Origin of the sequence: Acidovorax sp. 69 (assembly GCF_002797445.1) — a bacterium.
Lineage (GTDB): Bacteria > Pseudomonadota > Gammaproteobacteria > Burkholderiales > Burkholderiaceae_C > Acidovorax.
Map to the genome: position 1 here is coordinate 3982290 of NZ_PGEP01000001.1, position 56500 is coordinate 4038789.

55 protein-coding genes and 1 tRNA gene (2 of these 56 only partly in view) are annotated in these 56500 nt (G+C 62.3%); 27 read left to right on the top strand and 29 right to left on the bottom strand.

Annotated elements, in window-relative coordinates; all coding sequences use genetic code 11:
• Positions 1 to 371 carry the 3' end of an RNase adapter RapZ gene (gene rapZ, locus CLU85_RS18255; RefSeq protein ID WP_100411500.1) on the top strand. 493 nt of this gene lie to the left of the window's left edge, so 371 of the gene's 864 nt are visible here — the last part of the coding sequence; the start codon falls outside the window, past its left edge; it ends in the stop codon at positions 369 to 371.
• Between the two features lie 15 nt (positions 372 to 386).
• On the opposite strand, the gene mutY is transcribed toward rapZ, so the two are convergent.
• The 3 genes from mutY to mutM form a co-directional block, all read right to left on the bottom strand.
• Positions 387 to 1460, bottom strand: coding sequence for an A/G-specific adenine glycosylase (gene mutY / locus CLU85_RS18260; RefSeq protein ID WP_100411501.1), 1074 nt, complete (start codon positions 1458 to 1460; stop codon positions 387 to 389).
• Between the two features lie 10 nt (positions 1461 to 1470).
• Positions 1471 to 3432 (bottom strand): dynamin family protein, encoded by a 1962-nt coding sequence (locus tag CLU85_RS18265; RefSeq protein WP_100411502.1) that lies wholly within the window; start codon positions 3430 to 3432, stop codon positions 1471 to 1473.
• Positions 3433 to 3538: 106 nt separating this feature from the next.
• Entirely contained in the window at positions 3539 to 4354 is an 816-nt protein-coding gene (gene mutM / locus CLU85_RS18270; RefSeq protein WP_100411503.1) for a bifunctional DNA-formamidopyrimidine glycosylase/DNA-(apurinic or apyrimidinic site) lyase, read from the bottom strand.
• A 29-nt stretch (positions 4355 to 4383) separates the two neighbouring features.
• On the opposite strand from mutM, the gene CLU85_RS18275 reads away from it, so the two are divergent.
• The 7 genes from CLU85_RS18275 to pth all read left to right on the top strand — a co-directional run bounded on the left by CLU85_RS18275 (position 4384) and on the right by pth (position 10378).
• Positions 4384 to 6162, top strand: coding sequence for a tetratricopeptide repeat protein (locus tag CLU85_RS18275; RefSeq protein WP_100411504.1), 1779 nt, complete (start codon positions 4384 to 4386; stop codon positions 6160 to 6162).
• Positions 6163 to 6245: 83 nt separating this feature from the next.
• Positions 6246 to 6692: a lipoprotein insertase outer membrane protein LolB gene (locus CLU85_RS18280; RefSeq protein ID WP_304528986.1), complete on the top strand. Its 447-nt coding sequence runs from the start codon at positions 6246 to 6248 to the stop codon at positions 6690 to 6692.
• A 51-nt stretch (positions 6693 to 6743) separates the two neighbouring features.
• Positions 6744 to 7601 carry a 4-(cytidine 5'-diphospho)-2-C-methyl-D-erythritol kinase gene (ispE, locus tag CLU85_RS18285; protein ID WP_100411506.1) on the top strand — a complete coding sequence of 286 codons (858 nt, stop codon included), beginning with the start codon at positions 6744 to 6746 and terminating at the stop codon, positions 7599 to 7601.
• 30 nt (positions 7602 to 7631) lie between these two features.
• Positions 7632 to 7708: transfer RNA gene (locus CLU85_RS18290), tRNA-Gln, on the top strand.
• A 47-nt stretch (positions 7709 to 7755) separates the two neighbouring features.
• Positions 7756 to 8730, top strand: a complete 975-nt coding sequence (locus CLU85_RS18295; protein WP_100411507.1) for a ribose-phosphate pyrophosphokinase — start codon at positions 7756 to 7758, stop codon at positions 8728 to 8730.
• Between the two features lie 160 nt (positions 8731 to 8890).
• Entirely contained in the window at positions 8891 to 9523 is a 633-nt protein-coding gene (locus CLU85_RS18300; RefSeq protein ID WP_100411508.1) for a 50S ribosomal protein L25/general stress protein Ctc, read from the top strand.
• A gap of 246 nt (positions 9524 to 9769) precedes the next feature.
• The gene (gene pth / locus CLU85_RS18305; RefSeq protein ID WP_100411509.1) at positions 9770 to 10378 is read left to right on the top strand and encodes an aminoacyl-tRNA hydrolase; all 609 of its coding nucleotides are present in this window, start codon (positions 9770 to 9772) and stop codon (positions 10376 to 10378) included.
• A 73-nt stretch (positions 10379 to 10451) separates the two neighbouring features.
• On the opposite strand, the gene CLU85_RS18310 is transcribed toward pth, so the two are convergent.
• Complete coding sequence (locus CLU85_RS18310; RefSeq protein WP_100411510.1) at positions 10452 to 10709, bottom strand: YfhL family 4Fe-4S dicluster ferredoxin; 258 nt, start codon at positions 10707 to 10709, stop codon at positions 10452 to 10454.
• A 208-nt stretch (positions 10710 to 10917) separates the two neighbouring features.
• On the opposite strand from CLU85_RS18310, the gene CLU85_RS18315 reads away from it, so the two are divergent.
• The 8 genes from CLU85_RS18315 (at position 10918) to CLU85_RS18350 (ending at position 19952) form a co-directional block, all read left to right on the top strand.
• Complete coding sequence (locus tag CLU85_RS18315) at positions 10918 to 11880, top strand: ABC transporter permease (RefSeq protein ID WP_100411511.1); 963 nt, start codon at positions 10918 to 10920, stop codon at positions 11878 to 11880.
• Positions 11881 to 11893: 13 nt separating this feature from the next.
• A complete protein-coding gene (locus CLU85_RS18320) occupies positions 11894 to 12784 on the top strand; it encodes an ABC transporter permease (protein ID WP_100411512.1) in 891 nt (296 codons plus the stop codon).
• A gap of 33 nt (positions 12785 to 12817) precedes the next feature.
• Positions 12818 to 13855, top strand: coding sequence for an ABC transporter ATP-binding protein (locus tag CLU85_RS18325; protein WP_100411513.1), 1038 nt, complete (start codon positions 12818 to 12820; stop codon positions 13853 to 13855).
• Entirely contained in the window at positions 13852 to 14721 is an 870-nt protein-coding gene (locus CLU85_RS18330; protein WP_100411514.1) for an ATP-binding cassette domain-containing protein, read from the top strand. The genes CLU85_RS18325 and CLU85_RS18330 overlap by 4 nt, the downstream gene beginning before the upstream one ends.
• Before the next feature lie 108 nt (positions 14722 to 14829).
• A complete protein-coding gene (locus CLU85_RS18335; RefSeq protein WP_100411515.1) occupies positions 14830 to 16320 on the top strand; it encodes an ABC transporter substrate-binding protein in 1491 nt (496 codons plus the stop codon).
• 118 nt (positions 16321 to 16438) lie between these two features.
• Positions 16439 to 17842: an amidase gene (locus CLU85_RS18340; RefSeq protein WP_100411516.1), complete on the top strand. Its 1404-nt coding sequence runs from the start codon at positions 16439 to 16441 to the stop codon at positions 17840 to 17842.
• A 125-nt stretch (positions 17843 to 17967) separates the two neighbouring features.
• Positions 17968 to 18576: a hypothetical protein gene (locus tag CLU85_RS18345; protein ID WP_100412640.1), complete on the top strand. Its 609-nt coding sequence runs from the start codon at positions 17968 to 17970 to the stop codon at positions 18574 to 18576.
• Positions 18577 to 18599: 23 nt separating this feature from the next.
• On the top strand, positions 18600 to 19952 hold the full coding sequence (locus tag CLU85_RS18350; protein ID WP_100411517.1) for a tetratricopeptide repeat protein: 1353 nt from the start codon (positions 18600 to 18602) through the stop codon (positions 19950 to 19952).
• Positions 19953 to 20020: 68 nt separating this feature from the next.
• Here the strand turns inward: CLU85_RS18350 and CLU85_RS18355 are convergent, their stop codons facing one another.
• A complete protein-coding gene (locus CLU85_RS18355) occupies positions 20021 to 20743 on the bottom strand; it encodes a phage integrase N-terminal SAM-like domain-containing protein (protein ID WP_100411518.1) in 723 nt (240 codons plus the stop codon).
• Positions 20744 to 20969: 226 nt separating this feature from the next.
• Between CLU85_RS18355 and CLU85_RS18360 the strand changes: the two genes are divergently transcribed.
• The 4 genes from CLU85_RS18360 (at position 20970) to CLU85_RS18370 (ending at position 23294) form a co-directional block, all read left to right on the top strand.
• Positions 20970 to 21536 (top strand): hypothetical protein, encoded by a 567-nt coding sequence (locus CLU85_RS18360; protein ID WP_157803989.1) that lies wholly within the window; start codon positions 20970 to 20972, stop codon positions 21534 to 21536.
• Between the two features lie 96 nt (positions 21537 to 21632).
• A complete protein-coding gene (locus CLU85_RS18365) occupies positions 21633 to 21965 on the top strand; it encodes a hypothetical protein (protein ID WP_100411520.1) in 333 nt (110 codons plus the stop codon).
• A 681-nt stretch (positions 21966 to 22646) separates the two neighbouring features.
• Positions 22647 to 22769 (top strand): DUF1010 domain-containing protein, encoded by a 123-nt coding sequence (locus CLU85_RS23660; RefSeq protein WP_369858321.1) that lies wholly within the window; start codon positions 22647 to 22649, stop codon positions 22767 to 22769.
• Positions 22770 to 22853: 84 nt separating this feature from the next.
• Positions 22854 to 23294 carry a cupin domain-containing protein gene (locus CLU85_RS18370; RefSeq protein ID WP_157803990.1) on the top strand — a complete coding sequence of 147 codons (441 nt, stop codon included), beginning with the start codon at positions 22854 to 22856 and terminating at the stop codon, positions 23292 to 23294.
• 78 nt (positions 23295 to 23372) lie between these two features.
• Here the strand turns inward: CLU85_RS18370 and CLU85_RS18375 are convergent, their stop codons facing one another.
• From CLU85_RS18375 to CLU85_RS18410, 8 genes are all read right to left on the bottom strand, one after another.
• Entirely contained in the window at positions 23373 to 24044 is a 672-nt protein-coding gene (locus tag CLU85_RS18375) for a histidine phosphatase family protein (RefSeq protein WP_100412641.1), read from the bottom strand.
• A gap of 158 nt (positions 24045 to 24202) precedes the next feature.
• Complete coding sequence (locus CLU85_RS18380) at positions 24203 to 24421, bottom strand: hypothetical protein (RefSeq protein WP_100411522.1); 219 nt, start codon at positions 24419 to 24421, stop codon at positions 24203 to 24205.
• Between the two features lie 180 nt (positions 24422 to 24601).
• The gene (locus CLU85_RS18385) at positions 24602 to 25480 is read right to left on the bottom strand and encodes a DUF429 domain-containing protein (protein ID WP_100411523.1); all 879 of its coding nucleotides are present in this window, start codon (positions 25478 to 25480) and stop codon (positions 24602 to 24604) included.
• The gene (locus CLU85_RS18390) at positions 25477 to 26358 is read right to left on the bottom strand and encodes a DMT family transporter (RefSeq protein WP_100411524.1); all 882 of its coding nucleotides are present in this window, start codon (positions 26356 to 26358) and stop codon (positions 25477 to 25479) included. The genes CLU85_RS18385 and CLU85_RS18390 overlap by 4 nt, the downstream gene beginning before the upstream one ends.
• A gap of 261 nt (positions 26359 to 26619) precedes the next feature.
• A complete protein-coding gene (locus CLU85_RS18395; RefSeq protein WP_100411525.1) occupies positions 26620 to 27042 on the bottom strand; it encodes a BLUF domain-containing protein in 423 nt (140 codons plus the stop codon).
• 3 nt (positions 27043 to 27045) lie between these two features.
• Positions 27046 to 27774: a GTP cyclohydrolase I gene (gene folE / locus CLU85_RS18400; protein ID WP_100411526.1), complete on the bottom strand. Its 729-nt coding sequence runs from the start codon at positions 27772 to 27774 to the stop codon at positions 27046 to 27048.
• 250 nt (positions 27775 to 28024) lie between these two features.
• A complete protein-coding gene (gene clsB / locus CLU85_RS18405) occupies positions 28025 to 29263 on the bottom strand; it encodes a cardiolipin synthase ClsB (RefSeq protein ID WP_100411527.1) in 1239 nt (412 codons plus the stop codon).
• A 147-nt stretch (positions 29264 to 29410) separates the two neighbouring features.
• The gene (locus CLU85_RS18410; RefSeq protein WP_100411528.1) at positions 29411 to 30148 is read right to left on the bottom strand and encodes an endonuclease/exonuclease/phosphatase family protein; all 738 of its coding nucleotides are present in this window, start codon (positions 30146 to 30148) and stop codon (positions 29411 to 29413) included.
• Positions 30149 to 30265: 117 nt separating this feature from the next.
• Between CLU85_RS18410 and CLU85_RS18415 the strand changes: the two genes are divergently transcribed.
• Complete coding sequence (locus CLU85_RS18415; RefSeq protein WP_100411529.1) at positions 30266 to 32023, top strand: tetratricopeptide repeat protein; 1758 nt, start codon at positions 30266 to 30268, stop codon at positions 32021 to 32023.
• A 15-nt stretch (positions 32024 to 32038) separates the two neighbouring features.
• On the opposite strand, the gene nudB is transcribed toward CLU85_RS18415, so the two are convergent.
• The 14 genes from nudB to serA form a co-directional block, all read right to left on the bottom strand.
• On the bottom strand, positions 32039 to 32500 hold the full coding sequence (gene nudB / locus CLU85_RS18420; protein ID WP_100411530.1) for a dihydroneopterin triphosphate diphosphatase: 462 nt from the start codon (positions 32498 to 32500) through the stop codon (positions 32039 to 32041).
• 13 nt (positions 32501 to 32513) lie between these two features.
• Complete coding sequence (locus CLU85_RS18425) at positions 32514 to 33335, bottom strand: CsgG/HfaB family protein (protein ID WP_100411531.1); 822 nt, start codon at positions 33333 to 33335, stop codon at positions 32514 to 32516.
• Positions 33336 to 33463: 128 nt separating this feature from the next.
• Positions 33464 to 35278 carry an aspartate--tRNA ligase gene (aspS, locus tag CLU85_RS18430; RefSeq protein WP_100411532.1) on the bottom strand — a complete coding sequence of 605 codons (1815 nt, stop codon included), beginning with the start codon at positions 35276 to 35278 and terminating at the stop codon, positions 33464 to 33466.
• Between the two features lie 45 nt (positions 35279 to 35323).
• Positions 35324 to 35944: a DUF502 domain-containing protein gene (locus CLU85_RS18435; RefSeq protein ID WP_100411533.1), complete on the bottom strand. Its 621-nt coding sequence runs from the start codon at positions 35942 to 35944 to the stop codon at positions 35324 to 35326.
• Positions 35945 to 35952: 8 nt separating this feature from the next.
• Positions 35953 to 36297: an FmdB family zinc ribbon protein gene (locus CLU85_RS18440; RefSeq protein WP_100411534.1), complete on the bottom strand. Its 345-nt coding sequence runs from the start codon at positions 36295 to 36297 to the stop codon at positions 35953 to 35955.
• Between the two features lie 89 nt (positions 36298 to 36386).
• Complete coding sequence (locus tag CLU85_RS18445) at positions 36387 to 37838, bottom strand: sodium:solute symporter family protein (protein WP_100411535.1); 1452 nt, start codon at positions 37836 to 37838, stop codon at positions 36387 to 36389.
• A gap of 160 nt (positions 37839 to 37998) precedes the next feature.
• Positions 37999 to 39585: a ubiquinone biosynthesis regulatory protein kinase UbiB gene (ubiB, locus tag CLU85_RS18450; RefSeq protein ID WP_100411536.1), complete on the bottom strand. Its 1587-nt coding sequence runs from the start codon at positions 39583 to 39585 to the stop codon at positions 37999 to 38001.
• The gene (locus CLU85_RS18455) at positions 39560 to 40189 is read right to left on the bottom strand and encodes a hypothetical protein (RefSeq protein WP_100411537.1); all 630 of its coding nucleotides are present in this window, start codon (positions 40187 to 40189) and stop codon (positions 39560 to 39562) included. Before CLU85_RS18455 ends, ubiB begins: the two co-directional genes overlap by 26 nt.
• A gap of 54 nt (positions 40190 to 40243) precedes the next feature.
• Positions 40244 to 41281, bottom strand: coding sequence for a Tim44 domain-containing protein (locus CLU85_RS18460; RefSeq protein ID WP_100411538.1), 1038 nt, complete (start codon positions 41279 to 41281; stop codon positions 40244 to 40246).
• A gap of 36 nt (positions 41282 to 41317) precedes the next feature.
• A complete protein-coding gene (gene ubiE, locus CLU85_RS18465) occupies positions 41318 to 42049 on the bottom strand; it encodes a bifunctional demethylmenaquinone methyltransferase/2-methoxy-6-polyprenyl-1,4-benzoquinol methylase UbiE (RefSeq protein WP_100411539.1) in 732 nt (243 codons plus the stop codon).
• Positions 42050 to 42265: 216 nt separating this feature from the next.
• Positions 42266 to 42691, bottom strand: coding sequence for a gamma-butyrobetaine hydroxylase-like domain-containing protein (locus CLU85_RS18470; protein ID WP_100411540.1), 426 nt, complete (start codon positions 42689 to 42691; stop codon positions 42266 to 42268).
• A gap of 102 nt (positions 42692 to 42793) precedes the next feature.
• Positions 42794 to 43225, bottom strand: a complete 432-nt coding sequence (locus CLU85_RS18475; RefSeq protein WP_100411541.1) for an HIT family protein — start codon at positions 43223 to 43225, stop codon at positions 42794 to 42796.
• Positions 43225 to 47139, bottom strand: coding sequence for an FAD/FMN-binding oxidoreductase (locus CLU85_RS18480; protein ID WP_100411542.1), 3915 nt, complete (start codon positions 47137 to 47139; stop codon positions 43225 to 43227). The genes CLU85_RS18475 and CLU85_RS18480 overlap by 1 nt, the downstream gene beginning before the upstream one ends.
• Before the next feature lie 122 nt (positions 47140 to 47261).
• Positions 47262 to 48491: a phosphoglycerate dehydrogenase gene (serA, locus tag CLU85_RS18485; RefSeq protein WP_100411543.1), complete on the bottom strand. Its 1230-nt coding sequence runs from the start codon at positions 48489 to 48491 to the stop codon at positions 47262 to 47264.
• 291 nt (positions 48492 to 48782) lie between these two features.
• On the opposite strand from serA, the gene ugpB reads away from it, so the two are divergent.
• From ugpB to ugpQ, 5 genes are all read left to right on the top strand, one after another.
• Positions 48783 to 50093 (top strand): sn-glycerol-3-phosphate ABC transporter substrate-binding protein UgpB, encoded by a 1311-nt coding sequence (gene ugpB, locus CLU85_RS18490; protein WP_100411544.1) that lies wholly within the window; start codon positions 48783 to 48785, stop codon positions 50091 to 50093.
• A 120-nt stretch (positions 50094 to 50213) separates the two neighbouring features.
• Entirely contained in the window at positions 50214 to 51095 is an 882-nt protein-coding gene (gene ugpA, locus CLU85_RS18495; protein ID WP_100411545.1) for a sn-glycerol-3-phosphate ABC transporter permease UgpA, read from the top strand.
• A gap of 146 nt (positions 51096 to 51241) precedes the next feature.
• Positions 51242 to 52093, top strand: coding sequence for a sn-glycerol-3-phosphate ABC transporter permease UgpE (gene ugpE / locus CLU85_RS18500; RefSeq protein ID WP_100411546.1), 852 nt, complete (start codon positions 51242 to 51244; stop codon positions 52091 to 52093).
• A 68-nt stretch (positions 52094 to 52161) separates the two neighbouring features.
• The gene (gene ugpC / locus CLU85_RS18505) at positions 52162 to 53172 is read left to right on the top strand and encodes a sn-glycerol-3-phosphate ABC transporter ATP-binding protein UgpC (protein WP_100411547.1); all 1011 of its coding nucleotides are present in this window, start codon (positions 52162 to 52164) and stop codon (positions 53170 to 53172) included.
• Positions 53169 to 53948 carry a glycerophosphodiester phosphodiesterase gene (gene ugpQ / locus CLU85_RS18510; protein WP_100411548.1) on the top strand — a complete coding sequence of 260 codons (780 nt, stop codon included), beginning with the start codon at positions 53169 to 53171 and terminating at the stop codon, positions 53946 to 53948. Before ugpC ends, ugpQ begins: the two co-directional genes overlap by 4 nt.
• 81 nt (positions 53949 to 54029) lie before the next feature.
• On the opposite strand, the gene CLU85_RS18515 is transcribed toward ugpQ, so the two are convergent.
• Both CLU85_RS18515 and CLU85_RS18520 read right to left on the bottom strand, forming a co-directional pair.
• Positions 54030 to 54998 carry a tripartite tricarboxylate transporter substrate binding protein gene (locus CLU85_RS18515; protein WP_100411549.1) on the bottom strand — a complete coding sequence of 323 codons (969 nt, stop codon included), beginning with the start codon at positions 54996 to 54998 and terminating at the stop codon, positions 54030 to 54032.
• Positions 54999 to 55150: 152 nt separating this feature from the next.
• Positions 55151 to 55429, bottom strand: coding sequence for a hypothetical protein (locus tag CLU85_RS18520; RefSeq protein WP_100411550.1), 279 nt, complete (start codon positions 55427 to 55429; stop codon positions 55151 to 55153).
• 72 nt (positions 55430 to 55501) lie between these two features.
• On the opposite strand from CLU85_RS18520, the gene hemA reads away from it, so the two are divergent.
• Positions 55502 to 56500 carry the 5' portion of a glutamyl-tRNA reductase gene (hemA, locus tag CLU85_RS18525; RefSeq protein ID WP_100411551.1) on the top strand. The gene runs 309 nt beyond the window's last position, so only the first 999 of its 1308 coding nucleotides appear in the window; it begins with the start codon at positions 55502 to 55504; its stop codon lies off the right edge, out of view.

Consider the following 56500-nt stretch of genomic DNA (forward strand, 5'->3'; position numbering starts at 1 on the left):
AATTGACTCTGGTCTTCCAATCCTTCGCTTTCAAGCGCGGTATTCCTATGGATGCAGACTACGTTTTTGATGTGCGCATGCTTCCCAACCCTCACTACGAGCCGGCACTGCGTGATCTCACAGGTCTGGATAGACCGGTGGCAGACTTCCTCCAACATCAACCCGATGTGACCCTCATGCGCGCTCACATCGAACAGTTTCTGGCGCATTGGTTGGAGATGCTTGACCGCAATCACCGCAGCTATGTCACCGTAGCCATTGGGTGCACTGGCGGGCAGCACCGCTCCGTCTATCTGGTGGAAAGACTCGCCGAAGCATTCAGCAATCGCTGGACTGCGCTCTGTCGGCATCGGGAACTCGACGGGCGTTGAAGCCCGTTCTGAGACTCACCACAACTGCGTTTGTGTCGCCTCAAGCAGTTTACGAATAGGCGCGGGTAGACCGACAACCTGCCATTGATCTGGCCCCAGCCATACCCCATCACCAGGCAGGTTGATCGCAATATCCACATCGATCAGCGTGGGATGAAGGTGCAAATCCCTGTGGGTGAGTACATGAACAAAAGGCTGCAACTCCTCTTGCGAAACCTTCGATGACTCGCCCAGAACAGATACAAATGCGGCGCGGGAAACCTCGTCGGAAAACACCGGCACACAATGCATGCCCGCCCAGATACCTGTTGATGGACGTCGCTGCAGCCACACACGCCCTTGTCCATCGCGAACAATGGTCAGCTGCCAGGACTCGGATCGGCGCGTCAGCTTGCGCGTTCTGACTGGATAACGCTCAGGGTCTTTTGTTCTCCATGCCATACAGGACCCCATCAATGGGCATTCGGAACAATCGGGCGCCCGTGGAGTGCAGATGGATGCACCCAAGTCCATGAGCCCCTGGGTATAGCGAGGCATGGCACTGTTCAAGTCATGCGTGGGCAGCAGTGACCCTGCAAGATCCCAAAGCAGCCGCTCGTTCTTGGCCGAAGCAAGGTCCTTGTCAAAAGCCAGCAAACGCGTCAACACCCGCCGTACATTGGCATCCAAAATCGGCACACGCTCGGAAAAACAAAACGCAGCGATGGCTCCCGCTGTAGATCGGCCAATACCCGGCAAGGTCGCCAGAATCTCCGCAGAGCGAGGGAACACCCCCCCATGGTCCACCATCACCTGCTGTGCACAGCGGTGCAGATTGCGTGCGCGGCTGTAGTAGCCCAAACCACTCCACAGCCCCATCACTTCATCCTGGGGTGCTTTCGCCAAGGCCCCAACATCTGGAAAGCGATCCAGAAACCGTGCGTAGTAGTCCAATACGGTCACCACCTGGGTCTGCTGCAGCATGATCTCTGACAGCCACACCCGGTAGGGATCACGGGTCTGTTGCCACGGCAGATGGTTCCGGCCATGTGACACCTGCCAGGCGACCACCCGTTCGGCGACCGAGCCCCCTACAGCCGGCACACTCATGCCGACACACTCATGCCGACACAAGATGAGCGTCGGGCACCACAGGTTCCAGGCCAGGCAGGGCAATGAGCTTGGAGGTCAGTTCCTGCAATTTGCGCTCCAAGAGGCCCAGCTCATCCTCGCCAATCTCGATCTCCGAGATACGCTCCACCAACCCGCTTGCAGCTTGCTGGATGCGATCGACCGCTTCGATGCGGCGAGCAAAACTTCGGCGTCGTTCACGCAGTTGAGCATCCAATTGCGCAGTCGCCGATTTACTCCACAACTCAAGGTCATTGGCAGCGGACTCATACACCGTCCGCAATCGCATAGCCAAAGCCCGCACCAACCGCTCAGCAAACTCGGGTTGCGCCAGTTTCAACGCATTGCCCATGCCAAGGTACTGCAAGTGACTTTGCTCAATCTGATTCAGATCATGCGCAAAGTGTTCCAGTTGAGGAGGCGAAGGCACCTGCAGCGAGAACCCAAATTCAGCATTCAATTGCCTGAATGTTCCTCCCAGCATGGCCTGAATCTCCGTGCCAGAGGCCTGTGCCTTGTCCAAGGTCCCGCGCAGCTTGTCGAAAGTCTGTACGTATATCTTTTTAACGCCCAGCTTGAGCCCCTTCTGCTGCAGTGTTTGGGCCAGCTCTGCCAGTTCGGCCTTCAGCGCCTTGGCCCCTAGTTGCTGAAACACGTCGCGCAGGAGTTTCAGGTGTACGGCACGAACAGCATGGATTTTTGCCGTGCTCAGATCGAATTCTCGCTGTTCCTGCTCAATGCGGTGCCGCATGGATTCAATCACCGACGCGTTTTTACCCCGCAAACTACGCAGCTCAGCCATCTGGTCGTCCAGATCACGCCGACGGATATTGATGACCCGAGAAGTCTCCGTGCGCAGGCTGGCAACCCCCGTAGCCACAGCGGCCCGCAGGATGGACTGGCGTCGACCCATGATGCCTTTGGCCAGCGCCTCCTCCAACACAGGCAATCCGCTGGTTTCGAGCAAGAGATCGTCTGCAGTGATCTTTGCGACCAGCCCTTTCTGGGCAGACACGGGCACCACCCTGCCCAGCGGCACGCCCAGCATTTCTGCAGACGTGCGGCACTGGCGCTCCATTTGCGCCTGAACCTGCTCGGCGCTGTTGAGTGTGTCCCAGAGCGTGTCGATCTTGTTCAACACCACCAACCGGGCATCCATGCTGTCGGGTGAAATAGCCAAATGCTCACGCCAGATAGACAGATCAGAACGGGTGACGCCCGTATCGGCGCTCAGAATGAAAACGACCGCGTGGGCTTGAGGTATCAGGTTGACGGTGAGTTCAGGCTCTGCGCCCACCGCATTCAAGCCAGGGGTATCCAAGATCACCAAGCCCTGCTTGAGTAAAGGGTGGGGAATGTTAATGATGGCATGCCGCCACATGGGCACTTCGACGAGACCCTGGGCATCAGGCACGGGGTTTTCATCGGTCAGCTCGTCGTGCCAGAAACCCAGCGCCCTGGCATTGTCGAGGCTGACCTTACGCACTTCAGCCACCTTCTCCAAGGCCTTTGCGATCTGGTCTGCATTGCTGACATCCAGCGGAATTTCCATCCAGCGGTCCGTCTTTACCCGCCACTCCGCCAGGCCCTGCATCTGAAGACGTGTCTCAATAGGAAGCAGGCGGAGGCTAGGGGACACCGTAGCGTCATAGCCTAGCTCCGTCGGACACATGGTCGTGCGGCCAGCACTCGCGGGCATGATGCGGCGCCCGTAGTCCGCGAAAAAAATCGCGTTGATCAGCTCGGACTTGCCACGAGAGAACTCTGCAACAAACGCCACCATGACTTTGTCGCTGCGAACTTGCTCCTCCAGCCGATGCAGCCTCTCCTGCACGGCAGCGTCCATGAGGTCATGCGAAGACATCCAATCAGCCAGCCGCTTGAGCTGCTGAGCGAACTCCCGCCGCCAGACGCCATGCTGGTCGAACTGCTCATTGAATGAAGGTCCCACTTTGCTCCCAGAGATCGATGAATGAACTACCAAGTAGACACACACAAAATATAGCATCGACAGCACGCAGACTGCCATGCACCTGCAATTTGGCAATCAGGGTGCGCTAGGCGCGCTGGCATCGGGGGCAGAAGTAACTACTCCGCTGGCCCTGGCGGATTGTTTTTATAGCTGTCCCGCACACAGTGCAAGGTGCGCCATCGCGGCCGTACACATTGGCGGTTGTCTGAAAATGCCCCGCCATTCCATCCGCATTCGAAAAATCGCGCAACGTACTTCCCCCCATCTCCACGGCACGCGCCAGTACCACGCGTATTGCATCAAACAACCGACGCACCCGTTCAGCGCCAATGCGCGAAGACACTGTCGTGGGCCTGATACCTGCCAGAAAAAGGACTTCGGACGCATAAATATTGCCGACCCCCACCACCAGACGCCCAGCCAGCAACAGTTGCTTGATCGGCATCCGGCTTTGCTTGAGGCCTACCTGGAACGCCGATAGCGAGAAGGCGTCCGACAGCGGCTCCATTCCAAGCCCTCCCAGCAACTTCACGGCGACGGGAGATTGCTCACTGGGCGCGTAAACAACAGCACCAAACCGACGAGGGTCATGTAGCCGCAGGACCCCCAGATTGGTCACAAGGTCAAAGTGATCATGCGAGCCTGCGGACGGCAGCCCGTGACTGAAACGCAAACTCCCAGACATGCCAAGGTGCAGGAGTAAAAGCCCGTTGCTGATGTCAGCAAGCAGGTATTTGCCACGTCGGCGCAACCCCATCACCTGCTGCCCCACCAACAAATCCGGATCGCAACCCAGCGGCCAACGCAATGGTTTTCCCAAAACAACGGCTTCAATCCGAGCCCCCGCAATCGCTTCAGCAAAACTGCGACGCGTTACTTCCACTTCGGGCAACTCAGGCATACAAAGCGTCGGGAAACGGGTTAACAAGCATGGATTATTATGACCCGATGGTGCTATTTCACAGCTTTCGAACCGCCGCTTTGACTACCGTGATTGCGGTGGCTGCCCAATCAGCGTGGGCGCAACAATCCAGCGGCGACAACAGCCCGCCCTCCGATGGGCCGCCGGTAGCATCCAACCCAGCCTTGGACGCCGAGCTGTTTTACGAGATTTTTCTAGGGGAAATAAGCGCCCGAACGGGTGACCCCGGGGCAGGTTATGCCTTCATGCTGGAAGCTGCGCGCCGCAGTGCCGATGGACAGCTTTACCAAAGGGCAGCGGATATTGCCTTGCAGTCTCGCTCGGGCGAGTACGCCCTGGCTGCAGCCCAAGCATGGAAGGAGGCCTTGCCACAATCGCGCGAGGCCAACCGCTATGTGCTGCAGATCCTGGTCGCACTGAACCGTATTGGCGAAACCCCCGACCTGCTACGCCAGGAACTCGCGCAGTCACCTGCGCGCGCCAAAACCACCACTCTGGCAGCCCTGCCTCAAATGTACGGGCGCGCCAGTGACAAGGTGCTGGCAGCCAAAGTGGTCGAGCAGGCTCTGGTAGACGAACTCAAAAACCCAGCAACGGGCCCGGGCGCATGGGTATCGCTCGGACGCTTGCGCCTGGCAGCAGGCGACAAAAGCGGCGCCCTGAACGCCGCCCGCAAAGCGCAGGAACTGGATACCGCCAGTGAAGATGCAGCCAGGCTGGCGCTGGAACTGATGGAAGAAAACACGCCAGAAGCCGAAGCACTGGTGATCCAGACCCTGACCAAGCAGCCCATTCCCGAATTGCGAATGGCCTATGCGCGGGTCCTACTGGAACTGCAACGCTACCCAGATGCCAGCCGTCAGTTGGAGGCTGTCACCAAAGAAAAGCCAGACCTCGCGGAAGCGTGGCTTGTCGTCGCCACACTGCAATTCCAGGACAACCGCCTACCCGCAGCTGAGAACTCGCTGCAACGATTCATAGAACTCGCCTCCGCATCGACCAACGCTGAATTGCGGCAAAAAAGTCTGACCCAAGCGTATTTGCTGTACGCACAGATCGCAGAAAAGAGAAAAGACTTTGCCGCAGCCGAGGCCTGGCTTGGGCGCATTGACAACGCGAACGAGGTTGTCAGCGCGCAAAGCCGTCGCGCTTCTTTACTGGCCCGCCAGGGAAAAATCGCTCAAGCGCGGGCGCTACTGCGCAATCTGCCCGGCACGTCCGTTGATGACAAGCGCATGAAGCTGCTGGCTGAAGTGCAATTGCTGCGTGAACAACGCCTCTATCAGGAAGCCTACCAAGTGCAGGTTGAACTGGTCGCACTGGCACCCGATGACGCCGAGCTGGTCTACGACCAAGCCATGCTGGCTGAAAAAGCGGGCAAACCGGACACCATGGAACAGCTTCTCCGCCAGGTGATCGCGCGCCAACCGCAATACCACCACGCCTACAACGCGCTTGGTTACGCCCTCGCAGACAAGGGTGTGCGGCTGGACGAGGCCAAACAGCTGATCATGAAGGCGCTGGAGTTCGCGCCCAATGACCCATTCATCATGGACAGCCTGGGCTGGGTGGAATTTCGCCTGGGCAACAAAGCAGAGGCCCGGCGTCACCTGGAAATCGCCTACAAAGCACGGCCCGATGTCGAAATTGCAGCCCACTTGGGCGAGGTGCTTTGGAGCATGGGCGACAAGGAGAGCGCATCCAGGGTATGGAGAGAAGGACAGCGCAGCAGTCCTGACAACGACACACTCAAAGAGACACTGAAGCGCCTCGGAGCCACCCTCTGATGCAATCCACATGCAACGCACAGGGTCTGGCTTTGCACAGGACACCGCCACTCCGGCGATGGATATGGTGCATGGCACTGTGCATGCTTTGGATCGTGGGCTGTGCCCAACCGACATCAAAGACCGTTGCAGAGGAAGACATGTGGAGCGGCCGCCTCGCCTTGCAGATCGAAGGGCAAGCCTCGCAATCTTTTTCTGCGATGTTTGAACTGCATGGCAACGCCCAAAACGGCGTTTTGGTGCTTTTAAGCCCGCTGGGCAATCGCTTAGCGCAGCTCAACTGGAAAGACGGCCACGCTCAATTGCAAAGCGGACAGGAAACGCGTACCTCAGAATCCCTGGACGCGTTGCTACAGGACGTGACAGGCACGCGCATCCCGATTGCCGCCCTGTTCAGTTGGCTCCATGGCACTCAGACCACGGCAACGGGCTGGCAGGCAGATCTGTCAGGCATTGCAGAAGGTCGGCTCGTTGCTCGCCGAGACGATCCCGCGCCGCAAGCCACCCTGCGGATCGCACTGACCCGCTAACGCGCCGGCCATCGCACCACTTTCACCGCGCTCTTTTTGTACGTTTCTGCAATGCAAGCCCTGTATGACGTGCCGGCTCCGGCAAAGCTCAATCTCTTTCTGCACATCACCGGGCGACGCGCTGATGGCTACCATCTGCTGCAGTCTGTCTTCATGCTGTTGGACTGGTGTGACACCTTGCATTTCGAGCGTCGCACAGATGGCGTGATCTCACGAGAAGACCTGGGCTCAACGCTGCCCGATGTGGATCTCACCATCCAAGCGGCGCGCGCGCTGCAGACCGCTACAGGCTCCAAACAAGGCGCACACATTGGCATCCTCAAAAGCATTCCCGCCCAAGCAGGCATGGGGGGAGGCTCATCGGACGCCGCCACCACGCTCCTCGCACTCAATCGCCTATGGGCACTGAACCTCTCGCAATCAGCGCTGGAAACCATCGGCTTGCAGCTCGGTGCCGATATTCCTTTTTTTTTACGCGGTCACAACGCTTTGGTGGAGGGAATTGGTGAGACAATCACGCCGCTTGAGAAAGCACAGCAACTACCGCAAGCGCGCTTTGCCATCGTGAAGCCAGCAGCAGGTTTGGAGACAAAAGTAATTTTTTCGTCGCCAAGTTTGAAACGCGATTCAGATAGTGCTACAATCTTAGGCTTTGCTGCAGCACACTTTGACTTCGGTCGAAACGACTTGCAGCCAGTTGCTCAGGCACTTTGCCCCGAGATTTCCGAAGCCATTGAATGGCTCAGGATTCGAGGAATGCAAGGCCGAATGACAGGCTCTGGAAGTACCGTGTTTGCACAAATGACACATGCGGTTGATTTGAGTAACGCCCCCAAAGGCTGGCAAATCAAAGAATGTGAAAATCTGATGATTCACCCTCTGGCAGGTTGGGCATCAGGCAAAAATTAAGGTTGGCTGCTTTCAGCAGTTGACCTGTGTAGGGGAGTCGCCAAGTTGGTTAAGGCACTGGATTTTGATTCCAGCATGCGAAGGTTCGAGTCCTTCTTCCCCTGCCAAATTTCTTTTCGCGTACGGGCTTTTTTTTCAGACTGCTGGGACGCTCATGCAAGCCAACCACCCCGACTTCATGGTTTTTACCGGCAATGCCAATCCTGGCATGGCGGCTGAAATCGCCCAACACCTCGGCACCACCCTCGGTGCTGCTGACGTGGGTCGCTTCTCCGACGGTGAAGTCACCGTTGAAATCAAACAAAACGTGCGCGCACGGGATGTTTTCGTTGTGCAGTCCACCTGCGCTCCCACCAACGAAAACCTCATGGAACTGCTGATCATGGTCGATGCGCTCAAGCGCGCATCGGCAGAGCGCATCAGTGCCGTGATCCCCTACTTCGGCTATGCCCGCCAGGATCGCCGACCGCGCTCGACCCGCGTGCCGATCACAGCCAAGGTTGTGGCCAACATGCTGCAGGCCGTGGGTGTTGCCCGCGTGCTGACCATGGACCTGCATGCCGACCAGATCCAGGGTTTCTTCGATATTCCGGTAGACAACATCTACGCGTCGCCCGTTTTGCTGGGCGATCTGCGCCAGAAGAACTACGAAGACCTGATTGTTGTCTCTCCCGATGTGGGTGGTGTGGTGCGGGCACGTGCGCTGGCCAAGCAACTTGGATGCGACCTCGCCATCATCGACAAACGCCGCCCCAAAGCCAACGTGTCGGAAGTGATGCACGTGATCGGTGAAATCGAAGGCCGCAACTGCGTAATCATGGACGACATGATTGACACGGCCGGCACTCTGGTGAAGGCGGCTGAAGTGCTCAAGGAGCGCGGAGCCAAAAAGGTGTACGCCTATTGCACCCACCCCATTTTTTCGGGCCCTGCCATTGAACGCATCGCCAAGGGTTCGGCCCTTGATGAAGTGGTAGTGACCAATACCATCCCCCTGAGCGACAACGCCAAGGGATGTTCCAAGATTCGCCAACTCTCCGTGGCACCGCTGATTGCAGAAACGATCCAGCGCATTGCCAAGGGTGAGTCGGTCATGAGTTTGTTCTCGGACCAAGACAATCTGTTCTGACGCGCTTTTCTAAAAGCGCTGCAACCGGATTGCACACAAGCCTCCTTCGGGAGGCTTGTCTGTTCGAGAGCATTGTGTGGACCCGTCGCCAAAGTGGTGACCCAGGTCTTTTTAAAACAGGGTATGACTGGTCGCGGTCGACCCTTTTCAGGAGCTAACTATGAACTTCGTCGCTTTTGAGCGCGCCAAGCAAGGTACGGGTGCGAGCCGCCGTCTGCGCAATTCGGGCAAGACGCCTGGCATCGTCTACGGTGGCACCACCGAGACCCAACTGATTGAAGTGGACCACAACGCACTGTGGCACGCCCTCAAGAAGGAAGCCTTCCACTCCAGCGTGCTGGACATGGAAGTTGCCGGCACAACCGCCAAGGTGGTGCTGCGTGACGTGCAATACCACCCCTACAAGCAACTCGTGCTGCACATCGACTTTCAGCGCGTGGACGACAAGACCAAGCTGCACCTGAAGGTGCCACTGCACTACAGCGGCGCTGAAGAATCGCCAGCCGTCAAGGTGGACAAGTGCATGGTCAACCCGATCGTGAACGAACTCGACGTGACCTGCATGCCTTCGGACCTGCCAGAGTTCATCACCGTGGACCTGTCGACGCTGGAAAAGGGCTCCTCCCTGCACCTGAAGTCTGTCAAGCTGCCCAAGGGCGTGACCGCCAAGATCCGTGGCGGCCAGAACAACAACCCCGTGCTGGTGTCCGTAGTGCCTCCCGTGGTCGTGGTCGACACCCCTGTCGAAGCCGCTCCTGCGGATGCCAAGGGCAAGGGCAAGGGCAAGAAGTAGTCTTTTTGATTGCTCGTCCTCCTAGTCAGCCCGTTCTGCGGCGCTGACCACCCAACGGCCCACCTTGCGTGGGCCGTTTTGTTTTTGCCGACGGGGACAAGACGGCAATACACAACAAAACTGCGTGGCGCATGGTGCGCGGCATGGGCGGTGTGCCCTGCTGCCCGGCACTACGCACTGCACTGGTCAAGGGCGTGTTCTCCCGCTGGCACAGCACCAACCTTTCTCCCACGGATAATCCTGCAGATGATCAAGCTGTTTGTAGGCCTTGGAAACCCCGGGCCAGACTACGAAGCCACCCGCCACAACGCCGGGTTCTGGTGGATTGACGCCCTGGCGCAAGAACTCAAAACCACACTGGTTCCCGAGCGCAGCTACCACGGGCTTGTCGCACGCACCGTGGTGCACGGCCAGAACGTGTGGTTGCTGCAACCGCAGACGTTCATGAACCTCTCGGGCAAGTCGGTCGCGTCGCTGGCGCGCTTTTTCAAAATCCTGCCTGAAGAGATTTTGGTGGTGCACGATGAACTCGACATCACCCCCGGCCAGGTCAAACTCAAACGCGGCGGCAGCCATGCAGGGCATAACGGCCTGCGCGACATCCACGGCCAGTTGGGCTCGCCCGACTACTGGCGCCTGCGCATCGGCATCGGCCATCCGGGCATCAAGAGTGAAGTCGCCAACTGGGTGCTCAAGAAGCCGTCCCCCGACCAGCGCACGCTGATCGAAGACAGCATCGTCCATTCACTCAGGGCCTACCCGGCCATGCTGGCGGGCGAGATGGACAAGGCCACCTTGCTCATCCACACCACCAAACCGCCCCGCCCCAAGCCACCCCGCCCAGCGGAAGACTGAGCGCAGTAATACTATTATTTTGATAGCTATCGGCGCTTGATAGATAAGCGCATGGGCCTAAAACTACCCAAATTCAGCCGGCTGTAGGCACCTGCAACCGCTGGAACTTCTGCCACAGGGTTTCCCGGTTCTCCACGTGCTGTGGGTTCACCGGGATACACGCCACCGGGCAGACCTGCACGCACTGGGGCTCGTCAAAATGCCCCACACATTCCGTGCACTTGCTCGGGTCAATCTCGTAGATCTCCTGCCCCAGGTAAATCGCCTGATTGGGGCATTCGGGCTCACACACATCGCAGTTGATGCACTCGTCGGTGATCATCAGCGCCATACAACCTCCCTGGGCGCGCGGCCTGAAAGGATGGCAAAGGGGTATGTGGCGCAATTCATGCCCCGTATTATCCCGCGCTGGTGGCATGTGCCTTGCATGCGACACTGCAACACACCACCGCTGACGGGGATGTTTTTGCCGTTATGCTGTGTATACACATTAATTTTGACGCTTCTGCGCACCACCCTTTTTCCTACGCCAGCCATCCATGGGCCTGTTCTTTCTCAAACGGTTTATCACCCTCCTGGCTACGTTGATTGGCGCCTCGGTGGTTGTCTTCATGGTGCTGGAGATCCTGCCCGGCAATGCAGCGCAGATTCTGATGGGCCCCGACGCCGCACCGGATGCCGTGGCCGCCCTGGCCACCAAACTGGGGCTCGACCAACCTGCCAGTCTGCGTTACTGGCAATGGGTCAGTGGGCTGGTTGTGGGCAACATGGGCGACAGCTATGCCTACAGCTCGCCCGTGCTCGACCTGGTGCTGGAGCGTCTGGCCCTCACGGTGCCCCTGGCCCTCATGGCCATGGTCATCACCACCGTACTGGCGCTAGCGGCCGGTGTGTATGCAGCGTCGCGGCACAACAAGATCGGTGACGTGGGCGTGATGGGCCTGGCGCAGATCGGTATTGCCATCCCCAACTTCTGGTTCGCCATCCTGCTGATCCTGCTGTTCTCGGTCAAGCTGCAATGGTTCTCCGCAGGTGGCTTTCCTGGCTGGACGGAAGATGCTGGCGGCAGTCCGCTCGAAGCCATCAAGGCCCTGCTGTTGCCCGCCATTGCACTGGCCGTGGTGCAGGCGGCCATCCTGGCGCGCATCACGCGCTCCGCCGTGCTGGAGGTACTGCGCGAAGACTTCGTGCGCACCGCCCGCGCCAAGGGGCTATCGCAGCGCGCCGCGCTCTGGGGCCATGTACTGCGCAACGCGATGATTCCGGTGATCACCGTCATGGGGCTGCAGTTCGCCAACCTGCTGGCAGGCACCATCGTGGTGGAAAACGTGTTCTACCTGCCAGGCCTCGGGCGCCTGATCTTCCAGTCCATCTCCAACCGCGATCTGATCGTGGTGCGCAACTGCGTGATGCTGCTCGCCGCCATGGTGGTCATCGTCAACTTTGTGGTGGACATCCTTTACGCGGTGATCGACCCCCGCGTCAAAGCCAGCGACATCTGATTTCCTCTTGCCCATGAGCGCCGCACCTCCTTCAGCCCTTCCCCTTGCCACGCCCGCTGGCACCCAGCCCCCCAGCTGGGTGTACCGCGCGCTGCGCCATCGCAGCTTTGTCATTGGCGCCGTCCTGTCGCTGCTGCTGATCCTGGCGGCGGCCCTCTCGCTCGTCTGGACGCCCTGGTCCCCCTACGAGATGGACCTGGCCACCAAGCTCCAGCCCCCCACAGGCCAACACTGGTTGGGCACCGATGCCTACGGGCGCGATGTCGCGTCGCTGCTGCTGGTGGGTGCACGCAACTCCATTCTGGTAGGGGTGATCGCCGTGGGCATTGGCCTGACCCTGGGCACGGCACTGGGCTTGCTGGCTGCGGCCAAGCGCGGCTGGGTCGAAGAACTCATCATGCGGCTGGCCGACTTTACGTTCGCTTTTCCCGCGATTCTCTCGGCCATCATGCTGACGGCAGTGTTTGGTGCGGGCATTGTCAACTCCATCATTGCCATCGGCATCTTCAACATCCCGACCTTTGCCCGCGTCACCCGCGCCTCGGCCAATGCCGTGTGGTCACGCGAATACATCCTGGCCTCGCGCGCCTGCGGCAAGGGCAGCTGGCGCATCACGCTGGAGCATGTGCTGCCCAATATTTTGTCGGTACTCATCGTGCAGGCCACGATTCAGTTCGCCATTGCCATCCTGGCCGAGGCCGCGCTGTCGTACCTGGGCCTGGGCACCCAGCCGCCCCAGCCGTCGTGGGGCCGCATGCTCAGCGAGGCGCAGACCCTGATGTTCCAGGCCCCCCTGCTGGCCGTGTGGCCGGGCGTCGCGATTGCACTGGCCGTACTGGGCCTGAACCTGCTGGGCGACGGATTGCGAGACCTGCTGGATCCCCGCCTTTCTCGCAAGCGCTGAACACGGCACGAAAAGACCACCAGAACCCCAACGATGTCTCTGTTAGAAGTCTCCAACCTCCGCATCCGCCTGCAAACCCACCGGGGCCCGGCCGATGCCGTGCGCGGCGTGAGCTTTGCGCTGGCACGCGGCGAAACCCTGGGCCTGATCGGCGAGTCGGGCTGCGGCAAATCGATCACCGCCATGTCGCTCATGGGATTGTTGCCCGACAGTGCGCAAGTCACCGGCAGCATCCGCTTTGATGGGCAAGAACTGGTGGGCCGCACCGATGCACAGATGTGCAAGATGCGCGGCAACCGCATTGGCATGGTGTTCCAGGAGCCCATGACGGCCCTGAACCCCGTGCACACCATTGGCCGCCAGGTGGCCGAGCCACTGCGCCTGCACCGGGGCATGAACGCTACGGCAGCCCGCACAGAGGCCATCGCTCTGCTCGACCGCGTGGGCATCCCCAACGCCGCGCAGCGTTTTGATGCCTACCCGCACCAGTTCTCGGGCGGGCAACGCCAGCGCATCACCATTGCCATGGCCCTGGCCTGCGGGCCTGACCTGCTGATTGCCGACGAGCCCACCACCGCGCTGGACGTGACCATCCAGCAGCAGATCCTGGACCTCATCAGCGACCTGGTGGCTGAGCGCAACATGGCGCTGATCCTGATCTCGCACGACCTGGGCGTGATCTCGCAGAACGTGGACCGCATGATGGTGATGTACGGCGGCAGCGTGGTCGAAAGCGGCTCCACCGCCTCGGTGTTCTCGGCCATGGCCCACCCCTACACCCGCGGGTTGTTCGCGGCACGGCCCCATCTGGGGGCCGTGCACGCACCCGGCCAGCGTCCGCGCCTGTCCACCATCCCCGGCACCGTGCCAGAACTGGTGGACCTGCCTGCGGGCTGCCCGTTTGCCGGACGCTGCAGCTACACCGTGGATGCCTGCCACCACGAACAACCGCCGACCACCCTGGTGGCCACCGACGAAGATGGTGACCACGAAGTGCGCTGCCTGCGCCGCGAGGCCATCGACGAAGCCCAGAGTGCGCAGGCCGTGAAGATTGTCGAGGTGGCGGCATGACCGACGCACTCACCGCTGCAACACCCTCCCCCCTGCTCCAGGTGAAAGACCTGGTGCGCGAATACACGCTGCCGCGTGAACACCTCTTCCGTCCACCCGGCAAGGTGCATGCGCTCAACGGGGTGAGCTTTACCATCGACTCGGGCCGCAGCCTGGGCATCGTCGGCGAATCGGGGTCCGGCAAATCGACGCTGGCGCGCACGGTGATGGCGCTGGACGCGCCGACGGCGGGCACGGTGCACCTGCTCGGGCGCGACCTGCACCAGCTGGCACCGGCCGAACTGCGCCAAGCGCGGCGCGATTTTCAGATGGTGTTTCAGGACCCTTATGGCTCGCTCGATCCGCGCCAGACCGTGGAGCGCATCGTGACCGAGCCGCTGCAGGCCCAGGGCGAAACCAGCCGCTCCGCCCAGCGAGAGCAGGCCGGCCAGGTGCTCGCACAGGTAGGCCTGCGCACCAACGATCTGGACAAGTACCCGCACGAGTTCTCTGGGGGCCAACGCCAGCGCATTGCCATTGCCCGCGCGCTCATCACGCGCCCGCGCCTCATCGTGGCCGACGAGCCGGTGAGCGCACTGGACGTCTCGGTGCAGGCCCAGGTGCTGAACCTGATGCAAGACCTGCAGCAACAGTTCGGCATCACCTACATGCTGATCAGCCACGACCTGGCGGTGGTCAACCACCTGTGCGATGAAGTGGTGGTGCTGTACCAGGGCTGCATTGTCGAGCGCGGCTCGCCCGCCGAGCTGTTTCGCAATGCGCAACACCCCTACACGCAGTCATTGGTGGGCGCCGTGCCCCAGGTGCAACCAGGCCGTGCACGGGCGCGCAGGGCCGCCGCTGCTGCAGCGGCAAAAATCGCATAACCAAATGCGCACGTGATGGTGTAAAAAGCTTTTTGTGTGCCTCGGTAACAAATTGCACCGGGGCCTTCCTTTGGTTTTTGTCTGGTTTTTTGTCTGGAGAGTCCGAACATGCTGAACCGCCGTACCGTCCTTGCCACTGGCGCCATCGCCGCCGTGCCCTTGTCCACATCGCTCAGTGCCCTCGCGCAGGGCCGCAAAGATGCGGTGACGCTGGCCATGACACTGGAGCCACCAGGCCTGGACCCTACCGCCGGCGCAGCCTCTGCCATTGCCGAGATCGTGCAATACAACATCTTCGAGACCCTCACCAAGATCAATGCCGACGGCAGCGTGTCGCCCCTGCTGGCTGAAAGCTGGGAAGTCTCGCCCGATCTCAAGACCTACACCTTCAAGCTGCGCCGTGGCGTGAAGTTCCAGAACGGTGAACCCTTCACCGCCGCCAGCGTCAAGTTCTCGTACGACCGCGCGGGCGGCGAGAAGAGCACCAACAAGGACAAGCGCACATTCGCTGGCATCACCACGCAGGTGGTGGACGACTACACCGTGGTGCTGCTCAACAAGGACATCGACCCCGACCTGCTGTTCGTGCTGGGCCAGGCCACCTCGATCATCGTGGAGCCCAAGAGCGCCGACACCAACGCCAACAAGCCCGTGGGCACCGGCCCTTACCAGCTGCAGGCCTGGAACAAAGGCTCGTCGGTCGTGTTGACCGCGTGGGACGGCTTCCGCGATGCCAAGGCCATCAAGATCAAACGCGCCACCTTCCGCTTCATCTCCGACCCGGCCGCGCAAGTGGCGGCCCTGTTGGCTGGCGACGTGGACGCCTTCCCCCGCGTCACACCGCGCAGCGTGGCGCAGTTCAAGGCCAACCCCAAGTTCCAGGTGGTGGTCAGCGGTTCGCGCGCCAAGACCATCCTCGCCATCAACAACGGCAAGAAGCCGCTCGATGACGTGCGCGTGCGCCGCGCCATCGCAGCTGCCGTGGACCGCAAGGCCGTGATCGAAGGTGCGGGCGACGGCTACGGCGCGCCCATCGGCAGCCACTATGTGCCCGGCGCCTTTGGCTACGTGGACACCACGGGTGTGAACCCCTACGACCCCGAGAAGGCCAAGAAGCTGCTGGCCGAGGCCGGCATCAAGACGCCGCTGGAGCTGACCATGACATTGCCGCCCACGCCCTACGCGCGCCAGGGTGGTGAGGTGATTGCAGCACAGCTGGCCAAGGTCGGCATCGTCGCCAAGATCCAGAACGTGGAATGGGCGCAGTGGCTCAGCGGCACCTATGGCAGCAAGAACTACGACCTGACCATCATCAGCCACGTCGAGCCCTTCGACCTGGGCAACTTTGCCAAGCCGGAGTACTACTGGGCTTACAACTCGCCCAAGTTCAACGACCTGTTCAACCAGATCAAGAACGCCGCCCGCCCCGCCGACCGCTCCCGCCTGCTGGGCGAAGCGCAGCGTCTGCTGGCAGACGATGCGGTGCACGCCTTCCTGTATTCCAACCAATGGATCACGGTGGCCAACAAGAACCTCAAGGGCCTGTGGAAAGACATGCCCGTGTTCGTGAACGACATCTCGTCGCTGTCCTGGTCCTGACCGCTACGCGCCGCTCCCGTTGATGCGGGGGCGGTTTGCTCATCATTTAATAGCTGCCAGCGCTTTACCCATAAGCGCTAGCGGGCTTTTTTACGTATAAATCTCTCTGCGCCCCGCCATGACTGCCCTGCACGACCTGCCCGCCCACGAACTCCTTGCTGCCTATCGCCAGCGCACGCTGTCCCCCGTGGAGGTCACGCAGGCCGTGCTGGCGCACATCGAGCGCTGGGAGCCCCACATCCGCGCCACCTACCTGTTGCGACCCGAGGCCGCCCTGGCCCAGGCCCGCGCGTCGGAAGCCCGCTGGTTGCGGGGCGAGCCCAAAGGCGCGCTCGACGGCGTGCCCAGCACCATCAAGGAAAACATCTCGACCCAGGGCGACCCCAACCCAGCAGGCACAGCGGCGGTGGAGCTGACGCCCCAACCCGTCGATGCCCCCGCCGCCGCACGCATGCGCGAAGCGGGCGCGGTCATCGTGTCCAAAACCACCATGCCGGACTACGGCATGCTCTCCTCGGGCCTGTCTTCGTTCCATCCGTTGTCGCGCAACCCCTGGGATGTGAGCAAAGGCCCCGGCGGCTCCAGCGCGGGTGCGGGCGCCGCTGCCGCCGCAGGTTATGGGCCGCTGCACATTGGCACGGACATCGGCGGCTCCCTGCGCCTGCCCGCCAGCTGGTGCGGCATCTTCACCCTCAAACCCAGCCTGGGCCGCATCCCGCTGGACCCTCCCTTCACCGGGCGTGCGGCAGGGCCCATGACACGCACCGTGGCGGATTCGGCGCTGATGATGCAGGTGCTCAGCCAGCCCGACGCCCGCGACAGCATGAGCCTGCCCGCGCAGGACATCGCCTGGAGCCAGTTCAACAAGGGCGCCGAACGCCTGCGTGGCCTGCGCATTGGCCTGCTGCTGGATGCCGGCTGTGGCCTGCCCGTGGAGCCCGAGGTCAAAGCCGCCATCGAGCGCGCAGCGCACCTGATGGAAAGCGCAGGCGCCACCATCGTGCCCATGGCGCCCTTCATGACGCAAACCATGCTCGACGGCATGGACCACTACTGGCGCATGCGCTCGCACATCGACCTGAACGCCCTGCCCGCAGAGCGCCGCAACAAGGTACTGCCCTACATCCGCGCCTGGGCCGACAGCGCGGCGGGCATGAGCGGCACCGAGGTTTTCAACGCCAGCCACCAGTTCCACCTGACGCGCGTGGCCACGGTCAAGGCCTGCAGCGCCTTTGACTATGTGATCTCACCCGTGGCCCCCATGCCCGCCTTCCAGGCCGAGCTGCCCTCACCCACCAACGACCCACTGCGCCCGCTGGAGCACATCGGCTTTACCGTCCCGTTCAACATGTCCGAGCAGCCTGCGGCCTCGGTCAACTGCGGCTACACCCGCAGCGGTTTGCCCATCGGCCTGCAGATTGCGGGCGCACGCTTTGACGACCTGGGCGTGCTGCAGGTGGCGCACGCGTTCGAGCTGATTCGCGAGCCCCAGCGCGCCTGGCCCCAGCCACCTGCGGCTTAACCCTTGGCCGCCTGATGCACTGTTGTTGGTAACCTTGAGGGCACGCTCCGGGTGTGCTGCCCCGCCATTCGATGGTGGGCAAACACCGCGGGCCCCAGCAACCCAACACTTCACACAAGCACCGCATGGACATCCTCATCCTGGCGATCCTCATTGCCACCGGCACCTTCATGCTCAATGCCAAAGAGCAGCGCAAGCGCATTGCGCTGCTGGGCAAGCACCTGGCCAACTACCAGATTGAAAAACTGATGGAGGCCCTGACCGATGGCTACCTGCGCGCGCTGGGCGAAAGCACCGATGAGCGCCGCAGCCAGATCTGGAGCCTGCTGAGCACCACCGAATCACAACTGAGCGAGCAGTTCAGCCGGTTTGCCGCCGATTTCGCCAAGCTGGACGAAACCCAGACCCGCATCAGTCGGCTCTCACTGCCCATTCCGTTCGCAGAGCGGCTGCTGCCCAGCTTCACCTTCGACATGCGCCGCGCGCTGGCCATTCATGCACGCGGCATTGCCCATGTGGTGGAGAACACAGGCCACCTCGCCGCCAAGGACCGGGCCTACATGATGACCGCCGAGCTGTTTCTCATGCAGCACACCTGCCACTGGTTCTGCAAGTCCAAGACCATTGCCACCGCCCGCATGCTGGCGCGCCACCAGACCCCCCACGATCAGCTCGTGGCTTCGGTGTCGGCCGAAACGCGCAACGCCTACCAGACACTGATCCAAGGCGGCTGAACACGGTCGCCCAACCATGCCCCATGCCATCCTCTACGCACACCCGCACGACCGATAGCCTGGGCAACCCCGTCACGCTGCACGACACCTCCAGCGTGGCCGCGCTGAACGATTTTGTCGAAGGCTTCATCGCCTGCGAAGCCCGCGCCGTCAACGTGCTCAACGCGGCGGCCGACCCCAGCCCCATCGTGCAAGCCAGCGCTGCCGCTTTGCACATGTTTGCTGAGTCATCCGATGCGCCGCGCAACGCCCGCCCCTTCATCGACCAGGCCCTGGCCCACGCCCCCAAGGCCAGCGAGCGCGAGCAGCGCTTTGTGGCCGCCGTGGCCGCCTGGGTGGATGGCGACCTGCCCCGCGCCATCGCGCTGCATGAAGAACAAGCACGCCAGCACCCCCGCGACCTGGCCTCCCTCAAGCTCGGCCAATACCACCTGTTCAACCGGGGCGACTCCCCCGGCATGCTGCGCATCGCCCTGCAGGCCCTGCCCGCCGCCGCCGAGGTGCCCTACCTGCACGGCATGCTGGCCTTTGGCTGGGAGCAATGCCACCGACTGCCAGAGGCCGAAGCCTCCGCGCGCCGCGCCATCACCCTGTGCCGCAAAGAGCCCTGGGCCCACCACGCGCTGGCCCACGTCATGCTGACCCAAGGGCGCATTGCAGAAGGCACCGACTTCATGACCAGCGTCAGCGACACATGGACGGGACTCAACTCCTTCATGGTCACGCACAACTGGTGGCACCAGGCGCTGTTTTTGCTGGAGCAAGACCGGCACGCCGACGTGCTGGCGCTCTATGACAGCCAAGTGTGGGGTGTGGTCAAGGATTACACGCAAGACCAGATCAATGCCGTGTCGCTGCTGGCGCGGCTGGAGCTGGCCGGTGTCGATGTAGGCGACCGCTGGACCGACGTGGCCGACCACCTGGCATCGCGCGTGGCCGACCATGTGCTGCCGTTTCTGGACCTGCAATACCTCTACGGGCTGGCCCGCGCAGGCCGCACCGACGCTGCAACTACGCTGCGACACAACATCACGGCCCACGCCGAGACCCGCACCGAAGCCCATGAGCGCACCGTGTGGCAGCAGGTGTGTGTGCCTGCCGCCCACGGCCTGCTGGCGCACGCCCAAGGCGACTGGGCCACGGCGGCGCACCAGCTCGGCGTGGCCCTGCCCCGCTTGGTGGAGATAGGCGGCAGCCACGCGCAACGCGACCTGTTCCACCAGATCTGGCTAGACGCGCTGCAGCGCAACGGCCAATGGGCCGCCGCGCAGAATTTGCTGCAGCCACAGGTCAACGGGCAACCCGAGTCCCAGCGATTGCGGCGGCAAGTGAAGGCGGTGAACCAGGCGCTGGGCTTGCCTGCGGGGGCAGGGTAAAACTCAGCGGCCTGTCGGCTTTCGGCTTTTCGCGTGGTTTCATGATACTTTTGGGCTCTAGCGCTTATCTACAAAGCGCTACTAGCTCCTAAAAATAGAGCAAATAACCACATACAGTCACCCGCACTGCCACTTTTACCCGAACTCACAAGGCATCCAGCAAGCTGAAAATGCAGTGCCCGCGCCTTGTGCAATTGCGCCTGCAACGGCAGCAACAGGTTCTCAGGCAACACCGTCACCCGGTCTTTGTTGCCCCTGCCCTCCCGAATCACGATCTCGCGCCGCGCAAACTCCACATCCTTGACCCGCAGCCGCAGGGCCTCCAGCAAACGCATGCCCGTGCCATTGAGCAACTGCGCAATCAGCCCTGTCGTGCCCTGCATATGCAACAGCAACGCACGCACCTCGCCGGGCGTCAATACCACCGGCAAGCGCTTGGGCGTCTTGGCCTGGACGACCTCGTCGAGCCAAGGCAAATCAATACCCAGCACCTGCTTGTACAAATACAAAAGCGCCGCCTTGGCTTGGTTTTGGGTAGAGGCCGACACCTGCCTGTCTACCGCCAAGTGGGTCAAAAACGCCTCCACCTCCACACCGCCCATCTCCTGCGGGAGCCGCTTGCCATGAAACAAGATAAAGCGCCGCGCCCAATCCACATAAGCCGCCTCGGTGCGGATGCTGTAATGGCGCGTGCGCAAGTGGTCGTGCAACCGATCCAATAGTTTGGGTGCTGGGGCAGCCCCCCGCACCGCAGATAGGGTGGGTGGAGCCGGATCGGAAGACGATGTCATCCGGGAAATTTTAGGTTTGCCTAAATACCATCGTCTCGGTACTATCCCCATGTACCATTTGATACATCTTGTTTTGGCTCACCAATTTACTTACGATGGCTGTCGTCTAAATCTAGTTAAGCCGCAAGGCACCATCGCGTTAATTGAACGGTCGTATTGACAGCTGTATCGGAGGAAGCAAATGGGGCTGTTTGATTGGTTTCGTCGATCGAGTCCAGAGCAAGTCATGCAGGCCGAACTCCGCCGCTTAGCCACTGGACTCTTTCCAGGGGGGCAGGAAGAGATAACTACTGCTGGCCGCAATATTTCAGCTCTGCTGGACAACCGCATTCCACACGATGCCGCGGCCAAGCTCTACGCCTCTACCAAATACCTCGCGCATACGGCCGCGGACAAGAGTAAGGCCCGTGTCGTCGCATACATCCAGCGCCAGGGTATGGGGCGTATAAGCGCTGAAGAAGCATCTGCAATCTACGATCAATTCTTTGCTGACCAAGTGGCGCGTCCAAACGCCCCTCCGGCAGCCCAGCCGCAACCCGCTTCCCACGCGCCGGATGGCTACACCCGCGATCGTGCAATCGTTATACGCGCAACGTCTAGTGTTCAGGGAATCGACGCAGAGTATCAGTGGCTCGAGGCTCACTTCGGCAAGCAAGACCGAGATTGGTCCATCGAGATGCGGATGAACGGCACCGAAGGCTCCAAGTCATACGAAACCTTTCTGATTCGGCTGGCCAACGGCGAAGAGAAAGATGTTCACTTTGACATTTCGTCCTTCTATGGTCGTTTCTAGAGCACCGCGGCTACCCCTTCGTTGCACCCGAGATGCTGCGGCTGGCTTCCCAGCTTCCGCCATCGCGGTGAACTCAAATGTTAGGAGCTAAGCAGCATGATCATCGCGTTGATTGAGGTTGTTGTAGGTACCTTTGTTCTATTCACCATAGCCCGTATCGCTTACACACCACTAGTGACTCGGTCCGGTTGGTTCTGGGTTGCCTTGGTTGCTATCCTTGCCATCACAAACATGCTGCTCCATCGATTTGTTATTGGCAGCTCTATTAATCCACCTTTCTTCACGGCCGTTTTCTTCGGCATCACACTTGCTGGGCTAACTCCGAAAGAGTCGGCCACAGGTGAGCCCTGGCACAAACGAGGTATTTACGGCGTCGTAGTCGGTAGTCTTATCGGCTGGGCTTCATATGCCGAGGTTGTCTCAACATAGTGGCTAGGCGTGGACGTTCCTAACAAGGCATTCAAGCGGACGGGCTGCGCCCGCCGCTTAACTTGAGCGTTAGCAGGCTGCTGAAATACTGCCGAAAAGCACAAAATGAAAATTTTGAAGACGCTCCACCCTTGTCGGGGAAAATAATCACTTGCCCTTCTATTAATCGGTCGATTTTTCGACTCGCAGATAAGCAATCCAGCATTTCAAAAGTACGCTAGAATTAAAATATGTCCAAATTAAATAAACGCATAGTTGTTTTAACTTGTTTTTGGATTTCCTGTTTTTCCCAAGCGCAGCAGCCAACTCAAAAAGAGATCGATATATACGTTAAGCAGCTAGAAAATGTAACTAATGAGCTATGCGACGTAGTTACCAAGCAGTACAAGAAAAATAAAAGTGAATGCCAACGCAAGGCAGGAAAAATATATCTGAATTGCTCGGAGGATGCAGACATACCACAATGCGTCAAATCAGGTCTGGATAAATATCTGATTCAACTGGAACTGGCGCGATCCAATCGATAGGCAAGTTACCTGTGCCATTCATTGATTCTCAATCACTGGTGTGCACTTCGGAGTTGAGGTCGCCCCTTCCCAAGCATCTATCCGCTGGGTTTTTTGCCGTGTGCCGGGCTTCGCCTTGGGTTGCTGCGTTCGTTTCAAGCATTTTGCCGGCTCCGTGGCGCTGTGCTTTTCGCGGTTTGCGCCCGTCTGCGATTCAGTGGTTTCTTTTTTGGCTTCTAGACCTAACTGTGCAGTCAAGCCGACCCACCTTCGGCAGGCGGCTTACTTTCGGCGTTAGACGCCACTTGGAACGACATTGATGCGTATCAACTACTGCGGAGCCAGCGCGCCCATAGTAGAAGTTCATCCAAGGAGTGCCATCATGCTTTCAAGACTGCCTGCGTTTGAACTGTGCTTTTTCGCTCTTGTGTCTGCCTTGCCAGCAACCCACACACTCGCTCAGGTAAGCCCCGCACCAAAACCGCAGTCGTTCTCATCAAAGCCAGTGCAAAACAGCCCCGTTACGGGCGATCCGAGCAAAGAGATTCTTCTGCTATCCGTTTCAATCGCTCCTGGTGGCGCGGTACCAACCCACATCCATCCAGGGGACTGCGTCGGTTCTGTTGTCGAAGGTTCCGTAGAGCTGATCGTCGAAGGCAAAGAGCCCCGCCGCATGTCAGCAGGCGAGGCCTATGCCAACCCACGCGGAACGGCTCACTCGTTCCGCAACACAAGCGATAGCCAAGCACGCCTCTTGAACACGCTGGTAGTAGACAAAGGCGTCCCGCCGGTGCAATCGGTTCCGGCGCAGTCCAAGCCGTAGCATGCAGGCCGCGGCGTCTAACCCTTCCATCGAGAGGACGTCACCCGGCAAGCCGGGGCGAGCCTCTCATGTCAAACGTTAGCGCACCAACAATTTCTTCTGGTCGTACACCGGCTGCTCTGGCAGATCTGCCAGGTGGCGCACATCGGCCCAGTCCAGCACCTCCACCACATCGCCGCTCACCCGCACGCGGTTGAGCCCGGCATTGGGGATGTCGCTCTGGCGGGGGCCATCCAGGCCGGTGCCGCGTGCGGTGCGCCAGATCATGTCGAGCACGCCTCCGTGGGTGACGACCATGACCTTCTGGCCCTGGTGCTGCTGGGCGATGCGGCGCACGGCGTCCATCACGCGGGTGTGAAACTGGCGCGTGGTCTCGCCGCCGGGCATGCCGTAGTCGGCTTCAAAACGCAACCACTGGGCCCAGGCGTCGGCGTGTTCGACCTTGACGTCGTCCACCCGTTTGCCGTCCACCACGCCGAACGCCTGCTCGCGCAGGGCGCTGTCGGTACGGGTGTCGATGCTAGCACCGGGAAACAGCACCTGCAGGCTGGGCGCGGCGGTCTGCTGGGTGCGGATGAGGTCACTGCAGACCAGGTGGTCGACCGCCCATTGGTCGGCAGCCAGGCGTTCTGCCAGACGGCGGGCCTGTTCATGGCCGGTGGCGTTCAGGGGCACGTCCACCTGGCCCTGGAAGCGCAGTTCGCGGTTCCAGTCAGTTTCTCCGTGGCGGATGAGGATGAATTCGGTCATGTGATCCATTATCGAATGTGTGCACACTATTGCAAGCCTTTTTGCCTGCTAGCGCTTATGCGTAAAGCACTGGTAGCTATGATTTTTATATCAATTCACACTAGGCGTGCCTGCTGCTTCAGCTTCAGCTTGGGCTTGAGCTGCCGCCGCCAATACCGCTAACGCATCGGCACGACCAGCACCTTGCGGCGCGGGTGGCAGCCGGGGCCTTCGTGGACGGCGCTGTCGCGCTCCCAGCCGGGGCCGGGCGAGGTTTGGGCGCAGACCCGCGCGCCGTCCACCGTGCTGCGCCAGTAGTACCAGGGCGCGGGGGCGGCCGGTGCCCACAGGGGCGTCAGCAAAAGCAGGGCGAACAAAAGGCGGGGGGCGAATGGCATGTGGTGCAAGCAAGGCATCCAGCGATGCCGTGCCCTGCCATGCTAAGCGGCCTGCGCCGTGCCGATGCCCAGAAAAGCGGTGGATTGGTGGACCGCAGCTTCACCCGACCCGTTGCCGTGGGCACACGCCAAACCCGCGGATGCTGAGCGGGTCGAAGCGCTGCGCAGGGCCACACGGGCTCAGCCCGAAGGGCTCTGCACCATGGCACGCGAATCCATCTCGGCGGTCACGATCCAGCCTTCGAGCGGGTCCAGCCCCGGCGGCAAACCGTAAAGCGCGTCGCCGTCGTCGGCCTGGCGCTGCTGGGCCCACGCGGCTTGCAACAGGCAGAGCACCGCATCCAGCGTGTCGCCACTGGCGTCGTCTACCAACGCATCGCGCTGGGCATGGCTGAGCTTGAGGCGCAGGCCCAGGCGCGTGCTGCCCAGCTCCAGCGCGTTCACCAGGTCCTTGCGGGCGATCAGGCGGTCGGGGGTCTGCTTGGCGCGGTCGTCGCTTTTGTAGCTGCGGCGCTGCAGCACCTCGCGCGCGAGCAGGCCGGGGTAGGCCTCCAGCGCCACGCGGCGCGGGTCGCCTGCACACAGGCCCGGCAGGTGCGCGCCTGCGTCCAGCAGCAGTGGCACACCGGCGTGCAGCATGTAGGCGACGGGCGGGTTCACCCATTTCATGGACGGGCTGGAGCCTGCGGGGCCGTCGGTGGCGCGGTGGGCAAACTTGCCGCCCACGGGGCGGGCATCGCAGAACGCGGCGAACTGGCCGCGGATCTGCTCCCGCGTCAGGCTGCGGTAGTGCCGCATGCACGCCTGCCAGTCTGTGGGCCAGCCCAGCGCCTGCACCAGCTCGCGCGGCAGGCCAAAGGGCAGATCGAACCCGCCCACCCAGTCGCCGGGCTGGGCGAGCCACTGGCCGAACGCAGTCAGGGTGTCAAAACGCTCCAGCCCCGTGAGCTGCACGCGCGCGCCCTGGCGCTGGCCCAGCGCCAGCACGATGGGTTTGCGCCGCGTGGGGCTGCTGGAGAAATCGCAGCCGATCAGCAGGGGCGGTGCAGCTGTCGTCATCCCAATGCCAAGGCGGTCACACCCGCCGCAATACACAGCGCACCGCAGATGCGCGCCACGCGGTCGCCCTCGCCCAGCAAGTGCCCGCCGATCAGTGCCGCAAACAGCATGGACACCTCACGGGCCGGGGCCACGTGCGACATGGGGGCCTGCTGCATGGCGTACAGCACGAGCACATAGGCCACGGGGCTGACCACAGCCACCAGCAGCGCAAAGCGCCACTGCGCCAGCCACAGCGTGCGGGCGGTGAGCAGGTCACGCAGCACCACCGGCGCCAGCAGGCCCACGCGCACAAAGTTACCCATGTAGTCGATGAGGATGGGCGACATCAGCAAGAACTTGACCGCATAGCCATCGACCACCGTATAGCTGGCTATGAAGGCGCCCGTGAGCAAACCGTAGGCCATGCCTTTGTGCACCCGCGCCCGCGCGGTGGGGTCGTGGGCGGCGCGCAGCAAGCCCGGGCCACCGGCAATGAGGAACACGCCACCCACCACCCCCACGATGCCCAGCGCACCCAGCGCCGAGATGCGCTCGCCCAGCAGCGTGATGGCCACCAGCGACGACATCAGCGGCCCCGAGCCCCGCGCCAGCGGGTACACCACCGTGAGGTCTGCCACACGATAACCACGCAGCAAGATGACAAAGTAGCCCACGTGCAGCAGCCCGCTGGCAGCCACAAAGCCCCACTCTGTAGCGCCCCACAGCGGCACCGCGTCGCGCCCCAGGTACCAGCCCAGCGGCGCCCAGAACAGCATCATCAGCACCGAGGTAAAGAACGCAAACCGCGAATCGCCGCCCGCCTTTTTGGCCACGATGTTCCAGCAGGCATGGATGAGCCCGGCCAGGATGATGAGCGCGAAGGCGGTGAGGGTCACGGGCGAAAAACAGAGCGGCTTGAATGAAAAAAGCCGCAGCGCGGTGGCGGCTGCGGCTGAGCGAGGAGGAGGACTACAACATCCATAAAAAGCGGGCGTGAGGGACGTAGTGCGCGGCCTCTGAGTGCATTTCCCTTGACTGGGTTCACCCGACCGTTCGGGCTGAGTTGGTCAAAGCCCTGGCGCCCTCTGGGAACAACCCTTCGACGGGCTCAGGGCGAACGGACTTGGGAGCTTGCCTGCCGCCAAAATCCCACAGTATCAAGCGCGACCAATGATGGAAGCCGTCGCCATCAACTCTTCAAGCAGTGCAAACGACACTTTGCCCGACACCGCATACGGGTCCAGCTCGGGCCTTTCGGAGTATTTGAGCAAGATCGAGTGGTTGATCTTGGACAGGTTCACCTGCCCCATGGTCCAGCCACCAAAACGGCGCTCGGCGATTTCTTCGTAGTGCAGCAGCTCTACATTCTTGTGGCGCTGGTCCCGCTGAATGTGGCCATACAGCTCATTCACCGCAGAGCGGCCGCCCTCGATGGCTTGCAGAAACACACCACCGCCGTAGCACAACACGCCGGTGATGCCGGAGCCCGGGTTGTGCTGGCGCGACTGGCTGAGGATGGCTTCGATGGCGGCGGGCGACGTGTCGACCGCGCGGCTGGCGTAAAGCAGGCGTACCAACATGGCTTAGTTCTTTCTGGGGATGAGAGACAGAAATTCACGGCGCAGGGCGCTGTCCTTGAGGAACACGCCGCGCATGACCGAATTGATCATCTTGCTGTCCATGTCGCGCACACCGCGCCAGGACATGCAGAAGTGGCTGGCCTCCATGACGATGGCCAGGCCGTCGGGCTGGGTTTTTTCCATGATGAGGTCGGCCAGTTGCACCACGGCTTCTTCCTGGATCTGGGGGCGCCCCATGACCCAGTCAACCAGGCGCGCGTATTTCGACAGACCGATCACGTTGGTGTGCTCGTTGGGCATCACGCCGATCCAGATCTTGCCGATGACGGGGCAAAAATGGTGGCTGCAGGCGCTGCGCACGGTGAGCGGGCCCACGATCATCAGCTCGTTCAGGTGCTCGGCGTTCGGGAACTCGGTGATGGGGGGCTGCGTGACATAGCGGCCTTTGAACACCTCGTTGAGGTACATCTTGGCCACGCGGCGCGCGGTGTTGTTGGTGTTGTGGTCGCCAGCGGTGTCGATCACCATGCTGTCGAGCACGCCCTGCATCTTGACCTCGACCTCATCCAGCAGCCTCTCCAGCTCACCGGGTTCAATGAACTCGGCGATGTTGTCGTTGGCATTGAAGCGTTTGCGAGAGGCGTTGATCCGCTCGCGGATCTTCACGGAAACGGGGGTGCCTTCTTCATCCGGCGGGGTGGTCGTCATAGCGGCGGCGGGTTGACTGGACATGGGCAGAATCGTACCAGCGAAAGAAGCAGGACTGAGTCCAAGGGTTTTGGGCCTGAAGCGCTTTATTTACAAGCGCCAATAGCTACTAAAAACATAGCAAACCACAACAAAAGGCGCTCGCGTGGCTCAGAGCGCACGGTGCCACCTGCTGCGCAAGAAACTCGCGCTCCACCAGCCACGCGGCCCAAGAGCTGGCGCCGATGCGCCCTGCAAGCCCCCGACCGACCTACCCACCTACCGCCGGCAAGTTTCAATACCGGTTGCCCGTCACCCACAACGCCAGCCGCATCAGCCCGAACGCAACGCGGTCGAGCACCCGTTGGCGCAGCGGGCGGCCGGCATAACGCGCCGGGTCCATGCGCCGCCCCGCGTGTTGCATGGCGTGCACCAGGCGCTGGCGCAGGTCGACGGCAAAGGCAGCGTCCTCCACCACCACGTTGGCCTCGCGGGCCAGCAGCAGGCTCAACGGGTCGAGGTTGGACGAACCCACTGTGGCCCAGGGCCGATCGCCGTGGGCGTCGATCACAGCCACCTTGGCATGCAAAAAGCTGGGGGCGTATTCGTAGATCTCGACCCCCGCCTCCAGCAGCGCGCCATACACGGGCCGCGCCGCGTGGTATTGCATGAAGTATTCGTAGCGCCCCTGCAGCAACAGGCGCACGCGCACCCCCCGGCGCGCGGCCAGCACAAGCGCGCGGCGCAGCTTGCCACCGGGCATGAAATAGGCGTTGGCGATGATGATCTCGTGCCGCGCAGTGCCAATGGCACGGCGGTAGGCCTTTTCAATGCGGGCACGGTTGCGCACGTTGTCTCGCAATACCAGCGCGGCACGCATGGGCGGGCCTGCATCGTCGGCCTGCATGGCATGCCTGGCCGCGCTGGCGGCGCGCAGAGCGTGGAGTGCTTCGGGCAAGCGGCGCAGGCGCGCGTCCCGCACCGCCTGCATGCGCCACCACAGTTGCTCCATGGTCTCGCTGGCGGTGGCGACCAGGCTGCCCGTGGCCCACACGGCAAAGTCAAAGCGCGGCGCATCCAGCGTGCCGTAGTTGGGGTCGTGAAAATCATCGAGCACGTTGATGCCACCACAAAACAACATGCGCCCATCCACCACGCAGAGCTTGCGATGCAACCGGCGCCAGCGGTGCGGCAACAACAGGCCCAGAGGCCCCAGCGGCGAATACACCCGGTACTGCACCCCCGCGGCCTGCAGCCGATCAGCCCAGGCCTGTGGCAAAGCGCCCGTGCCCACGCCGTCCACCACCAGGTGGGTGCGTACGCCCCGCGCGGCGGCGCGTATCAACGCCTCGGCCACGGCGGCACCCGCGCCGGTGAAGTCAAAGATGTAGGTCTCGAACTGGACATCCGACAGCGCTGCATCCATGGCGTCGATCAGGGCCGGGAAAAGCTCCTCGGCCCCTTGCAGCAGACGCACCCGGTGGTCGTCAGAGAATCCCGCCTCATGGGACCGCGCAAATGGTTTTCGCCCCATCTCAACGGCCCATGGCCCGGCGCGCCACCCATGCCGCACGACACTGGCACGCCCTCCCAAATGGTCGCCGCACAATGGCCGCCCACTCGGTGCCACGGCGCTGGCCACGGGCCTTCGGGGGACATACGCAAAGCGACTCGGGCGGGGTCATAGCTTGAACTCGGCAATCAAGGGCAGGTGGTCAGACATGCGCCACCAGATGCGGCCCTTGGGCACATGCAGCGACAACGGGGTGAGGCCCCGCACGTACACATGATCGAGCTGGGCCAGCGGCAACCGCGCCGGATACGTGAACGTGCGCGGCGCATCAAACTCGTACAAGGCAAAGTTGGCCAGCATGCGCTTGATCTGCTGGCCCCAGTCGTTGAAATCTCCCGCCACAACAACCGGTGCACCCAGTGGCACCTCGCGCTCGATGAAACGCTGCAAGCGCTCGATCTGCCGGACGCGGCTGCCAGGAATCAAACCCAGGTGCACCACGATCACATGGACCCGACGGCCATGGGCATCCACCTCGACGTGCAGCAGCCCCCGTTGCTCAAAACGATGGTCTGAAATGTCTTCGTGCTGATGGCCCACCACCGGCCAGCGCGACAGCAGCGCGTTGCCATGCTCGCCATGTTTGGTGACGGCATTGGTGCGGTAGACCGCCTCGTACCCTTCGGGCGCAAGGAAATCGGCCTGGGGCAACTCAGGCCACCGCTGAAAGTGCACGGCCTCGCGCCGGTGCAGCTTGCGAACCTCTTGCAGGCAGACGATGTCGGCATCCAGCTGCTCCACCGCCAGGCCCAGGTTGTGGATTTCCAGTCGCCGGACCGGGCCAATGCCTTGCACACCCTTGTGGATGTTGTAGGTAGCCACCCGCAAAATATCGTCGTGTTCCATGGCCTGATTGTGTCCCAAGCCGCGCCCGCAGCGGGTTGGCCCGACAGACACGCCAGACCCACCCCGTTACACTCAGATACCATCCACCACTGAGCTGCCACGCCGGTCCCTACCCCGATGGCCACCGAAAAAGAACCCTCAGCCCCGTCCCCGGTGCTGGCGCTGATTGTTGACAGCAATGCCACATCGCGCAGCATTCTGGTGGGGCAGCTGCGCGAGTACGGCGTGACCCGCATCGTGCAGTGCTCGCGGGTGCAAGACGCCCGCAGCCGGTTGGAGCACACGGTGTTCGACTACGTGCTGTGCGACCAGTCCTTTGGAGACGCCAACTACTCGGGCCAGACGCTGCTGGACGATCTGCGGCGCGCACAGTTGCTGCCGTTTTCCACCGTGTTCTTCATGGTCACCGCCGAGGCGTCCTACGCCGCAGTGGCCGAGGCCGCCGAGTCGGCGCTCGATGGGTATCTGCTCAAGCCCTTCACACCCAGCGCGTTGTTTGAACGGTTGGGCCTGGCACGCCTGCGCAAGATCCACCTCAAGCCCATCTTCGACGCCATCGAGGCCGAGGACTACGAACAGGCGGCCCGCCTGTGCGTGGAGCGCTTCGAGTCGCGCCAGCCCTATTGGCTGTATGCCGCGCGCATTGGCTCCGAGTTGCTGCTGCGGTTGGGCCGACACGACGAGGCGCGCGCGTTGTTCGAGGCCGTGATCGCGGCCCGCGCCCTGCCCTGGGCCAAACTGGGCGTGGCGCGCGCGCAGATCGAGTCGGGCCAGGCGGCCCGTGCCATCACCACACTGCAGGAGCTCATCGGCGAAGACGCCTCGTTTGCCGATGCCTACGATGTGCTGGGCCGCGCGCAGGTGGAGCTGGGCAACTTCTCGCAGGCCATCGAGACCTACCGCACGGCCAGCGGCCTGACGCCCGATTCGGTGGTGCGGCTGCAGAAGCTGGGAATGATGTCGTACTACATGGGCGATCGCGAAACGGCCACCAAGGTACTGTCGCGCGCGACCATGCTGGGCATCGATTCAAAACTGTTCGACTACCAGTCACTGGTGTTGCTGACGTTTTCGTATTACGCCGACAACGACCGCAAGGGCATTGAACGCTGCATGGCCGATTTCGCCCGCATTCTGGAGCGGCACCACCACAGCGCACGCGTACAGCGCTTTGCCGAAGTGGCACGGACGCTGCAGCTCATCCAGCAGCGACAGTTTTCACATGCCGTGGAGTCCGTCCGCGCCATGGCCCGCGAAATCACGGCCAGCAGCTTCGACTTCGAAGCCGCCTGCAACCTGGGCAGCCTGCTGGCGGTGCTGGCCGTAACGTCCATCGAGCTATCCGAGGGCGAGAGCTGGGTGCGTGCACTGGGCATGCGCTACGCCAACACGCGTGGGCTGACCGAGCTGATGGCCAACGCCTGCAGCCTGCACGCCCCCTATGGCGACCTGGTGCGCGATTGCCTGCAACAGATCAACAAATCTGCCGAGGTTGCCATGGCGAAAAGCCTGGGGGGCGACCCGACCGGCGCCGTGCACAACCTGCTTGAGCAGGCAGAACGCACACTCAACTCCAAACTGCTGGACATGTCGCAGCAGGTGCTGCTGCGGCACAGCGCCCGCATACCATCGCCAGAGCCACTGCAAGAAGCCATTGATACGCTGCGCCAGCGCATGGGCAGCGCTCCCACACGCGCCATCCTGGGGCAGGACAGCGAACGGCGCCCCGGTGGGGTCGTGCTGCGGGCGCGAGGCGCGGTGGATGGAGCCGCTACGCGCATCTCGCCATCACCCCAGGACAGCAGCCCATTGCCCCCCGCAGACCCGGGTGACGACCCGGACCCGGCTGAAGCATCGCGCCTGCGCCCCCTCTGACACCACCCACCACCGTCAAGCGCGGGGCGTGAACCGGGGCAAGAGCAAACACGCCTCTGCGTTGGAGGCCGAAAAGCAACGGTCGGCCGCGCGCTGCCAGGGCAGCCACTCAAAAGCATCGTGCTCGCGCGGGCTCAACAGCACGGGCGTACCGGCGGGCACACACAGGCCAAACACCCTTTCGCGGTTGCGCACCACGCCGGGCGCATAGCGGTGGCGCCATTGAGGCCAGATGTCATAGAGGTTCTCCAGCGCCCAATCGGTCAACAGGCAACCGGAAGCCGCAGTGTCCATGCCGGTTTCTTCGGCCACCTCTCGCCGGGCCGTGCATTCGAAGGGCTCGGCGATAAAGTCCTTGCTCCCGGTGACTGACTGCCAATGGCCCTCACCCCCCGTACGGCGGATCAGCAGGACATCCAGTGCCGGGGTGTGGATGACCACCAGCACCGATTCCGGGATCTTGAAGGGCGGCAGCACAACCAGCCCCGCCTCAGCCGCCTGCAGTCGCTCGTTGTGCCGTGGGCACGGGCGGCGGCAAGGTCTTGGCCTGCAACGCCCTCACCTGAACGACCAACTGGTTGTGCGCATCCAGAAACGCAGCGGCAATCACCTTGCCCTCATTGGTGTTGCTCCAGCCTGCGCCGGCGCCTCCACCCAGCTTGCCAAACACCAACCCGCCCACGCCCAGGTCGGTGGTGCGCGCAGAACCCGTGGCGGCAGCGACCTGCTCGGTGGTTTCGTTGTCGGAGAGCAGCAAGGCGGTCTGCGCCTCCTTGAACTTGACCTGTTCCACCAGGCCGGCCAGACCGGCAATGTCGCGCAGCACCGGGATCATCGCCACCACACCGGCCAGCCCGCGCCCGGCGTCCTGCTCGCTGAAGGTGAGGCTGGGGGTGAGCGTGTATTGGGCCTCGTAGCCCTTGCCCTTGGCCACCGTGGAGTTCTGCTGGCGCAGCACCCCCGCGTCTTTCAGCTCCTGCTCCTGAACTGTTCCGCGCAACCCAGCAGCCCGGTCTACCACCCGAAAACATCCGCTCTGCTGCGCCAGCAGCTTGACCAGGGGCACCGGAGAAGATGGCAACTGATAGCCCGAGCCCATGATGTACCCGTTGGGGTTTTCAGCCAGGGCCAGCGTGGCCACCGGCGCATTGCAACGCACCAGCTCGCGGGCGGCGTTCTGGGCACCCTGCGGGCCCGCAGAGCCAGTGACCACCGAGCCCCCTTGGCCGAGCTCGGTTTTCTTCTCACCGCACCCCGTGAGGGCCAACAACACGGCACCAACAGCCAGGGCCCGTAAGGTCAACGAATACATGGAGGTCTTCCTTCCGAATTGAATTCAGCCATGAAAAAAGCGGCGCGGGCGCTGGGCCCGTGCCGCTCTGGATGCGATGCCTGGGTGCATCGACGCTACGAATGAAACCGTTGGCGGGCCGCGCTGAATCAGGCGGCCGTGACCGCATCCGGGTTGCGCAAACGAATGTGCAGTTCGCGCAACTGTTTTTCGTCCACAGGCGATGGTGCCTGCGTGAGCAGGCACTGGGCGCGCTGGGTCTTGGGGAAAGCGATCACGTCGCGGATCGACTCTGCACCAGTCATCAGCGTCACGATGCGGTCCAGACCGAAGGCAAGGCCACCGTGCGGAGGCGCGCCGTATTGCAGGGCGTCGAGCAGGAAGCCGAACTTCTGCTGCGCTTCTTCCGGTGTGATCTTGAGGGCGTCAAACACCTTCTGCTGCACATCGGCGCGGTGGATACGGACGGAACCGCCACCCATTTCCCAGCCATTGAGCACCATGTCGTAGCCCTTGGAGATGCACTTCTCGGGCGCGGTGACCATCCAGTCTTCATGGCCGTCCTTGGGCGCTGTGAAGGGGTGGTGCACGGCGGTGTAGCGCTGGTTCTCTTCGTCGAACTCGAACATCGGGAAGTCCACCACCCACAGTGGCGCCCAGCGGCTTTCGAACAGACCGTTTTTCTTGCCAAACTCGCTGTGGCCGATCTTGAGGCGCAGGGCACCAATGGCGTCGTTGACCACCTTTTCCTTGTCCGCGCCAAAGAAGATCAGATCGCCGTCCTGAGCGCCCGTGCGCTCCAACACCGCTTGCAGGGCCACATCGTGGATATTCTTCACGATGGGGCTTTGCAGGCCATCGCGGCCCTTGGCCAGCTCATTGACGCGGATGTAGGCCAGACCCTTGGCACCGTAGATCTTGACGAACTCGGTGTAGGCGTCGATTTCGCCACGGCTGATGCCGCCACCTTCGACCGAACCACCTGGCACGCGCAGGCCCACTACGCGGCCGTTCTTCATGGTGGCGGCGCCGGAGAACACCTTGAAGTCGACGTCCTTCATCACGTCGGTCAGCTCGGTGAATTCGAGCTTCACGCGCAGGTCGGGCTTGTCGGAGCCGTACAGGCGCGCAGCGTCCTGGTAGGTCATGACAGGGAACTCGCCCAGGTCCACGCCCAGCGTGTTCTGGAACACCGTCTTGATCATGCCCTGGAACATGTCACGGATGTCCTGCTCTTCCATGAACGATGTTTCGATATCGATCTGGGTGAATTCAGGCTGGCGGTCAGCACGCAGGTCTTCGTCGCGGAAGCACTTGGTGATCTGGTAGTAACGGTCAAAGCCCGCCACCATCAGCAGCTGCTTGAACAACTGGGGCGACTGGGGCAGCGCAAAGAAGTGGCCGTCGTGAACGCGGCTTGGCACCAGATAGTCGCGCGCGCCTTCGGGCGTGCTCTTGGTCAGCATGGGGGTTTCGATGTCGATGAAACCATTGGCGTCCAGAAACTTGCGCACTTCCATGGACACCTTGTAGCGCAGCATCAAGTTGTTCTGCATGTACGGGCGGCGCAGGTCCAGCACGCGGTGTGTGAGGCGCGTGGTTTCCGACAGGTTTTCTTCGTCGATCTGGAACGGAGGCGTGACCGAGGGGTTGAGCACATTCAGCTCATGGCACAGCACTTCGATCTGGCCGGTCTTGAGCTTGTCGTTGGTGGTGCCTGCAGGACGGGCGCGCACCACGCCCTTGACCTGAACGCAGAACTCGTTGCGCACGTCTTCGGCGATCTTGAACATCTCGGCGCGGTCGGGGTCGCACACCACCTGCACGTAACCTTCGCGGTCGCGCAGGTCGATGAAGATCACACCACCGTGGTCGCGGCGGCGGTTCACCCAGCCCGACAGGGTAACGGTTTGGCCCAGCAGGGCTTCGGTCACAAGACCGCAATAGTGGGAACGCATGGCCATGACAAAACTTCCGGCGCCGCAGGGCGCGTTGACGTTGAAAGAGATTTACTTCGGTGGGGAGAGCGTGGGGTCTGCCGGAGCGACCACACCCATTGAGACGATGTATTTGAGGGCGCTGTCCACGCTCATGTCGAGTTCGACACAGTCACTCTTGCGCAGCATCACAAAATACCCGCCAGTAGGGTTGGGGGTGGTGGGCACATACACACTGACGAATTCGTCACGCAGGTAAGCGGCCACTTCGCCATTGGGCGCCCCCGTGACAAAGGCCACAGTCCAGACGCCCTCGCGGGGCCATTGCACCAGCACAGCCTTGCGAAAGGCATTGCCGCTCTCGGAAAACAGTGTGTCCGACACCTGCTTGACGCTGGAATAGATCGAGCGCACCACAGGAATGCGGTGTACCAGCGCATCGCCCCACTGCACGAGCTTGCGGCCCGCAAAGTTGCTGGCAATGGCGCCCACCACCAGCAAAATCAGCAGCGTGAGGATCACACCGAAGCCGGGCACATGCACCCCCAGCAGCTTGTCGGGTTGCCACGCGCCGGGCAGTATCTGCAGGGTCTGGTCGAGCGTGCTCACAATCCAGTTGAGCACCCACGCCGTAATGACCCCTGGCACGATCACCAGAAGACCTGTCAAAAGCCATTTGCGCAAGGCAGCCATGCAGGTACTCAGCTCGACGAAGTAGAGGAAGAACCACCGCCAGCGCTCGATGTACTTGCGCTAGAAGCTTCTTTTTTAGGAGCATCGCCTGTGCCGGCAGGCGCAGGTGCTGCGGCCTCAGTCTTGGACTCGGTCTTGGTATCGGCGGCTGGCGCAGAACTGCCGCTGTTGCCGCCGCGAAAATCGGTCACATACCAGCCCGAGCCCTTGAGCTGGAAACCAGCCGCAGTGACCTGTTTGGAGAAAGCCTCTGCGCCGCAGGCGGGACATACCGTCAGGGGCGTGTCGGAGATTTTTTGCAGCACATCCTTGGCATGGCCACAGGAGCCGCATTTGTAGGCGTAAATAGGCATGTCAGTGTGTTGAGGGAAAGTGCAAAACCCTCAATTATAGGCGGCATGCCCATCCTCAAGCCCTGCGCCACCGGCACCGGGCCTGGCATTCAGCTGGCGCTGCCTTCGTAATGGGTGACATGGCCCTTGTGGTCTGCAATCCACTGCGGAGCCAACGAGCCGCCCAGCATCCCCACCAGTGCCGCCAACACGCCGGCCAGTTGCTGCGGGAAGGCCTGCGACAGCATGGGACTGGCCAAAAACAGCAGCCACACGCCCAAGCCCATCGTGACCGCCAACAGCGCCCCCTGGGTGGTGGCGCGCTTCCAGTAAAGGCCAAAAACCAGTGGAACAAACGCCCCGACCAAGGGCACCTGGTAGGCGCCGGACACCAGCTCGTAGATCGACGTGCCCTGCATCGTGATGGCGTACGTCAACACGCAGCCCGTGAACACCAGCACCGAGATCCGCATGGCCTTGAGGGTCTGTGGGTCGGTCATGCCGGGACGCAGGTTGTGCAGGATGTTCTCCACAAACGTGGTGGAAGGCGCCAGCAAGGTGGCCGAGGCGGTGGACATGATGGCCGAGAGAAGTGCTCCAAAAAACGCCACCTGCAGCATCAACGGCATGCGCTCCATCACCAAGGTAGGCAACACTTTCTGTGGGTCGTCCTTGAGCAGCGCCTGGGCCGTTTCGGGCATGATCAGCACGGCCGCCGTCACCACAAACATGGGGATGAAGGCAAATATCAGGTACAGCAGCCCCCCGATCACGGGGCCTTTGCGCGCAGTCTCGGCGCTGTTGGAAGACATGACGCGCTGGAAAACGTCCTGCTGAGGGATGGAGCCGAGCATCATGGTGATGGCGGCCGCAATGAAAAAAGTCCACTCTTTGAGTCCGCCGGTCGGGAAAAACTGCAACTTGCCCTCGCGGGCCGCAAACTCGACCACCTTGCCCGCACCACCGGCCAGATCGGCCGCGTACCAGGCAATGGCCAGCAGGCCCACACCAATCACGATCATCTGCACAAAATCGGTCATGGCCACCGACCACATACCGCCATACAGCGTGTAAACCAGCACCACCACCGTCCCGATGACCATGCCCCAGGTGACGGACACGCTCCCTTGGGTGAGCAGATTGAACACCAGCCCCAACGCCGTGATCTGCGCCGCCACCCAGCCCAGGTAGCTGAACATGATGATGAACGAGCATGTCACCTCGATCACCCGCCCATACCGCTGGCGGTAATAGTCGCCCAGGGTAATCAGGTTCTTCTGGTAGAGCTTGTAGGCAAAGAAGAGCCCGACCAGCACCAGGCACATGGAGGCACCAAAGGGGTCTTCCACCACGGCACCCAGGCCGCCGTCCACGAAGCGGGCCGAGACTCCCAGCACGGTTTCTGAGCCAAACCAGGTGGCGAACGTGGTGGCGATCACCACGGCCAGGGGAAGACTGCGCCCGGCCACCGCATAGTCGGCCGTGTTGTGCACGCGGGTCGCTGCATACAGGCCCACGCCTATAGAAATCAGCAGGTACAGAACGATGAATGACAACAGCATGGCGCCGCTCCAAAACTCCAGGGGTGGTTGCGAAATTCACAGGGCGCGCACCGGGCGTTTCGCATGGCCACGCTGCGGCACCTGAACACCACGGGGCTCTAGCCCCTCTACCAAATTCGTCACAAAAATTGCAGAGGATTATGAAGGCAACTTTTGTGCCTCAAAAAACCCGCACCCGCATGAAGAGCTGCATCGCCAGCAGACCCAGCACAAAACCGAGCCCGCCGTAGATGATGGACTGCAGCAAGCGGTTGGTGCGTTTTTGTGCATCCAGCAGCTCGCGCAGCGCATGCTGCTGGTCTGCCGGGCGCTGCCGCAGAGCGTCATACACCAGACGCGGCAGCTCGGGAATCAGCTTGGCATAGTGCGGCGCCTCGGCGCGCAGCTCGCGCAACAGGCGCTGGGGGCCCATTTGCTCCAGCATCCATTTTTCGAGGAACGGCTTGGCGGTGCTCCACAGATCCAGCTCCGGGTCCAGCTCGCGGCCCAGGCCCTCGATGTTGAGCAGCGTTTTTTGCAGCAGCACCAGCTGTGGCTGGATTTCGACTTGGAACCGGCGCGAGGTCTGGAACAGGCGCATCAACACCATGCCCAGCGAGATTTCCTTGAGCGGGCGATCAAAGTAGGGCTCGCACACCGCGCGGATGGCCGATTCGAGATCGTTCACACGCGTGTCAGCCGGCACCCAGCCACTTTCGATGTGCAGCTCGGCCACCCGTTTGTAGTCGCGGCGGAAAAAAGCCACGAAGTTCTGTGCCAGGTATTCCTTGTCCGATTCGGTGAGTGTGCCCACGATGCCGAAATCGAGAGAGATGTAGCGCCCGAAGGTGGCAGGCTCCAGGCTCACCTGGATGTTGCCTGGGTGCATGTCGGCATGAAAGAAGCCGTCGCGGAACACTTGGGTAAAAAAGATCGTGACGCCATCGCGCGCCAGCTTGGGGATGTCCACCCCGGCATCACGCAGGCGCTCGATCTGGCTGATCGGCACGCCATTCATGCGCTGCATCACCATGACCTCCGGGTGGCAGAAGTCCCAGAACATCTCAGGGATCAACACCAGGTCCAGCCCCGTCATGTTGCGGCGCAACTGCGCGGCGTTGGCGGCCTCACGCACCAGGTCCAGTTCGTCGTGCAGGTAGTTATCGAACTCGGCCACCACCTCGCGGGGCTTGAGGCGCTTGCCATCGGCAGACAACCCCTCCACCCAGCCGGCCATCATCCGCATGAGACTCAGGTCTTTCTCGATCACCGGCAACATGCCAGGACGCAGCACCTTCACAGCCACCTCGCGCTCGATGCCCTGGCGGTCTTTCAGCGTAGCGAAATGCACCTGGGCAATCGACGCACTGGCCACTGGGATGCGATCAAACGAGGTAAAAACCGCGTCCACCGGTCGGCGAAACGCACGCTCGATGGTGGCGATCGCGATGTCCGGGTCGAAGGGGGGAACCCGGTCCTGCAAACGCGCCAGTTCATCAGCAATGTCGGCAGGCAGCAGGTCGCGCCGCGTGGACAGCACCTGGCCGAACTTGACAAAAATGGGGCCCAACTGTTCCAGCGCTTCACGCAGGCGCTGGCCGCGCGGCGCATCCAGGTTGCGCCCAACCGACACGATGCGCGAAATCATCCGCAGCCAGGGCTTCTGAAAGCTGTCGAGCACCAGACCGTCGAGGCCGAAACGGAACACCACCCACAGGATGGCCGCCCCCGAAACAAGCGCTTCATGCGTCGGCCCGGTCGGATCCACCGGTCGGCGACAACGGTGCCAAAGGCACAGACACCGCGTGGGACGAGGGCGCCGACGCGGCTGAGGGTGTGGCACTGGCCGCCATGCGCGAACCCACGAACTGGCGCAATGCCTGCGCCCCACGGCTGGCAAACTGCGCCACAGTGTGTGCGGGTGCGTCGCCCACCACACGGGCCAGGTCTTCCTCGACATCCCAGCGCACATGATCGACCAGCCAGTTGATTTCGGCGGCCAGTTGCACGTCCCCTTCAATCCGAATGGCGGGCTTATCGCCCCGCAGTGCTCCCTGGGCCAGGGTCAGCGGTGATGTTTCGGTCACATCCAGACGCAGGTCTGGCACGGCAGCCTCAGGCGCCAGATTGAACAATCCGGCGGGCGTAATGACCAACGCCAGCGAATAGACACGCCATTGCACCTGGGCGATGCGCCCTTTTTGCCGCACCAGGCGGTCCATGGCCTCCTTCTCCTGCATGAGGACATGGTTCAGGAACAGCACCATGCGCTGTTGCATCTCGTGCACCAGCCATTGCGGGGGTTGCGGCCCGGCGGCTACCCGCTCAAAGAGGCCGTCCAGAAACGAAAAAGGGGACTGTGGTGTTGCCATAGTCCCCGATTATTCCCTGAACTGGGATAGCCCCACAGCGGGGGCTCTGCTTTGTTACTGAAGCGCCTGCACGCCTGCGACCAGCCAGCCGCTGCTGCTGCCCACCTTGGGCTTGGTCATGTTCCAGACCTCACGGAAGGGGCTCGGACCGGCCGAAGGCTCTTCGCGGATCATGCCGGAGAACTCGACGCTGGCCATATAGCCGTCGCCCAATTCTTCGATGCCCAGCAGTTGCGCTTCGATCATGACCACATCGGTGTGGTTGGGCTGCACGCCCCGATGCGCTTCACGTTCGGACAACTGGGTACGAATTTCGTCGAGCATGCTGTCGGTCATCATGGAGCGCAAGGTGTTGATGTCCGAACTGTCCCATGCGGCCTGCAGCGTGACAAAGTTGCGCTTGGCAGCAGTCAGGAAGCCTTCGGTATCGAAATCAGCCGGGACACCCCAGTTCTGCGAACCTGACAGCCCGGAACCAATGACCACGCCCGTTCCCGCGCCCCCCTGTGCACCGCGCGAGGCGTCAAATGCCATGCTGCTGCGTTCCCAGGGACGCGCCGAAGCGTCATTGCCCACGTTGTTGGGGCTGTACTGCGGAGGCACCTGAGCGGCAGCAGGCGAAGCCGCACCAGCGCCCTGGAACGCAAACGGCGCGCCACCTGCGGCAGCGCCGCTGTTACCACCACCGCCACTGCGGGCGCGCATCACCATCTTGAAGACGGCGAATGCAGCGAACGCCAACAGCGCAATCATGAGGATGTTGCCGAAACCGGCCCCCAGACCCAACGAATGGGCCAGCCAGGCAAGACCCAAACCGGCGGCCAAGCCGCCCAGCATGGCGCCCCAAGGCTTCTTGGCGGGCACGGCAGGGGTCGCTGCAGGCGCTGCGGCAGCCGGCTTCGCCGCAGCCGCGTTGGTGACATTTTGGGCAGGAGCACCGGGTGTGGCGGGCGGCGTTGCCGACTCGCGCTGGGTGACATTGCTTGACTGCTTGCCCAGCGATTTGCCACCACCCAGTCGCCGCGCAGCGTCGGCATCGGCGTGTGCAAACGCCAGCATCGCAACCAACACCACAGACCACAGTTTCATCATGACTTCTCCGTCTCCGTTATTTCCCGAGCAAACCGCTCAGCACTTGATTCCAACATGGAGGGCCACAATTCCCCCCGTCATGTTGTGATAGTCCACATGCCCAAAGCCATTTTTTTGCATGAGGCTTTTGAGCTCTTCCTGCCCTGGGTGCATCCGAATGGACTCGGCCAGGTAGCGATAGCTGGCGTCATCGCCCGCCACCAATTTGCCCAGCTGGGGCAACACCTTGAACGAATACCAGTCGTACACCTTCTCCAGAGGCTTGGCCACCTTCGAAAATTCAAGCACCAGCAGCTTGCCGCCGGGCTTGAGCACTCGGCACATCTCGGCGATGGCCTGGTCCTTGTGTGTCATGTTGCGCAGGCCAAAAGCCACGCTCACCACGTCAAAATGGGCGTCTGGGAACGGCAGTTTCTCCGCATCGCAGACCAGCGTGGGCAGCACCACCCCTGCATCGATCAGGCGGTCGCGCCCCACGCGCAGCATGGCTTCATTGATGTCGGTGTGCACCACACGGCCCGATGCACCCACCTTCTTGGAAAACGCCAGCGCCAGGTCGCCCGTGCCGCCCGCAATATCGAGCACCTGGCTGCCTTCGCTGAGGTTGGCCACCATCACCGTATAGGCCTTCCAGGCACGGTGCATGCCCGCCGACATGAGGTCGTTCATCACATCGTATTTGGAGGCCACGGAGTCGAACACACCGCGCACGCGGCGTGCCTTTTCCTGTTCTTCCACCGACTGAAAACCAAAATGCGTGGTGCTCATAAGAATCATGCTAGGCGCGTGGGCGCCAGAGGTACAGCGACAACCCCGCACTGTATTGGGGCATCTGTCGCAATTTGGACAACGCCATTGAAGAGAAAAGAGCCGCTAGCGCTTATGTATATTGCGCTGGAAGCTACTCTTTCAATAGCACCTTGAGAGACAGGGGTTTGCACCGGCTTCGGGGCTTCGCAGGAAACAAGGCCTGCCTGCACAACCTCAGTGGCCGCCGCAGGCGTGCCCGCCCCCTGCTCCGCCCTTGGGCGACATGGGCGCATCGCGATCTGCCCCGGCAGCCGCCAGCCGCTCTGTGTACTGGGTCCACAGCACTTGCTGCTGCTGGCCCAGTTCATACAGGTAATCCCAGGTGAAGATGCCGCTGTCGTGGCCGTCAGAGAACGTGGGCTTGACGGCGTAGTTGCCCACAGGCTCCAGATTGACCAACCCCACGTTGCGCTTGCCTGTCTGCAGCACCTCCTGGCCCGGGCCGTGGCCCTGCACTTCGGCAGACGGCGAGTACACACGCATCAGCTCAAACGGGATGCGGAACGTGGCGCCATCAGAGAAACCCACTTCGAGCACCCGCGACGCCTCGTGTACCGTGATGGCCTGTGGCGTGGGAGCCCCCGTTTTCAAACCTGCCATGGAAACCCCTGTGAAAAAACTGTTGTCAGAAAAGCCTACTGCGATTGTCCCACCCGGCTAAAAACAAGCAGCCCCTGGGGTGGGTGCACAGCAATGCGCTCGTCACACTGCTGCCAAATCTGGCAGTTGCACGCACAGGGCGCTATCGAGCGCTGGCAGCAGCGCCAGCACGGCAGCCTCTTGCGCCGCCGGACTGGGCCGCTGCGCAGCCGCCCACACGGGCGATGGGAAGTGGCTGTCCCAGTCAAAGCGCGCAATCACGTGCCAGTGCAGGTGCGGCACCATGTTGCCCAGCGCCGCGATGTTGATCTTGGCAGGCGACAGGTGCTGGCGCAGGGCCTGCTCCACCACCGTCACGGCCTCCATACAGTGGGCGCGTTCGGCCGCAGTCAGGTCAGAAAACTCAGCCACATGCGCGTTCCACACCACGCGGTAGAAGGCAGGAAACCCCGCCTCCTGAGCGCGAATGACACGCAGGCGCTCACCGCGCCAGACCAGTGCGCCCCCGTCTTCAGCGCACAAAGGGCAGACCATCAGACCAACACCCGCTCAATGCCACCGTTGTTGGCAAGGTGCACGTAGTCGGGCATCCAGTTCTCACCCAAAATCTCGCGCGCCATCTCGACCACGATGTAATCCGCCTCCAGGAGACCGTTCTGCAGGTCGTCGCCATAGCGGGTCAAGCCTTGCAGGCAGCTCGGGCAGCTCGTGAGAATTTTCACGTTGTCCTGAGCGCCGACCGCGCCGCTGGCGCGCAACTGCGCCTCGCCCTTCTTGATCTCTTCTTCCTTGCGGAAACGCACCTGGGTCGACACGTCGGGCCGCGTCACGCCCAGCGTGCCGGACTCGCCGCAGCAGCGCTCGCTCTTGAGCACCTGCTCGCCCACGAGGGCCTTCACGGTCTTCATCGAGTCCTGCAGCTTCATGGGGTTGTGGCAGGGCTCGTGGTACAGGTAGGCGCCCTTGCCCTGCAGGCTGACACCTTTTTCGAGCAGGTATTCGTGGATGTCGATGATCCGGCTGCCCGGGAAGATCTTGTCGAATTCGTAGCCCTGCAACTGGTCGTAGCACGTGCCGCAGCTGACCACCACCGTCTTGATATCGAGGTAGTTGAGCGTATTGGCCACGCGGTGGAAGAGCACCCGGTTGTCGGTGATCATCTTCTCGGCCTTGTCGAACTGGCCCGAGCCGCGTTGCGGGTAGCCGCAGCACAGATAGCCCGGTGGCAACACGGTTTGCACACCGGTGTGCCAAAGCATGGCTTGCGTAGCCAGGCCCACCTGGCTGAACAGGCGCTCCGATCCACAGCCGGGAAAGTAGAACACCGCCTCCGTCTCGGCCGTCGTGGCCTGCGGGTTGCGGATGATCGGCACGTAGTCCTTGTCCTCGATATCGAGCAGCGCCCGTGCCGTCTTCTTGGGCAAGCCACCGGGTAGCTTCTTGTTGATGAAGTGAATCACCTGCTCCTTGATTGGAGCCGTGCCCACCGTGGCCGGGGGCTTGGCGGTCTGCTTGCGGCCCACCTTGCGCAGCAGGTCCACAGCCATCCGCTGGGCCTTGAAGCCCACATCCACCATGGCAGAGCGCAAGAACTTGATGGTGTCCGGGTTGGTGGCGTTCAGCATCGTCATCGCCAGCGCGTTGCCCGGGCGGAAACTCTTCTTGCCCATCTTGCGCAACAGGTTGCGCATGTTCATGGTCACATCGCCGAAGTCGATTTTCACCGGGCAAGGACTCTCGCACTTATGGCACACCGTGCAGTGGTCCGCCACGTCCTCAAATTCTTGCCAGTGCTTGATGCTCACGCCCCGGCGCGTCTGCTCTTCGTACAAAAACGCCTCGACCAGCAAAGAGGTGGCCAGGATCTTGTTGCGCGGGCTGTAGAGCAGGTTGGCGCGTGGCACATGCGTGGCGCACACCGGCTTGCACTTGCCGCAGCGCAGGCAGTCCTTGACCGAATCGGCGATGGCGCCAATGTCGCTCTGCTGCATGATCAGCGACTCATGGCCCATGAGGCCAAAGCTGGGGGTGTAGGCGTTGGTCAGATCAGCGTGCAACAGTGGGGCAGAAGCAAAATTAGCCGCTTGCGCTTGTCCAGCATGCCCTGAAAGCTCCTTATTTCGGAGCAATTTACCCTTGTTGAAGCGGCCCTCAGGGTCCACGCGCTGCTTGTACTCGGCGAAGGGCCGCAGCTCCTCGTCGGTCAGGAATTCGAGCTTGGTGATACCGATGCCGTGTTCGCCCGAGATCACGCCATCCAGACTGCGCGCCAGCACCATGATGCGCGCCACCGCTTCGTGGGCGGTCTGCAGCATCTCGTAGTCGTCACTGTTGACAGGGAGGTTGGTGTGCACGTTGCCGTCGCCGGCATGCATGTGCAGCGCCACCCACACACGGCCCTTGAGCACGCGCTTGTGGATGGCCGTGGCCTCGTCCAGGATGGGCTTGAAGGCCGCGCCGGTGAAGATGCCTTGCAGCGGCGCACGCAACTGGGTCTTCCAGCTCGCGCGCAGCGTGTGGTCCTGCAACTGGGGGAACAGCGTTTCCACGCCGTGCAGCCAACCCTGCCACAGGGCACGCACCTCTTCCACCAGGCCAATGGCCTGGGCTACCCGCTCCTGCAGCAACTCCGGCGAGGGCACCTCGTCGTCGGCGTCGTGTTTGCCCAAAGGCAGATTGCCACGTTCAAAGAACTCCGTCAGCGCATCGCACAGCTTGATCTTGTTGCGCAGGGAGAGCTCGATGTTGATGCGCTCGATGCCATCGGTGTACTCGGCCATGCGCGGCAGCGGGATCACCACGTCCTCGTTGATCTTGAAGGCGTTGGTGTGGCGGCTGATGGCGGCCGTTTTCTTGCGGTCGGCCCAGAACTTCTTGCGCGCGTCGGCCGTGATGGCCACAAAGCCCTCACCACTGCGGGTGTTGGCCAGGCGCACGACCTCGCTGGTCACGCGGGCCACGTCGTCGGCGTTGTCACCGGCAATATCGCCGATCAGCACCATCTTGGGCAGGCCGCCGTTGCCCTTCTTGCTCTTGGTGGCATAACCCACGGCCTTCAGGTAGCGGTCGTCCAGATGCTCCAGGCCGGCCAGCAACACGCCGCTGCGCTTTTGCTCGGCGAACATGAAGTCCTTGATTTCCACAATGGAAGGCACGGCATCCTTGGCGTTGCCAAAAAACTCCAGGCACACGGTGCGCGTGTGCTCGGGCATGCGGTGGACCACCCAGCGCGCGCTGGTGATGAGGCCGTCACAGCCTTCCTTCTGGATGCCGGGCAGGCCCGCCAGGAACTTGTCCGTCACGTCCTTGCCAAGACCCTCTTTGCGGAAGGTTTTGCCGGGAATGGCCAGGCGCTCTGAGCGCACGGGCGTCTTGCCGTCCGCCTGGAAATACTGCAGCTCAAACGTGGCCACATCCACGTCATGGATCTTGCCCATGTTGTGGTCCAGCCGCGTGACTTCGAGCCATTGGGCGTCGGGCGTCACCATGCGCCAGCTCGCCAGATTGTCGAGTGCCGTGCCCCATAACACGGCCTTTTTGCCACCTGCATTCATGGCGATATTGCCGCCAATACACGAGGCTTCGGCGCTGGTCGGGTCCACGGCAAACACGAAGCCTGCGCGCTCGGCGGCATCGGCCACGCGCTGGGTGACCACGCCGGCTTCGGTCCACACCGTGCCCACATCGCGGTCCATGCCCGGCAGGCGGCGCATCTCCACCTCGGTCATGGCTTCGAGCTTTTCGGTGTTGATGACCACGCTCTTCCAGGTCAGTGGAATAGCGCCGCCCGTGTAACCCGTGCCACCCCCACGCGGGATGATGGTCAGGCCCAGCTCGATACAGCCCTTGACCAGCAAGGCCATCTCGGTCTCGGTATCGGGCACCAGCACCACGAACGGGTACTCCACACGCCAGTCGGTCGCATCGGTCACGTGGCTCACGCGCGAGAGGCCATCAAACTTGATGTTGTCCTTGGCCGTGAGGCGGCCCAGCGTCTTCTGGATCTGGCGCCGCAACTGCGCAGCCTGCTCAAAAGTGGCATTGAATTCCGCCACGGCACGGCGCGCGGCCACCACCAATTCGCCCACCAGGCGGTCGCGCTCGGCGTCGTCGGCGGGGGTGCGGCGTTTTTCGATCTCGCCCAGACGGTGCTGCAGGGCATCGACCAGCAGCTTACGGCGGTTGGGGTTGTCCAGCAGGTCGTCTTGCAGATAGGGGTTGCGCTGGACCACCCAGATGTCGCCCAGCACTTCATACAGCATGCGGGCCGAGCGGCCCGTGCGGCGCTCCTTGCGCAGTTGGTCCAGCACTTCCCAGGATGGAGAGCCCAGCAGCCGGATCACGATCTCCCGGTCGGAGAACGAGGTGTAGTTATAGGGAATTTCGCGCAGACGCGCAGGCTCGGCAGCCTGCGTCTGCAAGGCAGCCAACGCAATCGGAACATTCATGGGGGTCAACCTGGGGCGGGCGCAGTGCGCCCATGAGCCTTGGGGGCGTGATTTTAAGCCAGCGGCCCTGCCCTTGCCGGGAGGGGGCCACTCTGCACTGGGCACAAGTGGCCGTCCGGGGGTCAGAACAGCACGCGACTGCGCAGCGTGCCACTGACCTGCGCGAGTTTGTCCAGCGCCAGATCGGACGAGGCGGCATCGATGTCGATGACCACATAGCCGATCTTCTCGTTGGTCTGCAGGTACTGGGCCGAGACGTTGATCTGGTTGTCCGAGAAGATGCGGTTGATCTCCGACAGCACACCCGGCACGTTGCGGTGGATGTGCAGCAGACGGTGCTTGCCGGGGTGGGCAGGCAGCGCCACCTCGGGGAAATTGACCGACGAGGTGCTGGTGCCGTTGTCGCTGTACTTCACGAGCTTTTCCGCCACTTCGAGGCCGATATTGGCCTGCGCCTCCATGGTGGAGCCACCGATGTGGGGCGTCAGCAGCACGTTGTCCAGCCCGCGCAGCGGCGACTGGAACTCATCCTTGTTGGTACGCGGCTCGACCGGGAACACGTCGATGGCCGCTCCCAGCAGCTTCTTGGCCTTGAGCGCCTCCGCCAGGGCCTCGATATCCACCACCGTGCCGCGTGCAGCATTGATGAGGATGCCGCCGGGCTTCATGGCGGCAATCTCGGCCACGCCCATCATTCCCTCAGTGGACGGCAGCTCGGGCACATGCAGGCTCACGATGTCGCTCTGGCCCAGCAAGTCGTGCAAGTGCTGCACCTGGCGGGCATTGCCCAGGGGCAGCTTGTTGACCACATCAAAAAACGCCACGTGCATACCCAGCGCCTCGGCCAGCACCGAGAGCTGCGTGCCGATGGAGCCGTAGCCCACGATGCCCAGGGTCTTGCCCCGGATCTCGTAGGCGTTGTCAGCCGACTTGAGCCAGCCGCCCCGGTGCGCCACCGCGTTTTTTTCAGGGATACCGCGCAGCAGAAGGATGGCCTCGGCCAGCACCAGCTCGGCCACCGAGCGGGTGTTGGAATAGGGCGCGTTAAATACCGCAATGCCGCGCTCGCGCGCCGCGTTCAGGTCCACCTGGTTGGTGCCAATACAAAAACATCCCACGGCCACCAGCTTGTGGGCATGGGCAAAAACGTCTTCGGTGAGCTGCGTGCGCGAGCGGATGCCCACAAAGTGCACGTCTGCGATCTTGCGCTTGAGTTCTTCATCCGGCAGTGCGCCCGATACCGTTTCGATCTGGGTGTACCCCGCCGCACGGATCACGTCCACCGCAGAGGAGTGAATGCCCTCCAGCAACAAAAATTTGATTTTGTTCTTGTCCAGCGAATTGGTGGCCATGGCAGTGAAAAGATGAATGGATGAAGGACGGCACCATTGACAAACGGGGTCGCCCACGAAGTGACTGACGCCACTATGCACCAAGCATGGTGCATCGCACAAAACCTTGCAGCACTCGGCAAATGGCCGCATGACTGTCACATAAAGGTCACAATCGCACCCCTTGCGGGCATCCCACGGGGTTTCCCCCGTTGTTACAGGCCAAGGCGTCTGCGACAACGACACACTCCCGTCACATCGGCTGAATACCCTTCGGCTTTTGTGCATTTCGTCATTCTTGGAGATACATACATGCAACTCAAGCATCTGGCGCTCTCTGCAGCCATCGCGCTGTCCGTCTGCGCACCTGCGCAGGCGCAGCAGGTCGAAATTCAGTGGTGGCACTCGATGAGCGCTGCACTCGGCGACTGGGTCAACGATCTGGCCAAGCAGTACAACGCCAGCCAAACCAAGTACAAGGTCGTGCCTACTTACAAGGGCACCTATGACGAATCCATGACAGGCGCCATCGCAGCATTCCGCGCGGGCAATGCACCCCACATCATCCAGGTGTTTGAAGTGGGCACCGCCACCATGATGGCCAGCAAGGGCGCCATCGTGCCTGCTGCCAAGGTCATGAGTGACGCCGGCTTCAAGTTCGACCCCACTCAGTACGTGTCGGCAGTGGCGGGCTACTACACGGCACCCAACGGCCAGATGCTGAGCTACCCGCTCAACAGCTCCACCACCATCTTCTACTACAACAAGGACGCCTTCAAGAAGGCCGGTCTGGACGCCGAAAAGCCGCCCAAGACCTGGCCCGAAGTGTTCGCGGCGGCCTCCAAGCTCAAGGCCAGCGGCCACAGCTGCCCTTTCACCACCAGCTGGATCAGCTGGACGCAGCTCGAAAGCTTCTCGTTGTGGCACAACACACTGTTCGCATCCAAGAACAACGGTTTTGACGGCAACGATGCTCAGCTGCAGATCAACACCCCGCTGCACGTGCGCCACTTCGAGAACCTGGCCAAGGCCTCCAAGGAAGGCAGCTTCGTCTACAAGGGTCGCGCCAACGCGCCAGATGCCTCGTTCCCATCGGGTGAGTGCGCCATGATCACCGGCTCGTCCGGCCTGTACGCCCGCGTGGCCAAGGAAGCCAAGTTCGCCTACGGCATCTCCACCCTTCCCTACTACCCAGATGTGAAGGGCGCCCCCCAGAACACGGCCATCGGTGGTGCCAGCCTGTGGGTGATGTCCGGCAAGAAGGCCGAAGAGTACAAGGGCGTGGCCGACTTCCTGAACTTCCTGAACGACACCAAGATCCAGTCTGCCAGCCACCAGCGCACAGGCTACCTGCCTGTGACCATGGGAGCCTACAAACTGACCGAAGCATCGGGCTTCTATGAAAAGAACCCCGGCACTGACGTGGCCGTGACGCAGATGATCCGCAAGGCCACCGACAAGTCGCGCGGCATCCGCCTCGGAAACTTCGTGCAGGTGCGCTCCATCATTGACGAGGAAACCGAACAGATCTGGTCTGGCAAGAAGACTGCCAAGGAGGCCCTGGACACCGCTGTCACACGCGGCAACGAGCAACTGGCCCGCTTCGCACGCGCCAACAAATAACGTTCGCCCAACGTCTGTGGGTGCCGTCCGGTCGCAATACCGGACGGCACCCCAAGCCCGCCGCCCCGTCAACCACTTTGGTTCACGGGGCGGCGGGGTTTTCTTTTTGAGAGTTCCGATATGGAAAAACGCGTACTTTTCCGCTCCGCATGGCTGCCCTGGGTACTTCTGGCGCCCCAGCTGGCCATCGTCAGCGTCTTCTTCTTCTGGCCCGCAGGCCAGGCCCTGGTGCAGTCATTCCAGATGCAGGACACCTTCGGTTTCTCCCGGGAATGGGTAGGGCTGGACAACTTCAAAACCCTTTTTGAAGACCCCGGGTACCTGGCGTCGTTCAAGACCACCGCGTTCTTCTCCATCCTGGTGGCGGTGAGCGGCATCAGCCTGTCGCTGTTTCTGGCGATCTTTGCCGACCGCATCATCAAGGGCGCACTCATCTACAAGACGGCGCTGCTGCTGCCCTACGCCGTGGCACCTGCCGTGGCGGGTGTGCTGTGGATGTTCATGTTCTCGCCATCGCTGGGCGTGGTGGCCTACATGCTGCGCCAATCGGGCTTTGACTGGAACCACTTGCTCAATGCCGACCATGCCATGGCGCTGATCGTGATCGCGGCGGTGTGGAAGCAGATCTCCTACAACTTCCTGTTCTTCCTCGCGGGCCTGCAGTCCATCCCCAAGTCGCTGATCGAAGCAGCCGCCATTGATGGCGCAGGTCCTTGGCGCCGGTTCTGGAGCATCCAGTTCCCGCTGCTGTCGCCCACCACGTTCTTCCTCTTGGTGATCAACGTGGTGTATGCCTTCTTCGACACCTTCGCCATCGTGGACTCAACCACGCAGGGCGGCCCGGGTCGCGACACGTCGATCCTGGTCTACAAGGTCTACCACGATGGCTTCAAGGCCATGGACATGGGGGGATCGGCCGCGCAATCGGTGGTGCTGATGGCCATCGTGGTCGTGCTCACGGTCATCCAATTTCGCTACGTCGAGAAGAAAGTGCAGTATTGATATGAAGCACCCCCTGAGTCGCTTCGCGCCTTCCCCCTCCAGGGGGACGCCGCCCTCTCGGCGGGGCGGCCCTTGCTCGGCGGCCCTGGCCTGCAGCGTGTCCTCTCCAAGCGCCGTGGGCCACCCTTCGGTTCTGAAAGATTCCAATGGTTGAACGTAGTCCTTATCTCACCGCGTTCTCGCACCTCATCATGGTGCTGGGCGTGATCATCGTCGGCTTCCCTCTGTACCTGGCCTTTGTGGCCTCCACGCACACCGCGCAGGACATCGTGCAGGTGCCCATGCCTTTGGTGCCCGGCAACAACTTCTGGCAGACCTACCACGACGCCCTGTTTGGCGGCGGCGCAGGCGCAGGCTCCACCGCCCCTGTGGCCCGCATGATGTGGGTGAGTTTTGTCACCGCCATCGTCATCACACTGGGCAAGATCGCGATCTCGCTGCTGTCAGCGTTTGCCATCGTGTACTTCCGCTTTCCTTTCAAGGGCATCTGCTTCTGGCTGATTTTCATCACGCTGATGCTGCCGGTGGAAGTGCGCATCGGCCCCACCTACCAGGTGGTGTCAGACCTCGGCATGCTCAACAGCTATGCGGGCCTCACGGTGCCGTTGATCGCCTCGGCCACAGCCACCTTCCTGTTCCGGCAGTTCTTCCTCACCGTACCGGATGAGCTGGTGGAAGCCGCGCGTGTGGACGGCGCTGGCCCCATGCGTTTTTTCAAGGACATCCTGGTGCCGCTCTCGCGCACATCCATCGCCGCGCTGTTCGTGATCCAGTTCATCTATGGCTGGAACCAGTACCTGTGGCCGCTGCTGGTGACCACATCCGAAGACATGTACCCCGTGGTCATCGGCATCAAGCGCATGCTGGCTGGCGGCGATGCGGGCAACGAGTGGAACATCGTGATGGCCACCGCCCTGTTGGCCATGCTGCCCCCCGCCTTTGTGGTGGTGGTGATGCAACGCTGGTTCGTCAAGGGCCTGGTGGACACCGAAAAGTAAAAGCCGCACTCAAACAAGCCCCTACCGCTCTAACAATCTGCGCTAGCAGCTACAAATTTAATAGCAAAATGGCATCTCTTTCCCTTCGCAACATCATCAAACGCTATGGGCACGGGCCCAAGGCCAACCAGGTCATCCACGGCGTGAACGCCGAGGTCAAACACGGTGAATTTGTTGTCATCGTCGGCCCTTCGGGCTGCGGCAAATCCACCCTGCTGCGCATGGTCGCGGGCCTGGAGGAAATCTCCGGCGGCGAACTGCGCATCGGCGACCGCGTGGTCAACGACCTGGAACCCGCCCAGCGCGACATCGCGATGGTGTTCCAGAACTACGCGCTGTACCCGCACATGACGAACTTCGAGAACATGGCCTACGGCCTGAAGATCGCCAAGGTGCCCAAGGACGAGATCAAGGCGCGCGTAGACAAGGCCGCCAAGATCCTCGAACTGGGCCACCTGCTCGAACGCAAGCCACGCGAACTCTCGGGCGGCCAACGCCAGCGCGTGGCCATGGGGCGCGCCATCGTGCGCCAGCCGCAGGTGTTCCTGTTCGACGAGCCGCTGTCCAACCTGGACGCCAAGCTGCGCGCCCAAACGCGCCTGGAGATCCAGAAGCTGCACCGCGAACTGGGCATCACCAGCCTGTTCGTGACCCACGACCAGGTGGAGGCCATGACGCTCGCGCAACGCATGATCGTGATGAACGCCGGCAACATGGAACAGTTCGGCACGCCCGAAGAGGTCTACCACACGCCCGCCACCACCTTCGTGGCCAGTTTCATCGGCTCACCGCCGATGAACCTGCTCAAGAACGCGCCCAGCGCCGCGCCCGGCACCATCCTGGGCATCCGCCCCGAGCATCTGGACGTGCGCAGCGAGGGCTGGGAGATCAAGGTCGAAACGGTGGAGCTGCTGGGCGCCGAACGCCTGATCTACGGCCGCATCAACGGCGAGCAGATCATCGTGCGGGTGGAAGAAGGCACACACTCCCCGGCACCCGATTCTGTGATCCACGTACAGCCGCGCGCCGACCGCATACACAGCTTCGACGCCACCACCGGCAAACGCATCGCGCCATGAGTGCGGCCCTGCTTGCGCCATGGCCTTACCCGCGCTGGATTGCCCACCGTGGCGCAGGCAAGCTGGCCCCTGAAAACACGCTGGCTGCTTTCCGCCTCGGTGCGCAACACGGCTATCGCATGTTCGAGTGCGATGCCAAGCTCAGCAGCGACGGTGTGCCGTTTTTGATGCACGACGCCACGCTGAACCGCACCACCAACGGCGCGCAGGCGCTGGGCGCCACGGCAAGCCCCACGGGTGGAGATCACCCCTGGGCGGCTTTGTCACAGCTCGATGCGGGGGCCTGGCATTCGCGCAGCCATGCGGGCGAACCCCTTCCCACGCTGGAGAACCTGGCGCGCTATTGCATTGCCAATGGCTATTTCCTGAACATCGAGATCAAGCCCACACCAGGCGTTGAAGAAAAGACGGGCCGGGTGGTGGGTGAACATGCGGCGCGGCTCTGGCAGGGCCAGGCCGTCTTGCCACTGTTTTCATCCTTCAGGCCCGAGGCGCTGGCGGGAGCGCAAGAAACAGCCCCCCACATTCCGCGGGCCTTGCTGCTCGACACCTTGTGGGACGGCTGCTTTGACCAGGCGCGCGCCCTGGGTTGTGCGGCCATCGTGTGCAACCACGCGCTGTGGAACAAGGCATTGGTGGCGCAGGTTCACGGCTGGGGCATGCGCACGCTGAGCTACACCGTGAACGACGACTGGGCCGCACAGCGGCTCATCGCCCTGGGCACGGACGGGATCATCACCGACCGGGTGGACCTTTTCTCGCCCGCTGCTGGCTGATCCACTGAAGGCCCTTGCCACCAGGCCTTGACTCACTGGCAACGGGCCAGGGGGCTGCACGGCCCACCCCGACGGCCCACATCAATCGAGCTTGGCGCCCGACTTTTTCACAGCATCCGCCCAACGTGGCGTCTCTGCGGCCAGGAACTTCGCAAAGTCGTCGGCCCCCAGAAATGCCGGGTCTGCGCCCTGGCTCACCATGCGGTTGCGCACATCGGGCATCTGCAGCACCTGCCCCAGGGCATCGCTGAGTTTGCTGACCACGTCCTTGGGGGTGCCCGCCGGGGCCAGAAAGCCATAGAAACCCACCACCTCAAAGCCCTTGAGGCCACTCTCGATCACCGTGGGCACCTCAGGCAGCGCGGGGTTGCGCTCGCGGCTCGTCACGGCCAGGGCGCGCACCTTGCCCTGCTTGTGGTACGCGGCGGCCTGCGGAATGCTCTCGGCCATGAACTGCACCTGTCCACCCATGAGGTCAGTGAACGCCGGGGCACTGCCACGGTACGGGATGTGCACCATGAACAGGCCCGTGGCCGTCTTGAACATCTCGGGCACCAGGTGGCTGATGCCACCATTGCCTGCCGAGCCAAAGTTGACCTGGCCCGGCCGCGACTTGGCATAGGCCATGAACTCCTGCAGGTTCTTGGCGGGCACATTGGTGTTCACCAGCAGCGCCAGCGGCTGCATGGCGGTGCGCGCGATGGGCGTGAAGTCCCTGAGCGTGGCATAGGGCAGGCGGCTGTAGAGCGCGGGATTGATGACCATCACCCCCGTGTTGGCCAGCATGAGGGTGTGGCCGTCGGGCGGCGCTTTCATCACATCCTGCGCGCCCACCGTGCCACCTGCTCCCGCCTTGTAGTCCATCACCACCGGCTGGCCGAGCACCCCCTGCAGCTTGTCGGTCAGCAAACGGGCATGCTGGTCCAGCGGTCCGCCGGCCGGGAACCCCACCACGATGCGAATAGGCTTGGTGGGAAAGGCCTGCGCGTGCGCGATCGCAGACAAGGCAAGACCAGCCGCAAGGGTGATCCAGGTACGCATCAGTGTCATGGGGTTGTCTCCGGCAATCGGTGTTATCGGTGCGCCTGTGTCAGCGGCCGGGGCCTGGCGCCCGCGCCACAGAACGAGCCCAAAGGCTACCAGACCTCAGGGCGCAAACCGGCACCAATCTGCCCTCGCAAACCCTCAGAGTGCGAGGCCCGTCAGGCCTTCCAGCCGCGCACCAAAACCCACTGACAGGTCGCACAGGCCACCACCAAAGCGGCATAGGTCAGCATCTTGCCGTCACGACCCCACACCACGACCCCCACCAGAAGCGTGGCGATACCGACGCCAAAAACAGCGGCGGCATGCCGCCACCACGGCAGGGATGCCGCCGCCTTGGCCCCGATCAATCGCCTGAAAAGCGTTAGCAGCAAGGCCAAGGCAGCAGCGGGTGCAGCAAAGTTGAGGAGGTGGTTGACGATGTCCAAAGGACCCATGGAATTGACCCAAATCAAGGCTTGAACAAGCAGGGCCGCCTGTTCGGGCCAACAATTTTATAATCTGAGCTTATGGCAGTCTGGGCCCTCGGCATCAACCACACCACCGCGCCGCTCGATCTGCGCGGCAGGTTCGCGTTCGCGCTCGACCAGATCGCCCCCACGCTGCACGGTTTGCGCCAGTCGCTGGGCACCAGCAGCAGCCACCCGGGGGTGGAGACAGCCATCATCTCCACCTGCAACCGCACCGAAATCTACTGCGCTGGCGACCAGGCCGCCATGGACCACACGCTGGGCTGGCTGGCCCAAAGCGGTGGCGTGAGCCCCGCGCTGCTGCGCTCGCACTCTTACACACTCGAAGACAGCCTGGTGGCTCGCCACGCCTTCCGCGTGGCCAGCGGGCTCGATTCGATGGTGCTGGGCGAAGCCCAGATCCTGGGCCAGATGAAGGACGCCGTGCGCGCCGCCGAAACAGCAGGCGCCCTGGGCACCACGCTCAACCAGCTGTTTCAACGCAGCTTTGCCGTGGCCAAGGAGGTGCGTACCAGCACCGAGATTGGCGCACACAGCATCAGCATGGCCGCCGCCGCCGTGCGCCTGGCCAGCCAGCTGTTTGAAGACCTCACCAAGATCCGCGTGCTGTTTGTGGGTGCGGGCGAAATGATCGAGCTGTGTGCCACACACTTCGCGGCCAAGAACCCCAAGCAGATCGCCATTGCCAACCGCACGCTGGAGCGCGGCGAAAAGCTCGCCACCCGCTTTGGCGGCGAGGTGATGCGCCTGGCCGACCTGCCCGAGCGACTGCACGAGTTCGACGCCGTCATCAGCTGCACCGCCAGCAGCCTGCCCATCATCGGGCTGGGCGCCGTGGAGCGTGCGCTCAAGAAGCGCCGCCACCGCCCCATCTTCATGGTCGACCTGGCTGTGCCACGCGACATCGAACCCGAAGTCAAAGCCCTGGGTGACGTGTACCTGTACACCGTGGACGACCTGGCCACCGTGGTGCAAACCGCGCAGGCCAACCGGCAGGCCGCCGTGGCGCAGGCCGAGGCCATCATCGATGCGGGCGTG

Coding starts and splice junctions, on each gene's coding strand:
- CLU85_RS18410 (WP_100411528.1), bottom strand. CDS start 30,148: ATGGAACACGACGATATTTTGCGGGTGGCTACCTACAACATCCACAAG.
- CLU85_RS18280 (WP_304528986.1), top strand. CDS start 6,246: ATGCTTTGGATCGTGGGCTGTGCCCAACCGACATCAAAGACCGTTGCA.
- ugpA (WP_100411545.1), top strand. CDS start 50,214: ATGGAAAAACGCGTACTTTTCCGCTCCGCATGGCTGCCCTGGGTACTT.
- folE (WP_100411526.1), bottom strand. CDS start 27,774: ATGTCCAGTCAACCCGCCGCCGCTATGACGACCACCCCGCCGGATGAA.
- ubiE (WP_100411539.1), bottom strand. CDS start 42,049: ATGAGCACCACGCATTTTGGTTTTCAGTCGGTGGAAGAACAGGAAAAG.
- serA (WP_100411543.1), bottom strand. CDS start 48,491: ATGGCCACCAATTCGCTGGACAAGAACAAAATCAAATTTTTGTTGCTG.
- CLU85_RS18475 (WP_100411541.1), bottom strand. CDS start 43,225: ATGGTCTGCCCTTTGTGCGCTGAAGACGGGGGCGCACTGGTCTGGCGC.
- CLU85_RS18455 (WP_100411537.1), bottom strand. CDS start 40,189: ATGGCAACACCACAGTCCCCTTTTTCGTTTCTGGACGGCCTCTTTGAG.
- CLU85_RS18320 (WP_100411512.1), top strand. CDS start 11,894: ATGAGCGCCGCACCTCCTTCAGCCCTTCCCCTTGCCACGCCCGCTGGC.
- CLU85_RS18355 (WP_100411518.1), bottom strand. CDS start 20,743: ATGACATCGTCTTCCGATCCGGCTCCACCCACCCTATCTGCGGTGCGG.
- CLU85_RS18460 (WP_100411538.1), bottom strand. CDS start 41,281: ATGATGAAACTGTGGTCTGTGGTGTTGGTTGCGATGCTGGCGTTTGCA.
- CLU85_RS18365 (WP_100411520.1), top strand. CDS start 21,633: ATGATCATCGCGTTGATTGAGGTTGTTGTAGGTACCTTTGTTCTATTC.
- CLU85_RS18520 (WP_100411550.1), bottom strand. CDS start 55,429: ATGGGTCCTTTGGACATCGTCAACCACCTCCTCAACTTTGCTGCACCC.
- CLU85_RS18425 (WP_100411531.1), bottom strand. CDS start 33,335: ATGTATTCGTTGACCTTACGGGCCCTGGCTGTTGGTGCCGTGTTGTTG.
- CLU85_RS18480 (WP_100411542.1), bottom strand. CDS start 47,139: ATGAATGTTCCGATTGCGTTGGCTGCCTTGCAGACGCAGGCTGCCGAG.
- CLU85_RS18375 (WP_100412641.1), bottom strand. CDS start 24,044: ATGACCGAATTCATCCTCATCCGCCACGGAGAAACTGACTGGAACCGC.
- ugpC (WP_100411547.1), top strand. CDS start 52,162: ATGGCATCTCTTTCCCTTCGCAACATCATCAAACGCTATGGGCACGGG.
- CLU85_RS18360 (WP_157803989.1), top strand. CDS start 20,970: ATGCAGGCCGAACTCCGCCGCTTAGCCACTGGACTCTTTCCAGGGGGG.
- CLU85_RS18330 (WP_100411514.1), top strand. CDS start 13,852: ATGACCGACGCACTCACCGCTGCAACACCCTCCCCCCTGCTCCAGGTG.
- CLU85_RS18335 (WP_100411515.1), top strand. CDS start 14,830: ATGCTGAACCGCCGTACCGTCCTTGCCACTGGCGCCATCGCCGCCGTG.
- ispE (WP_100411506.1), top strand. CDS start 6,744: ATGCAAGCCCTGTATGACGTGCCGGCTCCGGCAAAGCTCAATCTCTTT.
- mutY (WP_100411501.1), bottom strand. CDS start 1,460: ATGAGTGTGCCGGCTGTAGGGGGCTCGGTCGCCGAACGGGTGGTCGCC.
- CLU85_RS18470 (WP_100411540.1), bottom strand. CDS start 42,691: ATGGCAGGTTTGAAAACGGGGGCTCCCACGCCACAGGCCATCACGGTA.
- CLU85_RS18340 (WP_100411516.1), top strand. CDS start 16,439: ATGACTGCCCTGCACGACCTGCCCGCCCACGAACTCCTTGCTGCCTAT.
- CLU85_RS18325 (WP_100411513.1), top strand. CDS start 12,818: ATGTCTCTGTTAGAAGTCTCCAACCTCCGCATCCGCCTGCAAACCCAC.
- ugpE (WP_100411546.1), top strand. CDS start 51,242: ATGGTTGAACGTAGTCCTTATCTCACCGCGTTCTCGCACCTCATCATG.
- CLU85_RS18440 (WP_100411534.1), bottom strand. CDS start 36,297: ATGCCTATTTACGCCTACAAATGCGGCTCCTGTGGCCATGCCAAGGAT.
- CLU85_RS18415 (WP_100411529.1), top strand. CDS start 30,266: ATGGCCACCGAAAAAGAACCCTCAGCCCCGTCCCCGGTGCTGGCGCTG.
- mutM (WP_100411503.1), bottom strand. CDS start 4,354: ATGCCTGAGTTGCCCGAAGTGGAAGTAACGCGTCGCAGTTTTGCTGAA.
- CLU85_RS18385 (WP_100411523.1), bottom strand. CDS start 25,480: ATGACGACAGCTGCACCGCCCCTGCTGATCGGCTGCGATTTCTCCAGC.
- pth (WP_100411509.1), top strand. CDS start 9,770: ATGATCAAGCTGTTTGTAGGCCTTGGAAACCCCGGGCCAGACTACGAA.
- CLU85_RS18445 (WP_100411535.1), bottom strand. CDS start 37,838: ATGCTGTTGTCATTCATCGTTCTGTACCTGCTGATTTCTATAGGCGTG.
- CLU85_RS18300 (WP_100411508.1), top strand. CDS start 8,891: ATGAACTTCGTCGCTTTTGAGCGCGCCAAGCAAGGTACGGGTGCGAGC.
- aspS (WP_100411532.1), bottom strand. CDS start 35,278: ATGGCCATGCGTTCCCACTATTGCGGTCTTGTGACCGAAGCCCTGCTG.
- ugpQ (WP_100411548.1), top strand. CDS start 53,169: ATGAGTGCGGCCCTGCTTGCGCCATGGCCTTACCCGCGCTGGATTGCC.
- CLU85_RS18395 (WP_100411525.1), bottom strand. CDS start 27,042: ATGTTGGTACGCCTGCTTTACGCCAGCCGCGCGGTCGACACGTCGCCC.
- CLU85_RS18350 (WP_100411517.1), top strand. CDS start 18,600: ATGCCATCCTCTACGCACACCCGCACGACCGATAGCCTGGGCAACCCC.
- clsB (WP_100411527.1), bottom strand. CDS start 29,263: ATGGGGCGAAAACCATTTGCGCGGTCCCATGAGGCGGGATTCTCTGAC.
- CLU85_RS18275 (WP_100411504.1), top strand. CDS start 4,384: ATGGATTATTATGACCCGATGGTGCTATTTCACAGCTTTCGAACCGCC.
- CLU85_RS18380 (WP_100411522.1), bottom strand. CDS start 24,421: ATGCCATTCGCCCCCCGCCTTTTGTTCGCCCTGCTTTTGCTGACGCCC.
- CLU85_RS18370 (WP_157803990.1), top strand. CDS start 22,854: ATGCTTTCAAGACTGCCTGCGTTTGAACTGTGCTTTTTCGCTCTTGTG.
- CLU85_RS18345 (WP_100412640.1), top strand. CDS start 17,968: ATGGACATCCTCATCCTGGCGATCCTCATTGCCACCGGCACCTTCATG.
- CLU85_RS18295 (WP_100411507.1), top strand. CDS start 7,756: ATGCAAGCCAACCACCCCGACTTCATGGTTTTTACCGGCAATGCCAAT.
- CLU85_RS18310 (WP_100411510.1), bottom strand. CDS start 10,709: ATGGCGCTGATGATCACCGACGAGTGCATCAACTGCGATGTGTGTGAG.
- CLU85_RS18435 (WP_100411533.1), bottom strand. CDS start 35,944: ATGGCTGCCTTGCGCAAATGGCTTTTGACAGGTCTTCTGGTGATCGTG.
- CLU85_RS18515 (WP_100411549.1), bottom strand. CDS start 54,998: ATGACACTGATGCGTACCTGGATCACCCTTGCGGCTGGTCTTGCCTTG.
- CLU85_RS18315 (WP_100411511.1), top strand. CDS start 10,918: ATGGGCCTGTTCTTTCTCAAACGGTTTATCACCCTCCTGGCTACGTTG.
- ugpB (WP_100411544.1), top strand. CDS start 48,783: ATGCAACTCAAGCATCTGGCGCTCTCTGCAGCCATCGCGCTGTCCGTC.